This is a genomic window from Sporolactobacillus sp. KGMB 08714 (assembly GCF_036598985.1).
Taxonomy (GTDB): Bacteria; Bacillota; Bacilli; order Bacillales; family Sporolactobacillaceae; genus Sporolactobacillus.
Genome location: NZ_JAUUBW010000021.1, coordinates 1 through 57,671, shown reverse-complemented (window position 1 = coordinate 57,671; position 57,671 = coordinate 1). Strand labels below are relative to the sequence as shown.

The 57,671-nt window shown below is 48.8% G+C and carries 47 protein-coding genes, 1 tRNA gene, 3 pseudogenes and 1 riboswitch (1 of these 52 running past the window's edge); of the genes and pseudogenes, 30 read left to right on the top strand and 21 right to left on the bottom strand.

The window, feature by feature from the left end:
• Positions 1–389: the 3' portion of a nicotinamide riboside transporter PnuC gene (gene pnuC / locus Q6A92_RS10530; RefSeq protein WP_274399122.1), read on the top strand. It extends 355 nt beyond the left edge of the window; 389 of the gene's 744 nt are visible here — the last part of the coding sequence; its start codon lies beyond the left edge, outside the window; it ends in the stop codon at positions 387–389.
• Between the two features lie 254 nt (positions 390–643).
• Here pnuC and Q6A92_RS10525 read toward each other — a convergent pair whose 3' ends face one another.
• Positions 644–1,330: a response regulator gene (locus tag Q6A92_RS10525; RefSeq protein WP_332238104.1), complete on the bottom strand. Its 687-nt coding sequence runs from the start codon at positions 1,328–1,330 to the stop codon at positions 644–646.
• Positions 1,327–2,925: a sensor histidine kinase gene (locus tag Q6A92_RS10520; protein ID WP_332238102.1), complete on the bottom strand. Its 1,599-nt coding sequence runs from the start codon at positions 2,923–2,925 to the stop codon at positions 1,327–1,329. Before Q6A92_RS10520 ends, Q6A92_RS10525 begins: the two co-directional genes overlap by 4 nt.
• Before the next feature lie 782 nt (positions 2,926–3,707).
• On the opposite strand from Q6A92_RS10520, the gene Q6A92_RS10515 reads away from it, so the two are divergent.
• The 3 genes from Q6A92_RS10515 to Q6A92_RS10505 are packed head-to-tail and all read left to right on the top strand — an operon-like array spanning position 3,708 to position 6,453.
• Entirely contained in the window at positions 3,708–4,556 is an 849-nt protein-coding gene (locus tag Q6A92_RS10515; protein WP_332238100.1) for an ABC transporter ATP-binding protein, read from the top strand.
• On the top strand, positions 4,528–5,385 hold the full coding sequence (locus Q6A92_RS10510; protein WP_274399116.1) for an ABC transporter permease: 858 nt from the start codon (positions 4,528–4,530) through the stop codon (positions 5,383–5,385). The genes Q6A92_RS10515 and Q6A92_RS10510 overlap by 29 nt, the downstream gene beginning before the upstream one ends.
• An 18-nt stretch (positions 5,386–5,403) precedes the next feature.
• Positions 5,404–6,453 carry an ABC transporter substrate-binding protein gene (locus tag Q6A92_RS10505; RefSeq protein ID WP_332238098.1) on the top strand — a complete coding sequence of 350 codons (1,050 nt, stop codon included), beginning with the start codon at positions 5,404–5,406 and terminating at the stop codon, positions 6,451–6,453.
• Between the two features lie 538 nt (positions 6,454–6,991).
• Here Q6A92_RS10505 and Q6A92_RS10500 read toward each other — a convergent pair.
• Positions 6,992–8,206 (bottom strand): annotated as a pseudogene (locus Q6A92_RS10500) (NAD(P)/FAD-dependent oxidoreductase); the annotation flags it as partial.
• 454 nt (positions 8,207–8,660) lie between these two features.
• On the opposite strand from Q6A92_RS10500, the gene Q6A92_RS10495 reads away from it, so the two are divergent.
• Positions 8,661–9,692, top strand: coding sequence for an ATP-binding cassette domain-containing protein (locus Q6A92_RS10495; RefSeq protein WP_332238097.1), 1,032 nt, complete (start codon positions 8,661–8,663; stop codon positions 9,690–9,692).
• Positions 9,689–10,504, top strand: a complete 816-nt coding sequence (locus tag Q6A92_RS10490) for an ABC transporter permease (protein WP_274399107.1) — start codon at positions 9,689–9,691, stop codon at positions 10,502–10,504. The genes Q6A92_RS10495 and Q6A92_RS10490 overlap by 4 nt, the downstream gene beginning before the upstream one ends.
• Before the next feature lie 461 nt (positions 10,505–10,965).
• On the opposite strand, the gene Q6A92_RS10485 is transcribed toward Q6A92_RS10490, so the two are convergent.
• Positions 10,966–12,345: an amino acid permease gene (locus Q6A92_RS10485; protein ID WP_332238096.1), complete on the bottom strand. Its 1,380-nt coding sequence runs from the start codon at positions 12,343–12,345 to the stop codon at positions 10,966–10,968.
• A gap of 636 nt (positions 12,346–12,981) precedes the next feature.
• Here Q6A92_RS10485 and Q6A92_RS10480 point away from each other — a divergent pair.
• Complete coding sequence (locus Q6A92_RS10480; protein WP_332238094.1) at positions 12,982–14,955, top strand: fructose-1,6-bisphosphatase; 1,974 nt, start codon at positions 12,982–12,984, stop codon at positions 14,953–14,955.
• Positions 14,956–15,195: 240 nt separating this feature from the next.
• On the opposite strand, the gene Q6A92_RS10475 is transcribed toward Q6A92_RS10480, so the two are convergent.
• On the bottom strand, positions 15,196–17,556 hold the full coding sequence (locus tag Q6A92_RS10475) for a YfhO family protein (RefSeq protein ID WP_332238092.1): 2,361 nt from the start codon (positions 17,554–17,556) through the stop codon (positions 15,196–15,198).
• A gap of 74 nt (positions 17,557–17,630) precedes the next feature.
• The gene (locus Q6A92_RS10470; RefSeq protein ID WP_332238091.1) at positions 17,631–17,849 is read right to left on the bottom strand and encodes a hypothetical protein; all 219 of its coding nucleotides are present in this window, start codon (positions 17,847–17,849) and stop codon (positions 17,631–17,633) included.
• 913 nt (positions 17,850–18,762) lie between these two features.
• Between Q6A92_RS10470 and Q6A92_RS10465 the strand changes: the two genes are divergently transcribed.
• From Q6A92_RS10465 to Q6A92_RS10450, 4 genes and pseudogenes are all read left to right on the top strand, one after another.
• On the top strand, positions 18,763–19,230 hold the full coding sequence (locus Q6A92_RS10465; protein ID WP_332238089.1) for a MarR family winged helix-turn-helix transcriptional regulator: 468 nt from the start codon (positions 18,763–18,765) through the stop codon (positions 19,228–19,230).
• Between the two features lie 22 nt (positions 19,231–19,252).
• Positions 19,253–19,843: pseudogene (locus tag Q6A92_RS10460) on the top strand (NAD(P)H-dependent oxidoreductase).
• Positions 19,844–20,060: 217 nt separating this feature from the next.
• The gene (locus Q6A92_RS10455; RefSeq protein ID WP_332238112.1) at positions 20,061–21,245 is read left to right on the top strand and encodes a pyridoxal phosphate-dependent aminotransferase; all 1,185 of its coding nucleotides are present in this window, start codon (positions 20,061–20,063) and stop codon (positions 21,243–21,245) included.
• 185 nt (positions 21,246–21,430) lie between these two features.
• Positions 21,431–22,210: a hypothetical protein gene (locus tag Q6A92_RS10450; protein ID WP_332238088.1), complete on the top strand. Its 780-nt coding sequence runs from the start codon at positions 21,431–21,433 to the stop codon at positions 22,208–22,210.
• Positions 22,211–22,345: 135 nt separating this feature from the next.
• Here Q6A92_RS10450 and Q6A92_RS10445 read toward each other — a convergent pair whose 3' ends face one another.
• The 4 genes from Q6A92_RS10445 to Q6A92_RS10430 all read right to left on the bottom strand — a co-directional run bounded on the left by Q6A92_RS10445 (position 22,346) and on the right by Q6A92_RS10430 (position 25,942).
• Positions 22,346–23,287 (bottom strand): NAD-dependent epimerase/dehydratase family protein, encoded by a 942-nt coding sequence (locus Q6A92_RS10445; protein WP_332238087.1) that lies wholly within the window; start codon positions 23,285–23,287, stop codon positions 22,346–22,348.
• 253 nt (positions 23,288–23,540) lie between these two features.
• Positions 23,541–24,200, bottom strand: coding sequence for a hypothetical protein (locus Q6A92_RS10440; protein ID WP_332238085.1), 660 nt, complete (start codon positions 24,198–24,200; stop codon positions 23,541–23,543).
• Between the two features lie 4 nt (positions 24,201–24,204).
• Positions 24,205–25,428 carry a glycosyltransferase family 4 protein gene (locus Q6A92_RS10435; RefSeq protein ID WP_332238084.1) on the bottom strand — a complete coding sequence of 408 codons (1,224 nt, stop codon included), beginning with the start codon at positions 25,426–25,428 and terminating at the stop codon, positions 24,205–24,207.
• A 151-nt stretch (positions 25,429–25,579) separates the two neighbouring features.
• Positions 25,580–25,942, bottom strand: coding sequence for a DUF4183 domain-containing protein (locus Q6A92_RS10430; protein ID WP_332238082.1), 363 nt, complete (start codon positions 25,940–25,942; stop codon positions 25,580–25,582).
• A gap of 173 nt (positions 25,943–26,115) precedes the next feature.
• Between Q6A92_RS10430 and Q6A92_RS10425 the strand changes: the two genes are divergently transcribed.
• On the top strand, positions 26,116–26,496 hold the full coding sequence (locus Q6A92_RS10425) for a DUF4183 domain-containing protein (RefSeq protein ID WP_274399089.1): 381 nt from the start codon (positions 26,116–26,118) through the stop codon (positions 26,494–26,496).
• A 371-nt stretch (positions 26,497–26,867) separates the two neighbouring features.
• Here Q6A92_RS10425 and Q6A92_RS10420 read toward each other — a convergent pair whose 3' ends face one another.
• The 4 genes from Q6A92_RS10420 to Q6A92_RS10405 are packed head-to-tail and all read right to left on the bottom strand — an operon-like array spanning position 26,868 to position 29,379.
• Entirely contained in the window at positions 26,868–27,119 is a 252-nt protein-coding gene (locus Q6A92_RS10420) for a hypothetical protein (RefSeq protein ID WP_332238080.1), read from the bottom strand.
• Positions 27,097–28,095, bottom strand: a complete 999-nt coding sequence (locus Q6A92_RS10415; protein WP_332238078.1) for an NAD-dependent epimerase/dehydratase family protein — start codon at positions 28,093–28,095, stop codon at positions 27,097–27,099. The genes Q6A92_RS10420 and Q6A92_RS10415 overlap by 23 nt, the downstream gene beginning before the upstream one ends.
• A gap of 19 nt (positions 28,096–28,114) precedes the next feature.
• A complete protein-coding gene (locus Q6A92_RS10410; RefSeq protein ID WP_332238111.1) occupies positions 28,115–28,828 on the bottom strand; it encodes a nucleotide sugar dehydrogenase in 714 nt (237 codons plus the stop codon).
• A 50-nt stretch (positions 28,829–28,878) separates the two neighbouring features.
• The gene (locus Q6A92_RS10405; RefSeq protein WP_332238077.1) at positions 28,879–29,379 is read right to left on the bottom strand and encodes an NAD(P)-binding domain-containing protein; all 501 of its coding nucleotides are present in this window, start codon (positions 29,377–29,379) and stop codon (positions 28,879–28,881) included.
• Between the two features lie 476 nt (positions 29,380–29,855).
• On the opposite strand from Q6A92_RS10405, the gene Q6A92_RS10400 reads away from it, so the two are divergent.
• The 3 genes from Q6A92_RS10400 to Q6A92_RS10390 all read left to right on the top strand — a co-directional run bounded on the left by Q6A92_RS10400 (position 29,856) and on the right by Q6A92_RS10390 (position 33,691).
• The gene (locus Q6A92_RS10400; RefSeq protein ID WP_332238076.1) at positions 29,856–30,881 is read left to right on the top strand and encodes an NAD(P)-dependent oxidoreductase; all 1,026 of its coding nucleotides are present in this window, start codon (positions 29,856–29,858) and stop codon (positions 30,879–30,881) included.
• Positions 30,882–31,283: 402 nt separating this feature from the next.
• Positions 31,284–32,237 (top strand): ketopantoate reductase family protein, encoded by a 954-nt coding sequence (locus tag Q6A92_RS10395; protein ID WP_332238075.1) that lies wholly within the window; start codon positions 31,284–31,286, stop codon positions 32,235–32,237.
• 257 nt (positions 32,238–32,494) lie between these two features.
• Positions 32,495–33,691 carry a phosphopentomutase gene (locus Q6A92_RS10390; RefSeq protein ID WP_332238074.1) on the top strand — a complete coding sequence of 399 codons (1,197 nt, stop codon included), beginning with the start codon at positions 32,495–32,497 and terminating at the stop codon, positions 33,689–33,691.
• Positions 33,692–33,791: 100 nt separating this feature from the next.
• Here the strand turns inward: Q6A92_RS10390 and Q6A92_RS10385 are convergent, their stop codons facing one another.
• Positions 33,792–33,944, bottom strand: a complete 153-nt coding sequence (locus Q6A92_RS10385) for a group II intron maturase-specific domain-containing protein (RefSeq protein ID WP_332238110.1) — start codon at positions 33,942–33,944, stop codon at positions 33,792–33,794.
• Positions 33,945–34,829: 885 nt separating this feature from the next.
• The gene (locus tag Q6A92_RS10380; protein WP_274399079.1) at positions 34,830–35,030 is read right to left on the bottom strand and encodes a hypothetical protein; all 201 of its coding nucleotides are present in this window, start codon (positions 35,028–35,030) and stop codon (positions 34,830–34,832) included.
• Between the two features lie 658 nt (positions 35,031–35,688).
• Here Q6A92_RS10380 and Q6A92_RS20310 point away from each other — a divergent pair.
• The 4 genes and pseudogenes from Q6A92_RS20310 to Q6A92_RS10370 all read left to right on the top strand — a co-directional run.
• A pseudogene (locus tag Q6A92_RS20310) lies at positions 35,689–35,880 on the top strand (plasmid recombination protein); the annotation flags it as partial.
• Positions 35,881–36,037: 157 nt separating this feature from the next.
• A complete protein-coding gene (locus tag Q6A92_RS20305; RefSeq protein ID WP_443029719.1) occupies positions 36,038–36,151 on the top strand; it encodes a plasmid recombination protein in 114 nt (37 codons plus the stop codon).
• Between the two features lie 234 nt (positions 36,152–36,385).
• A tRNA-Glu gene (locus Q6A92_RS10375) sits at positions 36,386–36,457 on the top strand.
• Positions 36,458–36,759: 302 nt separating this feature from the next.
• Positions 36,760–37,956, top strand: coding sequence for an NAD(P)/FAD-dependent oxidoreductase (locus Q6A92_RS10370; protein ID WP_274399077.1), 1,197 nt, complete (start codon positions 36,760–36,762; stop codon positions 37,954–37,956).
• A gap of 115 nt (positions 37,957–38,071) precedes the next feature.
• Here the strand turns inward: Q6A92_RS10370 and Q6A92_RS10365 are convergent, their stop codons facing one another.
• The 5 genes from Q6A92_RS10365 to Q6A92_RS10345 all read right to left on the bottom strand — a co-directional run bounded on the left by Q6A92_RS10365 (position 38,072) and on the right by Q6A92_RS10345 (position 44,614).
• Positions 38,072–39,379 carry an O-acetylhomoserine aminocarboxypropyltransferase/cysteine synthase family protein gene (locus Q6A92_RS10365; RefSeq protein WP_274399075.1) on the bottom strand — a complete coding sequence of 436 codons (1,308 nt, stop codon included), beginning with the start codon at positions 39,377–39,379 and terminating at the stop codon, positions 38,072–38,074.
• Positions 39,380–39,516: 137 nt separating this feature from the next.
• Positions 39,517–39,622, bottom strand: a riboswitch (SAM riboswitch).
• 167 nt (positions 39,623–39,789) lie between these two features.
• Positions 39,790–41,256, bottom strand: a complete 1,467-nt coding sequence (locus Q6A92_RS10360) for an ArnT family glycosyltransferase (RefSeq protein ID WP_274399074.1) — start codon at positions 41,254–41,256, stop codon at positions 39,790–39,792.
• A 524-nt stretch (positions 41,257–41,780) separates the two neighbouring features.
• On the bottom strand, positions 41,781–43,277 hold the full coding sequence (locus Q6A92_RS10355; protein ID WP_274399072.1) for an aldehyde dehydrogenase family protein: 1,497 nt from the start codon (positions 43,275–43,277) through the stop codon (positions 41,781–41,783).
• Between the two features lie 215 nt (positions 43,278–43,492).
• Positions 43,493–44,185 carry a ribose 5-phosphate isomerase A gene (rpiA, locus tag Q6A92_RS10350; protein ID WP_274399070.1) on the bottom strand — a complete coding sequence of 231 codons (693 nt, stop codon included), beginning with the start codon at positions 44,183–44,185 and terminating at the stop codon, positions 43,493–43,495.
• Positions 44,186–44,332: 147 nt separating this feature from the next.
• A complete protein-coding gene (locus tag Q6A92_RS10345) occupies positions 44,333–44,614 on the bottom strand; it encodes a hypothetical protein (RefSeq protein ID WP_332238071.1) in 282 nt (93 codons plus the stop codon).
• Between the two features lie 802 nt (positions 44,615–45,416).
• Here Q6A92_RS10345 and Q6A92_RS10340 point away from each other — a divergent pair.
• From Q6A92_RS10340 to rlmN, 11 genes are all read left to right on the top strand, one after another.
• Positions 45,417–46,226: a transporter substrate-binding domain-containing protein gene (locus tag Q6A92_RS10340; RefSeq protein ID WP_274399066.1), complete on the top strand. Its 810-nt coding sequence runs from the start codon at positions 45,417–45,419 to the stop codon at positions 46,224–46,226.
• Entirely contained in the window at positions 46,227–46,919 is a 693-nt protein-coding gene (locus Q6A92_RS10335; protein WP_274399065.1) for an amino acid ABC transporter permease, read from the top strand.
• A 15-nt stretch (positions 46,920–46,934) separates the two neighbouring features.
• Positions 46,935–47,678, top strand: coding sequence for an amino acid ABC transporter ATP-binding protein (locus tag Q6A92_RS10330; protein WP_332238108.1), 744 nt, complete (start codon positions 46,935–46,937; stop codon positions 47,676–47,678).
• A 511-nt stretch (positions 47,679–48,189) separates the two neighbouring features.
• Positions 48,190–49,365 carry an NRAMP family divalent metal transporter gene (locus tag Q6A92_RS10325; protein WP_274399205.1) on the top strand — a complete coding sequence of 392 codons (1,176 nt, stop codon included), beginning with the start codon at positions 48,190–48,192 and terminating at the stop codon, positions 49,363–49,365.
• 34 nt (positions 49,366–49,399) lie between these two features.
• Positions 49,400–50,158, top strand: coding sequence for a LamB/YcsF family protein (locus Q6A92_RS10320; RefSeq protein WP_274399064.1), 759 nt, complete (start codon positions 49,400–49,402; stop codon positions 50,156–50,158).
• A 20-nt stretch (positions 50,159–50,178) separates the two neighbouring features.
• Positions 50,179–50,979 carry a putative hydro-lyase gene (locus Q6A92_RS10315; protein WP_332238069.1) on the top strand — a complete coding sequence of 267 codons (801 nt, stop codon included), beginning with the start codon at positions 50,179–50,181 and terminating at the stop codon, positions 50,977–50,979.
• Positions 50,980–51,201: 222 nt separating this feature from the next.
• Positions 51,202–51,912, top strand: coding sequence for a 5-oxoprolinase subunit PxpB (pxpB, locus tag Q6A92_RS10310; RefSeq protein ID WP_274399061.1), 711 nt, complete (start codon positions 51,202–51,204; stop codon positions 51,910–51,912).
• A complete protein-coding gene (locus Q6A92_RS10305; protein ID WP_332238068.1) occupies positions 51,912–52,916 on the top strand; it encodes a biotin-dependent carboxyltransferase family protein in 1,005 nt (334 codons plus the stop codon). Before pxpB ends, Q6A92_RS10305 begins: the two co-directional genes overlap by 1 nt.
• 173 nt (positions 52,917–53,089) lie before the next feature.
• The gene (locus tag Q6A92_RS10300; RefSeq protein ID WP_332238067.1) at positions 53,090–54,433 is read left to right on the top strand and encodes an aminopeptidase C; all 1,344 of its coding nucleotides are present in this window, start codon (positions 53,090–53,092) and stop codon (positions 54,431–54,433) included.
• A 442-nt stretch (positions 54,434–54,875) separates the two neighbouring features.
• Positions 54,876–55,913, top strand: a complete 1,038-nt coding sequence (locus Q6A92_RS10295; RefSeq protein WP_274399057.1) for an AI-2E family transporter — start codon at positions 54,876–54,878, stop codon at positions 55,911–55,913.
• 127 nt (positions 55,914–56,040) lie between these two features.
• On the top strand, positions 56,041–57,114 hold the full coding sequence (gene rlmN / locus Q6A92_RS10290) for a 23S rRNA (adenine(2503)-C(2))-methyltransferase RlmN (protein WP_332238066.1): 1,074 nt from the start codon (positions 56,041–56,043) through the stop codon (positions 57,112–57,114).
• Positions 57,115–57,671: the final 557 nt, after the last annotated feature.

The window sequence follows — 57,671 nt, the reverse complement described above, 5'->3', positions numbered from 1 at the left end:
GGCGTACCTGGGGCAGGGGCAAGAATTACAATATTAAGAGCCTGAGTATTAAACAGTGGACGGTTACGGTTGTTGTAATACTGGCTGCCTGGTTTGGATTATATCATCTCGGATTAATCACTGCGGATAACAATCCGGTTTGGGATTCGCTGGCGTTGGCCATTGGCGGAACAGCATCCTTTTTATGCTTCAGGAGATACACACAAACCTATACATTATGGCTGATTTCAGATTTTGTTAATGTTGCGCTTTGGTTTTACGCGCTTAAAGACGGATATTCTCCAGCATCTTTGACAATGTTAGTAATGGAATTGTTTTATACTGCTACCGCTATTTACGGAAGGTTTTTCTCAATCTGGACTGGCAAGCTTAATAGAGCAATAAACTAAAAATCAAGGGAATCTAAGAATTAAAAGTAAACAACATGTACGCAGCAAAGAGGAATTATTTTGAATAAGCGAAAAGCCCATTCGAATTTATTCTGAAAATCTCACTTACACCCATTACGGAGAATCGCACCAAAGTAAGTGAGGTTTTTTTACGGTAAAAATCAATTTCGTTACGCGGTTGACGGCTTACTTTAGAACTGAAAAAAACGAAAAGCCTTCCCTATTAAAGCTTTTCGTTTTTTGTTGCAATGAAATTAATCGGCGATTCGGTATAGACGCAAGGGCCGGCCGACTGTCCCGTATTTCTGTTCTTCTATCAATACGCGTTCTTTAACTAAATGAGAAAGATAGGTTCTTGTCGTTGAAAGGCTGACCCCGGCCAATTCGGCAATCCGGTCTGCGCTTAAGGAATCTTTGCCGTTCACCATACAATTTTTTATTTTTTCCAACGTACGGGTATCGATCCCCTTTGGGCTGGCTGCGCTGCCTGATTCAGATAGCCGCAGTTTTTTAAAATCATTCACTGTTTCCTGGTCAATCCGGGATGACAGCGAGAGACGGGATTTAAACTGAATATATTTATTTAGGGGTGTCTGCAGCTGGGTCAGATCAAATGGCTTAATCAGGAAATCAATGATGCCAAAACGAAAACCGTTTTCAACTATTTCCAGCTCTTTTGCGGCAGTGATGACGATCACGTCACATCGTCTGTTTTGAGTCCTGATGGCTTGTAATAGCTCGATTCCGGAGCGGTCGGGCAAGTAAATGTCTAAAAGAATCAGATCGGGCTGCAATCTGTCGATACATTCTATAGCTTCATAAAAACTATGTGCTGTTCCCGCTAATTTATAGCCTTTCTGAGAATCGATAAATTTTCCATGAAGCTTTGCGATCATAAAATCGTCGTCTACGACCAATACACTTAACACACGATCACTCATCTTTGTCCCTCCATTATAGGCAAGTCAACCTGCAATGCTGCTCCCTCAGAGGAAGAAACCATTTGAATGCGCCCGTTTATTCGTGAAACTAAACGGGATGCCAGTGCTAATCCAAAACCTCTGCCGGTACCCTTCGTCGTGCTCCCGTCATCAAACAGTTTTTTGCCCAGATCGGGATCAATGCCCGGGCCATTATCTTTGACTTCCATATAAAGGCCCGCCATTTCAGTTTTCATATGAACGGAAATCACAGCCGGCCGCTTATCCCTTGCGGCCGATTGAATGGCCTCCATAGCATTTTCAATGGCATTCCCAAGAATCGTCAGTACAATGTCCCGATGCGGGCAGCGATCCCGAACATAGGACTCCGGTGTAATCGTCAGTTGAATGCCAAGTTCTTTCGCCCGATGCATTTTTCCGATAAGAACGCCGACAATTGCCGGATCCCGGATATGAGCCAGAAAGAAATTAAGTATATTTTGCTGTTCGCCATTTACCTGGGTAATGAGTTTCCGGACAAGGTCATATTCCTGCATTTGGATCAGCCCGGAAATAAGATGAAGCTTGTTCATAAATTCATGGCGCTGGCTGCGTAATGTATCGACGTATTTGCCGATATCGGCAAGCCGGTTTTCCAATTGGTCCAGTTGAAGCTTATCGCGAAAACTCGCCACCGCTCCGATTACCTCTCCGTTAAACATCACAGGGATTCTGTTAACGACAACCAGAAAATTTCCCATAATCATCTGATGATCATATTGCGGAGCTCCCTTTTCCATGACTTCGGTGAGCCGGGAGTTCGGTAAAATACGGGTGATCTCTCTGCCGATTAAATCACCGTTTTTGTCTTCCAGCATATTTTTTGCTTCCCGGTTTAATGTCGTTATTTTTCCGGTTGTATCAATAGCGATGATTCCTTCGCGAATGGATTCAAGTATCGCGGCCTGCTGATTTGCTAAGAAAGCGATTTCATTCGGCTCCATGTTAAAAATCTGTTTTTTAATATGGCCGGAGAGAATAAATGCGCCGACGAGTCCGAAAGCTGCGGCAACGGCACCAAGGCCGATGATTTCAAAAATTAATGAAGTCAGCTTCTTCCAGATATTCCGGGTAAGAAAACCGACGGACACAACCCCAATCTGATGATGATCAAGATCAAAAATCGGGTACTTCCCGCGTATGGAAAGGCCGAGAGTTCCGGCAGCCTCGGTAACGCGCCCCTGACCGCCCAGGAGTAAAGTATCATCATTTCCCGCCATGCGCTGTCCGATCATTTTTGGGTCAGGATGGCTGTAACGAATTAAGTGCATGTTTGAAACGACAATAAATTGGGCTCCGATTTTTTTTCGAATATTTTCGGCGATGGGTTGAATCTGCAAAGAAGGGTCCGGTTCTTTAAAGGCCTGTTTGATTTCCGGCAATGCGGCAACCGTTTTTGCGGTTGCTAAAGCGTTTTGGCCCGTTTCATCAAACTCGCGACGGACCATGATCCAAGAAAGAGAAACGATAAAAAGCAAAAGGACAAAAAGAAGATTCAATAAGACAAGAAGGTTGATTTTGGTGCGCAGCTTTACCCGGTTTTCTTTGCGTTCCATACCTAATCAACTCCCAGTAAAATGCTTGAACGATTTTTAAAAAGTTCCTGATGCGTCTGTATAAGCGGCACTAAATAATCCTAAATATGAATGCACAGTCGATCAATGAAACGCCACCGGTTTTTTATCGGGTTCCCCCATGAATGCCTGAACGATCGTTCTGAGAAGAGCGTAAAGCCTATGGGGCTTGAATCTTTCCGAACTTTCTGAAGCAAGCAACCGCCAACTAACCCAATGAAAAATCGTTCTGGGCTGCCTGAATCGAATGCGCCTCGCCAAATTCATTCATCTTTTTTGTATGGTAATTGTCTGACTCAGATGTTTCTGTCCCCGTACTGTCTCGGTTGAACAGCAGCGGAGGATTGGAACATTGCTAAAAAGATCCGTCTTTTACGTGTCTTCTTCTCAATAGATGTCTCCCGATACGTACGTAATCGACGGCCGCCGCAAGTTCGGCACCCTTGTTTTCCGTCATCCGTATCATTTTTTTCGGCCTTTGGGAAACAAGTGCCTGCAATCGCCTGATAATCCCGGACCATACTCATTTTCAAACAGATCGATTAGAAAATAATTCAGACATTTATCGTGTGATTTCCTCTTTGGCCGGAAGTTTTTAGTAACGTTTATAGAGACAAACGTACTGTTATTCCCGTTGCGGAAATCGTTTTAATTGTCTTTATTACGTTTATCACTTATATTGGCAAAATATTTATATAAAATCAGAAAAATATATAATCGGAAATGTAAGCGCTGTCAGATCGAAAAGGAATGGAGGAAAATCAATGAGTGCTTTGGAGACTGTATATCAGGCTAATACTCGGGCCGAACCGGCTATGATCGAACTCAAAGGGATATCGAAAGAATTCGTCAAGCCCTCGGGTGACGTTCATTCTGTGCTGCGGGATATTCATTTGCAAATTCCAAAGGGAGAATTCGTATCGATTGTCGGACCGACAGGCTGCGGGAAATCAACCACGTTAAGCCTTATTGCGGGATTCGAGCCTCCCACAACAGGTGAGGTGTCTATCTCCGGTCAAAGACTGGAAGGGACGAACCGGCGGGCTGCATGTGTTTTCCAAACAGAAAATGCTTTTCCGTGGAAGACCGTTATTGACAATGTTTCGCTGGGACTCAGGCTGCGAGGCAACAGAAAGGCAGAGGCCTACGATGAAGCAAGGAAGTGGATTGCGCGGGTCGGCCTTAAAGGCTTTGAGGGACATTATCCCGCTCAGCTTTCCGGAGGGATGAGGAAACGTGTGGCTTTGGCCCAATGCTTAATTGTTCAACCTGAAATTCTTCTCATGGATGAGCCTTTTTCAGCGCTCGATGTTCACACGAGGCATTTAATGGAAGATGAATTACTTAAAATCTGGGAGGAAACCTCTGCCTCTGTTTTTTTTATCACTCATGATTTAGAAGAAGCGATTGCGCTCAGCGATCGCGTCATTGTTCTTACAGCAGGACCGGAAGCGACGGTCAAAGGGGATTATCGGATTGATCTGCCGAGGCCCCGCAATGTTGCGGAAATCAGTTTTGACGCCGCTTTTATGAGGATTCACCAGCAAATATGGGAAGATCTGAGGGACGAGGTGATCATCAGCTATGAAAGCGCAAACAAATTCAGCAGCTAGTCCCGCAAATAAGGCAGTGATTTCACGAAAGGCCGAGTTAAAGAGAGAAGCATTAAAGATCAGAGCCCGGAATTTAAGTTTGCAGCTCGCGGTATTTGTTGTATTGACGGGATCCTGGCAATTTCTATCAAGTCATAGAATAATTGATCCGTTCTTTTTCTCCAGTCCTTTTGACATCGTGAAACATATTTGGACATGGGCCGTAAACGGGACGACAGCAGGCCCCCTGTGGCTTCAATTTTGGGTGACCTTCGAAGAAACGGTTCTCTCCTTCATCCTCGGCGGTGTTTTTGGGATTCTCTTTGGCTATGTACTGGGTGTCAATGAGTTGCTGTCCGTTGTCTTAGGACCGTATATTAAAATGATCAACGCCATTCCGCGTGTTGTTTTAGTTCCTATTTTCATTCTGTGGTTTGGACTGGGCATGCCGTCAAAAGTTGCCTCCGGTCTCGTGTTAACATTCTTTATCGTATTTTTCAATGCTTTTCAAGGGGTACGTGAAGTGGACCGGAATTTGGTCAACAATGCACGCCTTCTTGGCGCAAGCAAAGGCCAATTGGCCCGGCATGTCATTATACCGTCTGCGCTGACCTGGATCCTTTCCAGCCTTCATTCCAGCTTTGGATTCGCGTTAATCGGAGCGGTTGTCGGAGAATTTATTGGGGCTACCCATGGATTAGGCTATTTAATTGCCCAATCGCAAGGAGCATTCGATACAACGGGAGTATTTGCCGGAATGCTGATCCTTTCAGTTACGGCGCTGATTGCCGACTGGGGTGTTTCAAAGCTTGAAAAACGTTTTATTGCCTGGCGGTATGTTCGCAAATAACAGCTTGGAGGGGTCTGCATGAAAAAAAGGACAATGAAAAATATAACAGCTGCTCTGTCGGGCCTTGTCGTTTCCGCAATGCTATTGGCAGGTTGTTCATCGGCCGCGCCGGGGTCTTCAAGTACAAACGGTTCTGCTGCGAAGCCCAGAGTCGTCATCATGGTCGGCGGACTGGAGAAAATTATTTACATGCCGTTTATGCTTGCCCAGCAGCTTGGCTATTATGATAAATACGGAGTCAACGTCAGCCTTGTAGAAGAAAGTGCCGGACAGGACGCTGAAGTAGCCATGCTGGCCGGTCAAACGGACGGTGCCGGCGGTTTCTATGACCATACTCTGGATCTTGCGACCAAAGGCAAACAAGTGGAAGCGGTCATTACGATGGCAGACGTTCCAGGGGAAACGTTGATGGTATCCAATCGTCTGAAAGACAAAGTCAAAACCGTTTCCGACTTAAAAGGATTGAAAATCGGCATCACCGGCCTTGGTTCTTCAACGAACATGCTGGCAACGTATAACGTTGTCAAAGGCGGCGGAAAAGAAAGTGATTATTCACCCATTCCGGTAGGCGCCGGCAGTACGTTAGTCGCTGCTATAAAAAACGGCAAAATCGATGCGGCTGTGACAAGTGAACCCACTGCTTCTATACTGCAGAACCAGAACCTGGCATACACATTGGTCGACATGAACCATAAAAATGCGGCTCACCAGGCTTTAGGCGGCGGCTATGCTTCGACGAGCCTTTATATGAGGAACGATTATGTCAACACTCACAAAGATACCGTTCAGAAACTGGTAGATGCCTATGTCGCTACTTTAAAATGGATGAGTACCCATACGCCTGAAGAAATTGCAGCAAAAATGCCGCCTGATTATTATAGCGGCGACGAAAAACTATACGTTCAGGCGTTGAAAGGCCAGCTTCCAATGTTTACAGCCGATGGTAAGATGCCCGCCGGTGTTCCGGAAAACGTGCAGAAAATACTTTCCTCTTTCAAGCCGGCTGTGAAAAAGGTTGATTTAAGCAAAACCTATACGAACGCATTCGTTGATAAAGCCAATCAGTAAAGAAGTGATTAGGAAATAAAAAGGGGGACCGATCCTGCGCTGTAAAGAGATGTAATATGGAAAACTCCAAAGATAATATATTTTGAGTTGATGGCTTGCCGGAAAAACCGGCGTTACCGTCAAAATCTTTCGTGACCAGATCAAATCTCTGAGCCGGCCTCCCACTACATGCGGGTATAATAAAGGCGCAGGGAACATAAAATAAGACCGCCGGTACTCGAACACCGACGGAATGGCAATATCCGCACAGAGCGGAAAGCGTTTCAATTAAAACTGCATTCAGTGGAAATGGTCTGCTTCAATCATAGCCAGTGCGAATGGGGGCATATGAAGCAGATCATTTCTTTTTTCTGTCTGACAGCATCAGCACACCCAAACTAATCATCAGTGTCAGAGCCAAACCACCCGGGCCGTTCGCACGGAGGATCAGCCGGAAAAGCGGGCAGAAGTCATTTCATCTCTCTGGGGACATCCCCGGGGAAGCCGGCAGATTCAATCAGGAAATAACAGATTTAGGTCCCTGAGCCGACGATTGTGATTTAACATGGAAAAATTCATGCTTAATATATTGGATCATATAATAGCCGCTTCGAATACAAAAAAAGTAATATAAGTTAACCATATGTTTCATAAATATAGCCCAGAAACCGCTTAAGTGAATGCCGTTTAAATTAGCGACGCCGTATTTTGCCCCGATAGAAACCATGATTCCGTGGTAGTTTCCCTTGAAAGCCGTCTTTTCTCCGCCGCTGATCGATGCAATAATATTTTTGGCAGCGGTACCGCCTGTCTGTTCGGCCGCTTCGACCATTTGCGGCATCGGCTTTCCGTTTTCTTCAAAATAAGCAAGGTCGCCGACGACATAGACATTGTCAAGTCCGGAAGCCTCCATATATTCATTCACCTTCAAACGGCCGGCCCGGGCCGATTCCATTCCATAATTTTTTGTATCGGAGTTGGCTCTGATCCCCGCTGTCCAAATTAACGTGTGGGAAGCAATTTCATCACCCGACTTTAAAATAATACGGTCCGGTTTCACATCAACAATGGGTGAATTTTCTAAAATCTGAATCCCATTCTCCGTCATATATTTTTCCGCCTTGCCCGCATCTTTCCGGTCAAGTACATTCAGGATGTTTGGGACGGCTTCTACCAAATACAGGGAAATCTCCTTTTCGTCCAATTTGTTGATTTTTGCCAGCCGGGCTCTTTGTCCCAGCAGTTCTCCGATCATTTCCACTCCCGTGAGGCCTCCCCCGCAGACTGTGAACGTCAGCATGGCCCGGCGCTTTTTCTGATCATGGACAGCTGCTGCACGGTGAACGATCTCTTCAATATGTTTGTGCAGCTTGACGGCGTCTTCAGAGGACAGTAATGTGAACCCGTTTTCATGGACACCCGGCGTACCGAAGTCGTTGGGTTCACCGCCCATGCCCAGCATTAAATAGTCATATTGATAGGTTCCCTGTGCCGTTGTTACCACTTTGTTTTTAAGATCTACATGTTTGACCTCATCCGTGACCGGTCTGACCTTTGAATTCTTAAAAAGCCTGTGCAGGTCAAACTGGATGTCTTCCGGCTCGGCCCGCTGCGCGGCCACTTCATGTAACTGAGTCATCATTGTGTGATAGGGATGCCGATCGATCAGTGTTATTGAAACAGAATCATCCTGGCCATACTTTTTTGCTAATTTTTTGGCGGCATGCACACCGGCGTATCCGGCACCGATAATCACGATGTTTTTGTTTTCCATAATCATTTCCCCCATAAAGTATTCAAACGCAGTCATTATCGCAAGTACTAAATAATTAAAATTGTAAAATGACGGATTGTTACCCAATATAATTTATTATTTTGCTGATCGTCGTTTGCATCCCTCCAAAGAAAGCTACATTGTGAAAATGTTCACAATGTAGCGTATCTTTATAGTACCACGAACTGGGAGACAATACTGTTAAATTATTGTGAACATTTACCACTTCACTGAGGCAGTGCAAAGATGCACTCTTTTTTAAACTGCCCGGCACATTTTTTGGAGATTTTCTCTTTCATTATCTGAACAATGGACCGGAGGCCGCTGTTTATTCATGTTCTTCCTGAAAGGACAGCAGAAAAATCCGTCTTGAGAACGAGAAGATTCCCCGACGTGAGTTCATTCTAAAGAAAGCCGATGCAAGTTATAGTAATGATACGGAGGAGGAATGATAATGGAACATATACACGGCGGAGCTGCGGCACAGAGCAGCGGGGATTGGGCTGTCGTGGCGCGCGGACTGGTTAAAACGTTTGGCGACAATCGCGCGGTTGACGGCGTAAATCTAAATGTGCGTGCCGGGACGGTTTATGGCGTGCTCGGTCCGAACGGAGCGGGCAAGACGACGACGATCAGAATGCTGGCGACTTTACTGCGGCCGGATGCGGGCTCGGCAAAAATTTTCGGATATGATGTAATTAAAGAACCGCAGATCGTGCGGCAGCTGATTGGGGTAACCGGTCAATACGCTTCGGTTGACGAATCACTCAGCGCGACCGAGAATCTGGTCATTTTTTCGCGGCTGCTCGGGCTGGGGCGTGCAGAGGCACGGCACAAAGCTGCGGAATTGCTGGAGGAATTCGGACTGACGGACGCCGCAAAACGTCCGTTGAAAAATTTTTCGGGCGGCATGCGCCGGCGGCTGGATCTGGCAGCCAGTCTCATTGCACAGCCGCCGCTGATTTTTCTGGATGAACCGACGACGGGGCTGGATCCGCGTACACGCAATCAAATGTGGGATACGATCCGCCGATTGGTCCAAACAGGCTCGACCGTACTTTTAACGACGCAGTACCTTAATGAAGCCGATGAACTGGCCGATCGGATTGCGGTCATCGATCGCGGCCGGGTGGTCGCGGAAGGCACCGCCGATGAACTGAAGGCGTCGGTCGGGAGCGCATCGCTGCAATTAAGGATTCAAAATCAACAGGACGCCGGAATTGCCCGCCAAATCGTTGAACGGGTGCTTGAAGTCCGGTCAACTGTTTCGCCGGAAGGCGGGCAAATTACTGCACCGATGGTGGACGCCGACCGGGTTGCCGATCTGCTGACCGCCTTTCGTGAGAAGGGCATCCGGCTGGACGAACTGAGTGTGCAGAAACCGACCCTTGATGAAGTCTTTCTGACCATCACCGGCCATGATACGAAAGAAAACACGTTAAAAGTACCGGACGAAACGGATGAAGCGGGGAAGGTGAAAATATGAAAAACACTTCGATCGAGCAGATGGCCGGCCGCCGGCTGAGTAACCATGTAAGTCTCGGCCAGTCGGTACGCCATTCGTTTACAATGGCTTACAGAGGTTTGCTGAAGCTCCGGCGTACGCCGGAGCAATTGTTCGACGTGACTCTGCAGCCGATTCTCTTCACTCTGATGTTTACCTATATTTTCGGCGGAGCGATCTCCGGAAATATACAAAGCTATTTACCGGTCATCATTCCCGGTATTCTCGTTCAGACCGTGATCACAACCTCAATCGTCACCGGTGTCCAGCTGCGTGAAGACATGGACAAAGGCGTATTCGACCGGTTCAAGTCACTGCCGATTGCCCGCATTGCCCCGCTGGCGGGAGCTCTGCTGGCGGATACGATCCGCTATACCATCGCGACGGTGCTCACCTTTGCCATGGGCTATATCATGGGCTATCGTCCTGACGGAGGGCTTGGATACGTCGTGATCGCCGGCCTGCTTGTCGTTGTATGTTCCTGGGCGATCAGCTGGATCTTTGCCTTTTTCGGCGTGATCGCGCGGACGGCTTCCAGCGTACAGGGAATCTCAATGATTATTCTGTTCCCGCTTACATTTCTCTCCAATGCTTTCGTACCGGTCAAAACGATGCCCGACTGGCTCCAGTGGTTTGTCAATGTCAATCCGATCTCACATCTTGTTTCTGCTGTCCGTTATCTGGCCAACAATGGAACGTTTGGCCATGATCTTGTCATATCGCTCATCGGAGCCGCTGTGATTGTTGCCGTTTTCGCTCCGATCACGGTCCGTGCCTATATGCGCCGGACCTGAAACGGCCGAAGGTACAGGCCTTATAAGGATCATTAAAGATAATTTATAAGTACATTCCGTATAAGTAATATAAGTAATAATGGAACAAAGTCCATGGGGATCCGAATCGTATTGAATCATGACTAAATGATCGGCCGTATGCAAGGTTATTTGAAAATCCATTCTGTCAAATCGGGCCGATATTTTCTGCACCATTCATAATGAGCATCTGACCGGCCGATGAAACATTTTTGGCCGGCAGGACCGCTGTTCTGCGGGTTCCGGGTGTCAAAACGGACCGCAGCCGCTTTTTTCAGCTAAAAAAAGCAATCAATTCAAATCCCCCGCGGACTGACACGGGGGATTCATTGATGATCTTTATGAAGGCGATCGTTCACCGGTGATCGTCAGGCTATGACCGGTTGAATCGGGAAATGATTGCTGTTTAAAACGGCCGCAAAACGATCATTCAGCTGTTTCATCTAATCGGTTTCTGTTTCGGAATCTTTTTTCCCAGTCCGTTCATTGTTGATAAAATAAGAGATAATAACCAATACGGCCATAATGCTGAAGCAGGTGATCGATCCGACCATGTTTGCCTTATTCAGCACAAACGAAACAAAAATGGCCGAGAGTGCAGCAATTCCGGCTATTGTCATATAGGGGAAGCCGATGATCCTGAAAAACGGGATTTTGCCATAGGTCGGCCGCAGTTTCAGTTCGGCCGCACAAATGGCGATCCAGACAAGGATAATGGTGAAACCGGGAATGCTCATCAGTTGAACGATGATCTGATCTTTAACAAGAAAGGCAAGAAATACTCCGATGACAAGAAAGCTGCCGGTAAGTGCGAGACCGCCGACCGGTACTCCGCGCTGCGAGAGCCTGCGGGTAAATTGCGGCGCTTCGCCGCGTTCGGCCATTGAGTAGAGCGTACGGGTGGTCGCATAAATACCTGAATTGGCTGCAGACAGAACCGCCGTCAGCAGCACAAAATTCATCAGCTGAGAAGCACCGGGTATTCCGACGGCTTCAAAGACTTGAACGAAAGGGCTGCTTTGAGTCGCAGAAACACTGTTCCAAGGCATCATGCCGCAAATGATCGTAATCGGCAGAATGTAGAAAAGGATGACGCGGAAAACGACGCTCTTAATAATCTTCGGCAGTGTTTTCTCGACATCTCTTGTTTCCGTCACAGTCAGCCCGATCAGTTCAGAACCGCCGTAAGAAAAAATGACGACGAGGAAAGCCTGAATGATGCCGGACAGGCCATGCGGGAAAAAGCCGCCGAACCCGAAAAAGTTCTTCACAGGCTGGACATGGCTCGGAATGACCCCGAATAAAATCAGCAGGCCGATGATGATGAAAATAATGATTGCCGTAATTTTAATCCCGCCGAACCAGAATTCAAATTCTCCGTAATATTTAACCTGGAACAGGTTAATTCCGATAATAAACAGGCCGCAAAGCGCGGATAAAAACCAAAGAGGCGCGTGCGGGAACCAATATTCCAGAAAACTGCCTGCGGCCAGAACTTCAACAACAGTGACAATCATCCAGTTAATCCAGTAAAGCCAGCCGACAATGATCGAGGCCCGGAATCCGAAGGCTTTGTGGATGATATGCTGGATATTCAATCCGGGATAAGCAATAGCAAGTTCAGTCAGCGCGACCATGACGATAAACAGAATCAGTCCGCTGAACAGGTAGGTGATAATCACACTCGGACCGGCAATGTTCAGGGTATCGCCGCTCCCCTTGAAGATGCCGGTACCGATCATGCCGGCCATAGCCATCAGCATAACATGGCGGGGCTGCAGACCGCGCTGCAATTTCTTGTTCTTCTCTGTTGCGTTAACCATGATTCTTCCTCTTTTTCTCTGTTTTTTACGCAAATGCTTTAAATCAATAAAGTGGATGCGGTGCAAAAACTCCTTCAGCTAATTTTAAACAGCTTGTGCCCTATTCACTGTTTGTGCAGCATGAACAAGTATATATGTATTTGGCCCTTTGTCAATAGTGAGCGAGTATTTATAGGAAAAAATGGATCCGTTCGGCTGTTCTGCTAGAGAAACCGAGCTTCCCCTTCCTGAACAGTCTTTCACTGACTTCGGCCGGCCTCCTGTTTTCTGTGTCTTCCGGCTTGAAGCCTGGATAGAAAAAACGGACCTTTTAATAGAAAAAATGAATCAGCAAATGGAAAAGCAAAGTGTCTGAGAATCCGCGCCTTCATGATCGCTTTTATTCACACAAATGGAAACATGCAGTGGAAAACGTGGTATAGTTACAACAGATGCTTCAATTTTTGCAGGAACACATTTGCAAATAGGAATCCGTCCGTTAGACCATTTGAAGAGGCTGGTGCATGCGTTGTTTTTCGCCAATGACAGCGCTTTCTTAAGGACGCCGGCGGATCTTCCTTCGCTGCTTTCCGCCGATGGCAGCCTCTTCTCCGCAATCACAGAATCGAATGAAGCGTACAGGAGATGCACGGGACCGTGGATACGAAATATTTAGATTTGCTGGCCGAGAAATATGACAGTGAGGAAAAAGTGGTAACCGAAATCATTAATCTTGAAGCTATTCTCAATCTGCCGAAAGGGACGGAGCATTTTGTCAGCGACCTGCACGGAGAGTATCAGGCGTTTCAACATGTTCTGAGGAACGGCTCCGGAAATGTCAAAGTAAAAATCCGCGATCTTTTCGAAGGCGAATTATCCGATCAGGAAATGAATGAATTCGCGACGCTGGTTTATTATCCGGAGGATAAGCTGCAGCTGATAAAGGAAGCGGCGGCAGACAGCCAAAGCCTGTACGGATGGTATGCGGAGACTATTAAACGGCTGATCAGGCTCGTTGCTTTCGCCTCGTCCAAATATACACGTTCGAAGGTGCGCAAGGCCTTGCCGGGACAGTTTGTTTACATCGTTGAAGAGTTGCTGTATAAGACGGATGAACTGACCAATAAGAAAGAATACTATACGAAAATTATCCAGCGGATCATTTCCCTCGGCCAGGCCGATAAGCTGATCACCGGTCTGGCCTATACTATTCAGAGGCTGGTTGTCGACCATCTTCATGTCGTCGGGGATATTTATGACCGCGGGCCTGAACCGGACAAGATTATGGACACCCTTATCAATTACCATTCCGTCGATATTCAGTGGGGAAATCACGATGTGCTGTGGCTCGGCGCCTTTGCCGGGTCAAAGGTATGTCTGGCCAATCTGGTTCGGATCTGCGCCAGATACGACAATCTCGATATTATTGAAGATGTATACGGAATCAATCTGCGGCCGCTTCTGAATCTGGCGGAAAGATACTACGATGATAATCGTGCTTTCCGGCCGAAACATGATGCCGGCAAGCAAGAAATTTTTGATGATGAGCAGCTGCAGATTACCAAAATCCATCAGGCGATCGCGATGATTCAGTTTAAACTTGAGATACCGATCATCAAAAGACGCCCGGATTTCAATATGTCCGGCCGGCTGCTGCTCGAGAACGTCGATTATGACCGTGAGACACTGACAGTCAACGGAAAAACGTATGCGCTGCAGGACACCTGTTTTGCAACCGTTGATCCGAAACACCCGGATCGGCTGCTTGAAGAAGAAGAACAAGTCATTGATAAACTATTGTTTTCTTTTCAGCATTCCGAAAAACTGGCCAGGCATATGAATTTTCTGATGAGGAAGGGTAGTCTCTATTTAAAATACAACGGCAACCTATTAATTCACGGGTGCATTCCCCTGAATGAAGACGGGTCGATGAAGAAAATGGTGATCAGCGGAAAGGCGTATGCCGGAAGAGGCCTGCTCGACGTTTTTGAACACTATATACGATACGGCTTCGCGCATCCTGAAGTGACGGACGATCTGGCGACGGATATGATGTGGTATTTATGGACCGGGGAAAACTCCTCGCTCTTCGGGAAAAAAGAGATGACCACTTTTGAGCGATATTTTATCGCAGATAAGACGTCGCATATTGAACAAAAGAACCCTTATTACAAGCTGCGCGAAGAAGAAGAAATCTGCCGGAAAATCCTGAAGGAATTCCATCTGAACGCCGATCAGGGTCATATCATTAACGGACATACACCGGTTGAAGAGATTAACGGAGAAAATCCGATCAAAGCACATGGCAAAATGATCGTTATTGACGGCGGATTCTCCAAGGCCTACCAACCAAAGACGGGAATTGCGGGCTATACTTTGTTATATAATTCCTACGGCATGCAGCTGGTCGCCCACAAACGTTTTACTTCAAAAGAGGATGTGCTTTTGCACGGCACGGATGTTTTATCTGTCAAGCGGCTGGTCGACCGTGAGCTGAAAAGGAAGAAAGTGCTGGAAACGAACATCGGCAAGAAATTATTGCAGCAAATATCCGTTTTAAATCACTTGCTGGAATACCGTTATAAGCACGGAAATCGGCCTGCTGACGGAGAAGGGCGAAAAGCGGATTAAACAATTTTAATAAAAGCCTGATTTAAAGAAAGAAACTTAAAATCGAATAGAGATCGGCTGCAGCCTGGCTAAACACACAGCCCGTTGACATGTTATCACTTAACGTTGTCAGCGGGCCTTTTATTTATAAAGAATCGACTGTACGGGCAGGCGGCAGTCCACCGGCTGCGGTAAATTGAAGAGGAAAAGCAGCCTTTTAGACAGATGCTCTATAGCAGAAAGGGCCTATTCATACCCCAATTAGAAAGATTCTTTTTTGGCTGCAGGCAGCCTGCGCAGAAATTTGCGGGAAACAGTCTTAGAAAATAAATAAAGGATGAGCACGGCCATGGAAAATATGGAAATTTTTATTCCCAGTATCAGGCCCTGCGGAACAAAATTAAACCGAATCGTATCATTGCCGCGGCTGCCTTGAACCGCCATCAGACCGGAATCAACATTTTCAATTTTTGCCGGCCTCCCGTTGACGGTCGCTGTCCAGCCCGGGTCGTACGGTACGCTGAAAAATACGAGATTATTCCGAAAAAGTTTAATATGTGAGGTAAAACCGTGATTGTCGCGCGTAAACGACTGCCCCGCTTCCTGCTTTCGGTCGGCCACGTCGCGCCGATATGTCCTCATCGACAGATCGTTCAGTGCCGCATTCGGCAAGGGCGGCAGAACGGAGGCGTAAGTTTTCATTTGTTGATCGTTGAGCACAAGGCCTTTTAATAACAGCAAGTGTCTCTGAACAGGATTTGTTTTCATGAACGCCGCCATTGAAATGGCATGATCGAAAGTGAATCCGAACGGGATGTAATCTTTGGAACGATATATTGTGTAAGCTCCCGCCCGGTTAACTTTCACCAAATCGGGAAGTGCTGTTTGACCGAAATTCCCGAACGGAGGGGTCAGTGCAGAGGCGTTCATAACAAGAATATATTTGACCGATAAAAAAGGACGCAGCGCGAAAAATTGATCGCTTATCTGTGACTGATAACCTCTTCCTGCACCGACGGCAGAAGCATAAAATGAAAAAATCGAGCCGTTTACTGTACTATTAAAGGATTGTATTGCCGGCTGATTCAGCAGTATGCTGACATTGCGATAAGCGTGTAACGTATCTGTCCGATAGGTTCCTTTCGTCGGCAGATGGATCGATTGAGAAGATTTTGTATAGACTCTGGTAAAATCCTTAGCGGGCGGATAGAGCGTTTCATTGCCGTAAAGGACATAGGCTCCTGAAAGAGCGGCAAAAATGATCGTCCATACAGCAGTTTTTTTATAAAAATTTGACTGATTGCGGTTACGCAGCAATCCCCAGGAAGCTATAAGCCCGAAAATCAGCAGCAGTATTTGATACAGCATCATCTGTTCGTTTTCAACAATTTCCTGATGTTTATCCGCGGCATACAGAATAAGACTCAGCAAAAAGGCACTATAGAGAAAAATGGTAAACTTAAAGGCTGATCGGATAGACACAATGGACGCTTTCTCGTCCAGAACTTTTGCCGAGGCCAGCGCCATAATCAGAATCGGCATATAATACCAACGGCAGTACCAATAATTGGTGTTGCCTGCATAAAACAGTGTATTCAGCACGGGGACTAAGGCGAATGTCAGACACACAGCCATCAAATTAAGCATCCAGCTCTTGCGGTTTAATTGCACAAAGATAACGATTAACACAAATCCAAACAGCGGCAAAAAGGCATGGACGGACGAAAAATCAGACGGTGTTAAAATTGACCACTTATGCTCCACTTGGGCGGGCATGAACAGTCCGGCCAGTATTTTCAAATAGGTAGCCCAATCGTAAACAGCATTCGATAAACCTGCTAAATGAACGTTCTGGCTGACACGCGGATTCTGAGCCACAAATAAGACAGAGGGAAGCAGAAGGATAGAGGATAGGCCAACGCCGACAGCACTTTCAAAGATCAGCGGCAAAAAACGCTTCCACGTTAATACTATCTTTTTAGAGAGCAGTCTGACAATAAAGTACAAGATCAGAAAAACAACTTCACCGACGAAGAAAAAGTAATTAAGAAACGCCGACAGGGCAACCATTAAAGCGAGCAGTCCCTTCCCTTCGCCATGGAGCCGCTTTTCAAACGCTAAAAGGAGCAGCGGAAACAGGGCCGTTACATCAATAAAATGATTAAAAGTAATCGCGCTGAGCTGAAAGCTGGAAAACGCATACAGCAGTGAACCAATCAGCGCTGCACCGTCACGTTTTATAAAACGACGGAAATAGGCGTAGGAAGCTGCCCCGGCGACGGCGAACTTTAAGATAAGCAGCGGACCGACCATATAAGGGAAAAATTTTGCGGGGAACAGGCACGATAACCAGAAAAACGGACTGCCCAGTGTATAGAAACTATACGCGCCAATAAATTGACTGCCGAGATCCGTGTTCCAATTCCAGAAAACATTTCCGGATTTTATCGCTTCATTAGAAAGAATATTAAAAGGAATCTGCTGAAGATTAAAATCATCGACGACGTATAAGATGCCATGGCCGCGGACAATGAAAGGAACGATAAACAGGGCCGCCGTTATCAGCGACAAAAGAAAAGCGCGGACGCAGCCCTTCATGATGAAAGTTGAGAACCGATGCACAATGAATCACTCTTTTATTTATATTATATGAGTATCTCTTAAGCTCATTTTCCTGCTATGCCGTCAGATGATCATCAACTTTTCCTGAGACCGCTGAAAGACAGAGGGCGTTTCCGCGACCGTAAACTTCCGCAGCGGTCGATAAAGCGGATGTAAAGGCCGAAAAACTTCCGGTGACAGCCGATAAACCGCGCCTTCCGGTCGATAAACCAAGCGTGACGACCGATAAACTTTCTGCGCTGGCCGATAAATTCCCGGTCCTGATCGATAAACCGGGCACACCAGTGGGTCAACCCCCGGCCTCAGCTGATCCATCAATCAGGGCCGGCCGTACTGTTCTGATCATTTGCACTTATTGATTCCAGTCCGTTTACTGCCGATATTCTGCCGGTGACAGTTGATATTTTGCTTCCTGCCGATGATGTCTCAGTGTTTCCCGGCGATTTTAGTCGCGATTCACAGAAATACACGGCGGGCCGAGGAAAAAGATCAGATGTTTATGCCATGTAACGCCTGTCTGTGCAGGATATCCCTCTTTTCCGGAGAAATAAACCGCCGATCACATGAACATTCGGCGGAATAGGCCGGCTCTCGTGCAAGCGATCGCTTTTCGGAAGAATCGATGGTGTTTCGCGCCGCAGTCGGCTGGATACATGAGCTGAGGAAATATCCATTTTATATGGCATGTCCGTCCATATCTGTATAATAAAAAATAAATAGACGCGCCGATTATTGTCAATTTTCGACGAAAATGTATATTTACGGGAATAGATCGGAGAGATTGCCTGCACAAATGGCAATGGCCTTCGGGCGTCAGGCGGAAACAGTCCGATTCTGCCGGACTTTGACAGCGCTTTCCAGCAAGTAAATATACGAGCTTTTTTCATTCGCTCCATGTATCGTCATATATTATACGACAAAAACGCAAAAACTGTCGATTATGCCTGCAGAATATCAGGCAGTTTTCAGGACAGCCTCCCGGCTGCTTCCGTCCCATTGTGCAGCGGAACTGACGGCAGCCTATTCATTACAGGCTGCGTTTCAATCGGTTTTTAATCATCGTTTTCTGTTCAGGTGCCCGGGCATGTCCCACAGGAGTAAGGGTTGACAGTAAATGATTGGTCACCTATTATATAATAAATGATTGGTCATCTATCTTGCAGCCGATCTTCATGAAATGAAATCTTTGCGTGTGAAGGGATTTAAATGAAAACGAATGATAAAGCCGAAACACTGCGTTATCTTATTCTGGCGGCGCAGCGCCAGGGGAACAGGCAGCTTAACGAGATGCTGAAGGAGCTCGGCCTGACCGCAGCGCAGGCCGAGGTGCTACGCGTTTTGCACGAAAGGAGGGGGATCTCCCTTAAAGAACTCGGAAGACTGCTGATTTGCGAATCGGGCAGTCCGTCACGGCTTGTCGAGCGTATGGTCCGGGACGGCCTGGCCAGAAAAATCGTCCATGCGAAGGATTTCAGGTATGTGACGCTTCGGCTCACGGCGGCCGGTGAAGAAAAAGAACGGTCTGTAGAAAACATAGAACGGCAAATGTACAATCAGTTGAATCATATCTATTCGGAAGATGAACTTGAGCTTATGTGCACGCTGCTGTCCCGGTTTATGCAAGGTCAGCCGATCTCGGAAACTTTGAAAGATCGCGGCTTCGAGAGTAAATAATTTCACCGAAGGAGATACGCAGATGAATGTTCTCATTATTTACGCACATCCCAATCCGAACAGCTTTAATCACGCGGTGCTGGAACAGGTTCAAAAAGGGTTTCGGGAATCCGGTCACGATGTGACAACGATCGACTTATACCAGGAACGCTTTAATCCCGTATTAACTTTTGACGTAAAACACCGAAGAAGGGACTTGAAAGACGATCCTGGGACGGAACGCTATCGTACATTGTTAAAGGAGGCGGACCACTATATTTTTATCTATCCGGTCTGGTGGAACGGTTTTCCGGCCGTCTTGAAAGGTTTTTTTGACAGAGTATTTGTCGCCGGTTTTGCCTATGTCTACGAAGGACTCCTGCCGAAGGGGCTCCTGAAAGGGAAGACGGCCTAGGTGATTTATTCGATGGACGCTCCGGCCTGGTACGACCGGCTGATGCGCGGGGATGTCGAATGGAAGGTCATCAGCAAAGATATCCTTCAGTTCTGCGGCATTCGTCCGGTGAAAAGAATGATGCTGACGGGGATGAAAGGGAGCAGCGCCGGGAAAAGGGAACACTGGCTGGATTTTGTTTATCGGCAGTCGCGCCGGTTCGGCAATGAGTCCATTTGAATGGGAAGGCCGGCCGGCGGCGGAACATTTTCGCCTTGCCGGGTCATCGAAGCCGCAGCGTAAAAAAACAGGCTTTTTCAGCCGCAGAAAGGACGTTATAATAAAAGGTAGACACGTTGTCCCGGCCGGTGCCGGTGCTGTACGGCCGCTCTGCAGGGACAGGCGTAAAAAAAGACTGAACAACCGGATCACCGGGGGACAGGAGAGGAAGACGGACATGATCGCTGAGGAATATAAACAGATGCTGGGCAAGAAGTCGGTTATCAGGGAACTTTCCGAATATGGTACGGAAAGGGCCAAAGAAATCGGCTATGAAAAAGTTTTTGATTACAGTCTGGGCAACCCGTCTGTTCAGGTGCCGCAGGCCTTTACCGATAAACTGATTGAACTGGCGGCAAGCAAAAATTCGGCAGCGGTCCACGGATACAGCCCGAGTTTGGGTATCTCTTCGGTCCGTGAAAAAATTGCGGCATCTCTAAACAGACGTTTCGGAATGGACTATGAAAAAGAACATATTTTTATGACGTCGGGAGCTGCAGGTGCGATCGCCCATGCGCTTCGGTCCGTGACGAAAAAAGGGGACGAAGTGATGACCTTCGCCCCGTATTTTCCGGAGTATAATCCTTATGTCAATAAAACGGGTGCTGTTCTGAAGATTGTTCCGGCGGATACCGTCGGTTTTCAAATCAATTTTCCCGAATTTGAAAAAATGTTTTCATCCAAAGTCATGGCTGTATTAATCAATACGCCGAACAATCCGTCCGGAATTGTATACTCGACGGAAACAATTGAGAAGCTGGCGGCGTTTCTGACAGAGAAAGAACGCGAATTCGGACATGATATCTTCCTGATCTCGGACGAACCTTACAGGGAAATCGTCTTCAAGCATGTGGATGCGCCCTATACCGCCAAGTATTATCATAACACCATCACCTGTTACTCTTTCAGCAAGTCGATGTCGCTTCCCGGCGAACGCATCGGTTATCTTGCGGTCAATCCCGCGTGCAAAGATGCGGAGCTGATTGTGGAGATGTGCGGGCAGATCTCAAGAGGCATCGGCCATAATTGCCCGCCCTCGATCATTCAGCTTGCCGTGGCGGAAGTGGTCGATCTGACTGCGGATCTGTCCGTGTATGAAACAAACATGAATATTCTGTACGGGGCACTGACCGGTTTCGGATTCTCCTGCGTCAAGCCGGGAGGAACATTTTATATGTTCCCGAAGGCAATGGAAGAAGACGCGGGCCGGTTCTGCAGCCGGGCGTTAAAGTATGATCTCATTCTCGTTCCGGCCGATAGTTTCGGATGTCCCGGCTATTTCAGAATTGCCTATTGCATCCCTACGGAAAAGGTTGAACGCTCACTGGAAGCATTCAGGCAGTTGGCACAGGATTACCAATGATGAAGCGGTTATTCGATAGATAAGAATCATACATTTTCCTTACCCATGATTGCTGCCCGAATCGGTTTTATTCGAAAAAGACGGATCTGAGCCGGTGATACTTAGGGAGGCAGCCTGTATTTTATATCGGGTACGGTAAGACGACCGAAAGGTACAGTCACGACGCAGCAGATTGGGAGGCCGCTATGAAAAAAATTATGACAGCTGTCATTTTGACCGCGATGCTTATGCTTGCTGCATGCGGGAGCGGGGCAGATACAGCTTACAATCAGGCGATGAAAGAAGGTTTAAACGCAGTGACTGCCGGCAATTATGATCACGCGGCGACGGCTTTTGAAACAGCTTTGGCGGATAAAAAGGCTGACAAGCAGGCAACGGCTCTGCTTGCGGAGACGCAGGCTCTTAAGTCTGCCGAAGCATCGCTGAAAAAGGGAGATTTGAGCGGAGCCATTGATTCAGCCGGCCGGTTAATCAATCGGCCGGCCGTCGATCACGCAGTGCTGACTCAAGCTCAGGAAATCAGGGATAGGGCACTTAAAAATGGGCAGAAAGAGACGGGCTCGACTGCGGCAATCAAACTGCAGCCGGCCGCCGAATCCGTTTCAGGCAGCTCCGGCACATCCGCGGGCGGACAGGCCGGGGCGTCTGCCGCACAGTCGGCGGATTCAGGCGGAAGCAGCGCGGTTTCCGGTTCGTCTCAGCCGGGCAGCAGTGTTCACACGGTCACTCAGGCAGAGGCGGAAGCGGCAGTGATCAAAGCCGCCGGATATTCGCCCGATCAGGTTTATATCGATACGACGAATGATGGTGCCTACTACTCGATTGAGCTGCGGGAAAATCACCAAAACGACAGCGCAGCGGATCCCAACACGGCTCCTGCGATCGGATTTTTCCGCTATTACAAAGCGAGCGGTAAAATCGCGAAGCTGGATATGATCAGCAATACGTATAAATATGTGAATTAAACGGATCGGCAAAGTCTGTGCAGGGCGCGGTTTTGTATGTTCCCATTTTAACAAGTACGGACAGCCTTTTAATTCACGGCCCGTCATTCTTTTTTTCGGATGATCATCGGCCGTCCTATGGGGGCGGGAAATGGGTTACGGCTGTCTGCCGCGACCGGAGGCACCGTGCGCCGTCTCGGCTGTATAAGTCTCGCGCAGCCCTTCCGGGACGCTGAAGGACGGGGCAAAGCCGAGAAGCTGTCCGGCCTTGCGGTTATCCAGACAGCTGTGCCTGATGTCTCCCGGTTTGGCATCGCCATACTCTGTTTTAATCGGAGAACCGTGTAAGCGGCGCAGGATTTCGATGAGCTGATTAAGGGATGTGCTTTGCGCGGTACTGACATGAATAGTTTCGCCATCCCCTTTATCGATTGCCGCGATATTGGCGCGGACGATGTCTCTGACATAAACGAAATCGCGTGTCTGTTCACCGTCTCCGAAAATTTTCAAAGGTTCGTTCTTTCGAAGCTTATTCAGGAAAACGGCTACGACTCCGCCTTCGCCCTTAGCAACCTGTCTCGGTCCGTAGACATTGCCGTATCTGAGGATTGTGTAGGGAAGCCGATAAAATCGCCGGTAGAGACGGATGTAAGATTCAGCCGTCTGTTTGGACAGGCCGTAATAAGAAATCGGTGCGGTCCGGTCTGTTTCTGAGACCGGGCTTTTTCGGATGTCGCCGTATACGGCAGAGGTGGAAGCGAAAATAATCTTTTTTACGCGGGCGAGACGGCAGGCTTCCAGTACATGGATGGTTCCGCTGATATTGATCGTCTCGTCAAGCCCAGGATCCAGAACCGATGTCGTGACATCGGCCTGGGCGGCCAAGTGAAAGACAACATCGGGCCTGATCTGTAAAATAAGCGCTCCGGCTTTTGCGCCGGTAACGTCCTCGATATGAATAACCGCTTGCGGATGAACATTTTCCAGCCGTCCCGATCTTAAATTATCAATAATATGCACCTCATCGCCTCTGGCAATCAAACCGTCGACAAGATGAGAACCTATAAATCCGGCTCCGCCGGTTACGACAGCTTTCACGGTTTCCCTCCTCATTTTCTATTCACTCTATATTAAAAAACCTGCGCAGAATATCCGGAACAATCGACAGTAAATAGCCTGTGATTCAATAGTAATCGGCAGAGAATTATCAGTAAATGATTTTCTGCCAATAAGTGTGAATAATCAGAATCCTGTTTGAATTTACCCCGGTATCGCCCGCTTTATTTCATGGTATGAGGGTCCGTCATTAAAAATCAAAGAGATACTTTGCCGGTCCCGGATCGTCCTCCCTTTATTTCAGAAAGACAAATTTGTAGTCGTCGGCGGAACCGGCGTTCTCCTGGCCGGACACGGGCTTCATGATTTTCTGATTTGAAAGCGCTTCGGCAGGAGCTGCAGGGATCGTCAGCGTTATCAGGCCGGGAATTCCGGTGTCGGTATGGACCGCCTGATCCGGGTCGGCTGCAGGGAAAGCACCGGCGGGAATCGTGCTGATGGCGCTGATCGTCGGCTGGGCGGGCTGATTCGTTTTTAAGTTCACAGGTAATGGAAAAATGTAGTCGGCAGGCAGAGACGACTTGATTTTTTCCAGTACCCGGTAATCGGCGGCCAGGCCTTCTGAAAACCGCTGTATTTCAGGTGCGGGCGGCCGATGATACGCTTCGATCACTTTTTTCAGGGCGGCCAGGTCGGGGATCACATAGTTAGCGGGCAGTGTGCGGATGATTTTTTCAAAGACGGGTTTCGGCATGAAGATTTCGGGATGAGCGGTAGGGGCCGCGAATAAAGAACGATATTGATCTATATTTATTAAAACAATTTCAGCTTGCTGATCGGGCAGGACTGCGTCCGTTTCGCTTTTTTTCCGGAACCATAATTTTTTCCAGAAACCGGCGATTTTCCAGCAGAAGAGAAAGATCAGATATTTAATCGAATCGATGAAATGACTCATTTCCTCACCCCATTTTCTTACGATAGATGGCATGCTGGTAAACATCTATCAGTTTTTTGACGCCTTTATCCATCGACCAGTGGGTCATGCCCCATCTTTTGGCATTGGAGCCCAGCTTTTTCCGGAAGCGATCGTCTGAAAGCAGGAGGTTGATCTGGCTGCTAAGCATTTGAATGTCTTTGGGCGGAGTAAGCAGCCCTGTCACTCCGTGTTTGATGATTTCCGGCACACCGCCGACATCGCTGGCGATAATCGCTTTACCGGCTATCTGTGCTTCAATGACCGAAAGCGGCTGATTTTCAATCAGTGTCGGGAGAACGAGTATATCGGAATGAGCGAGCAGAGCCGGAACGTCGTTTCTTTTTCCGAGAAAGCGCACAGAATCAGTCAGACCGAGAGAAAAAGACTGGTTCTGCAATTCTGCTTCTTTTTCACCACTGCCGACTATCCAGCATTCCCAGTCGTTTCTTACTTTCTTTAATTCACCGAGCGCGGACAGAAGATAATTGAGCCCTTTAAGCTCCACCAGCCTCCCGGTGTAGATGATCACTTTTTTATCTTTGGGACGTTCCACCGATGTCTTTTCCTTCATCCTGCGCAGAAAATTTTCGGTGTCGAATCCGTAGTGCAGCACCTTAAGCTGCTGATCGGGAACATTGAATTCCCCGGTCAGGACATTCCGCAGCCACTGGTTGCAGACAATGGTCGTGTCGGCGGCAACAGCCCCGGCGCGCTCCAGATCATCGTAATAGGCCCGGGCCATGTACGAGGTGTCCGACTTGTGGATGGTCAGCAGCTGGCGCCTGATTTCGTGGGCAACGGAGCCGTGAAGTGTTGCCACGAGCGGAATCTCCTTATTCTTTATCCGGCTGATCCCGATCGTCGATAAAATATCCTGCGTATGAATGATGTCGTAATCGTTTATGCCGAAATAGGCCGCGCTCAATTCATAGACATACCGTTGAAATTCAGTCCATTTGACAAGAAAATTGACATACATGGCCGGGTAGTTTTCCGGAGTCAGATTGGCGGTGATCAGCGGAATTATTTTGTCTCTTCCGATCACCTGCCCTTTGCTGAGCATCGTAACGTTGATGTTTGCTTCGTCATAGCCAAGTAAATCGACTTCATGTCCGTATGATTCCAGTTTTGTTTTTAATTGGGACATGTAGGTCCAAACGCCGCCTACGTGCGGAATCGGCCAGTAGGTAGCCAGCAATATTTTCATAGTCTGCATCTCTCCCATGAAGGTCTGTACTCTAACTGTATTATCAGGCGGCAATAATCGTGTAGGCGGCTATCTGAGATCAGGCGGAATTGTTGCCATCATTGATGAAAACGCTGACTGGACCGGCCGGCGCCGCAGCTTCTCCGGGCGGTTAAAGTGTTATCATCTGCAGAATAATAGGCGTCCCCTTCTCGGGCACATCCTCCGTTTTTAATTTCAGTTTTCCGGTTTCAACAGTGTAACTCAGCCTGGATTGCAGAATGCCGTTGATGAAAAGATTCGTGTAGGACACCTCATCGGAACTTAAAATTCGCTGAATTCCGTAACCCTCCATGGCATCTTTTTCCGTGTACACCCTTTTCCGGCCATCGGACACGGTGTAAAATTCGGTCGTCACGGCTTTCAGGGGGGTGATAAATAAACGGGCCTGCCCCTGCCCGGTCCGCGGATAGGAAAGGAAGGGACGGGGAATAGAGGATGTACGAGCCCCCGTTTCATAATCGTTGTGTCTCATTTGCATACGCTCCCTGAAATCATTGTATCGTCGTTAATAATATATAAGGAATCCGGGATAACGTGAGTTGCCGCTGGGTTCATTTCTTATCTTTTGTCAGGCGTTTGTTTGCCAATGACCGTTCCTTCATTTCTGCATATGTTGTATGGAACATTAAAAAAGGGGGAAATGTGGTGGGCCTCAAAATTATCAAACCTGTATTTTCTTCAGCTCCGGAGATCGTGCTCTCTCCGACCATTACCCGTTTTTTCTATGAACTGGAAGAGCCGATTGCCGAACGGACGATTGTAAAAATCGACACGGCTAAATTTTTCGATGACTCGGGTGAAACCGTAGAATCCCTTCCGCCGTTAAATCTGAATAACAGTTATCTGAACGTCTATATTAACGGCGTGATACAGATGGACGATAATTTTGCCTATACAGCGGGTGAAACGGGTGTCGGCAACTTGATGATCACCGTTCCCGGCGGTTCGGATATTGCTAAGGGCACGCCGATTATTGCAGAAGTCATCAACTACGATCCCGTTTTTAAATCCGGCTCGGATCAATAGTCCTGCCGTGCGGAACGGATATGGAACGGGGAAGAGCGAGGAAATCACAAGGCAAGGCCGGCATTTATTGACATGAGGGAAAGCATGGAATTAAGCGGATATATATCAATCATATAAGCGGCCGGACATAAGCGCCGCGTCATCCTGCGGGGAGCCGTCCCGGCCGCCGCGACCCAGTCGCCGGCTTCGCCCGGAAGTCTGCTGATCGGCAGGCTTTCACTGCTGGAAAGTGCTTTTGAAAAGAGAAGGGTTATCCATAGCGGCAGCTATGGATAACCTTTATCGTGCATCCGGGAATAAAGCGTTTCGGGCAGATGGACAGGCCCGGCTCTTTCCGGCCGGTGCGGAACAATGAAAAACCCGGGAAGGATTTAACAATCCGGCCCGGGCCTGTCGCTTTCACCGGCATTTTCAATGCCGGCGAAAGCATACAGATAGAATAAAATAATGAGCAGTTTGACAAAGTCTTTCAACCGGATGCCTGAACACTGTTCTCCAAGGCAAAATGACAGTACGAGCAGTGACTGCAGCCGTTCTCTGTCCGATCGGATAAGCGCCTCATCGGTTCCGGCATTTTGATTGGCCGACGGTTGTTCCGGATCAATGCTCCGCGGGCTCGTCATGATGGGCCTTTGCGATCTGCATACGGTACCAGTCGATGGTCTCCTTCAGTCCTGTCGCAAATGGAGTGGCCGGCGTGTAGTTAAGCAGTTTCCCGGCCTTATCCAGCGAAGGAATCCGGGCAGGAATTTCCTCAAATCCATCGCCGTACGCTTTTTGATAGGGGATATATTCAAAACCGGCTTCACTGCCGGTCAGCGCAGCAATTTTTTTTGCCAGTTCGCTGATCGTCATCGGCTCACGTGCACCGAGATTAATCGCCTGATGATCGGCTGCGGGGCTCAGCGCGGCTTCCAGTCCCTTAACAACATCGCCGACGTAGCCGAAGCTGCGAACCTGGCGGCCGTCTCCAAAGATCGGGATCGGTTTTCCGCTCAGCGCCTTTGTGATAAAAATCGGGATGACGCCGCCGTATGCCGAATAGGTCTGACGCGGCCCGTAAACATTAAAGAACCGGACCACGGTTACCGGAAGGCCTTTTTTGGCGTAGCCGAAGCAGAGGTGCTCATCCAGTGCTTTCGCCGTCGCGTAGCACCAGCGATGAATCGACGGATCGCCGAGCAGACGGTCCGAATCCTCCGCGTAGGGAAGCCGGGGATTTTTCCCGTATATTTCCGATGTCGAAGCGAAGATGACTTTTTTTTGATAATGATCGGCCAGCTCCAGAATCATCCGCGTGCCGTCAATGTTTCCTTCGATCACTTTGAGCGGATCGTCCACCGTGTTTTTCACACCGAGGACGGCCGCCATGTGGTAGACCGCATCATGATCTTTGATCAGCCGGTCCATCAGTTCCCGGTCAAGGACGGATCCCTGATGATAGGCGAAAGACGGATGGCCGAGCACGTCTTTTAAATAGGCCGTCGTTCCATTGGATAAATTATCGACGACGGTTACAGAATAACCTCTTTTAAGCAAATATTCAGCGAGATGGGAACCGATGAAACCGGCGCCTCCCGTAATGAGTATCTTCTTCATCCATTTGTCGCTCCTTTTTTCATGACCTTGTGCCTGAAGCGGGGAGAAAAAACTGTTTTGTGTCGATGACAACCGGAATATGCGACTTAATGGTTTCATAAGGGGTTGTGCTGTGATCCGTGATGACAGCCGCCAGATCGTAATGCGCGGTGGCGAGCGCGGATTGATCGATCGAAACATATTCTGTGGAATCGACGGTCAGGGAGGGCACAAAGGGATCATAATAGTCGACACGGAAACCGTCCTTCACTAATAATCGAATGATCGGAATCGCGGGAGACTCCCGGACGTCGCCGATATCTTTTTTATAGGCGACGCCGACCAGCAGAATCGACGGCGGCGAAACGGTTTTTCTGCCTTTAAGAAAGTTCTTGATTTTAGCAGTGACGTACTGCGGCATCTTTTTGTTGACCGCGTCTGCCGTATGGATGAAAGGCGTCTCATGGTTGTATTCTTTCGCCTTCCAGGACAGATAGAGCGGGTCGACCGGAATGCAATGGCCGCCGATTCCTGCCGAAGGTGTGTAGCGGGAAAATCCGTACGGCTTGGTGCTTGCCGCTTCGATCACTTCGTATACATTAATATTCATTTTTTCACAAAGAATGGCAAAGTCGTTGATGAAAGAAATATTGATAAAACGCTGCGTATTTTCCAGAATTTTTGTCATCTCTGCCGCACGTGTTGAGGAAACCTCGAATACTTCGTCAAAAACGCTGCGGTAGATGGCACTGATTCGGCCGAGGCATTGCGGAGTGGTTCCGCCGACAACTTTTGGAATTTTCTTCAGCGAATATGGCTGCCGGGGTTGATCCGTTCCGGGGAATAGGCGAGAAAAATGTCTTTGCCGACTGTCAATCCTTTTTCTTCAAGCCGGGGCAGGATTAATTCGTCCGTGGTTCCGGGATAGGTTGTGCTTTCCAGACAGATGAGCTGCCCGGCTTCCAGATGCGGCAAAATGTTTTCAACTGCTTTTTTGACAAAGATCAGGTCCGGATTACCGCTGCCGGTCAGCGGTGTCGGTACGCAGATAAAGACGGCTTCGGCCCCGGCAATGCCCTTACCTGTATGATGAAGGAAAAAACGGTTTTCCCGGATGGTTTGCTGTATAAAATGGCCGTCGACGTCCGGATTGTTGCTGTTACCCGTGTGGATACTCTTCAATTTCGCCTCGTCCACATCGATCCCGTGGACAGTGTACCCGTTTTGCAGAAACAGCTGGCATAAGGGTAACCCGACGAATCCCAGACCGATGACAGCGATTGATCGCTGCTCTCTCTTTTGCATCTCTGTTCCTCCTTTATGCTTACGTAAAATAGGATATGAAGGAGAAAACGGATGGTATGGACGTATGATAGAGGGTTACGGAATAATCTGAAATGCAGGTCCGGCCGCCGGTCAGGTTTGGTGAAGCCGTCCGCCGGGTATTCATATATTATCCGATCGGGCCGGAGATGGGCAAAGGAGGTGTGAAATGATATTGCGAAGATATTCACAAAAAAATCATTTTTTCGGCACTCAAGTTGATTGTAGTTCAATTAAAGCAATGATATAATTTTGACATGAAAAAAGATTTCATGATATTTTTCTCCGGCAAGGGAAAAGTAAGAAAAGCGGATCAATGGCAAGGCATCTGATACTTGATTTTACTTTTCTTGTGAAAGTTATCACGAAATTTATTTTTTCACAGACGAGAGAAACAGGTTGGTAGTCTCATGACCGGAATGAGGAAGCAAAAATCATTTTTAGGAGGATGTTTCAGCATGGCTTTTAAAATCATTGCATATGGCGTTGAACCTTATGAAGAACACTTGTATGGTGAATTAAACAAGTACGGCTACGAGCTGACTCTGGTCAATGACCTGCTCACGGCGGATAACGGCGATCTGGCAAAGGGTCATGATGGTGTGCTTCTGTTTGTTAACTGCCTGGCTGATCGTGCAAATCTGAAAAAATTTAAAGAATTCGACATTAAATATGTATTTACGCGTACGGCGGGCTTCAACCATATCGATCTGCAGGCTGCTGCTGATTTTGGTATGAAAGTGGCCCGTGTTCCTGCTTATTCGCCGAATGCGATTGCGGAACTGGCGGTTTCGCTCGGCCTGTCCCTGTCCCGCCACACAGTTTATACGACGGGCAGAACGGCAAAGCTGAATTTTCAGGTGACGGAAACGATGTTCAGCCATGAAATTCGTAAAAGCACGGTCGGCATCGTCGGCACAGGCCATATCGGCTGTGTGGAAGCCGAACTTTATAAAGGCCTCGGCGCCAAGCTGCTCGGCTATGATATTTTCCAGAGCGACTTCGCCAAGAAACTGGTAGAATTCAAAGAACTGGATGCACTGCTTGCCGAATCCGATATTGTCAGCCTGCACCTTCCTTACTTCCCCGGCAAGAACGAAAATTTTGTCAGTGAAGATTTTATCGGTAAAATGAAGGACGGCGCGATCCTGATCAACACCGCCCGCGGCGAATTGGTTGATGAAGCGGCTGTCATTAAGGCTATTAAAAGCGGCAAGCTGGACGGTTTCGGCGCAGACGTGCTGACCGATGAAGCGCGCTTCTTCGGCAAGGACTTCTCGGACGGCAGTGCGTTCCCTGATGCAACGATCAAGGAACTCGTCGAGCTTTATCCGAAAGTACTGATTACGCCTCATGTTGCGGCGATGACGGACGAAGCGGTTTCCAACATGATTTCGACAAGTTTTGACAATTTCGATGCAGCAATTAACGGTAAAGATTTGGGCAGAGCGGAAGTCAAGCTGCCTGAAGTGGCCGTAAAATAAAACGATTCGTTTGATTCGGAATGAAAAAACGGTCTTGCCGGGGATACTGGCATGGCCGTTTTTTATTGCTCATTTTTGCCGGCTGAACGTTATTATTTCACATTGACTTTAATAACTTAATCAAGTAAAATAATGACACTTGTCAAAATCTTTTGTTTTTATTGAAAGGATCTTAAATATGTTCCGTGTGCGGAGAAACGAAAAGGGATTCAGTATTCTGCTTCATTAGGGCCCGGCAGACGTTGGCCGAATCAATGTTTGTCTGAGCCTTCCGTTTCGCTGCGGGACTTTGCGGGAAAGCCCCATTCAGTATGATCTGGATGAGGCTTTTGCTTGCCGCTCCTGTGTTCCTTCGGTTTTACAGATTATGCTATATATAGAACAAAAAGGAGACGAAAAAGGATGAAGATCGTAGTCATTGGTGCCGGTGCAATGGGATTGAGGTACGGCGTTCTGTTGCAGGAAGCGGGGAACGACGTGCAGTTTGTCGATACATGGGAGCCGAACGTGGAAGCGATTCGGAAAAATCACGGCGTGGAGGTCACCCGGGACGGAGAGGATCCGCACAGGGTTGAGATCAAAGTCTGTTATCCGGAAGAGTACCACGATCAGCCGGAACTTGTCATCTTTTTTATTAAAGACATGCACACGATTGAGATCATGGAACGTTGCAAACATTTTATCGGCAAGAATACGTATGTTCTGACGAACCAGAACGGCTATGGGGGTGCCGAAGACATTGCTCAATTTGTCGACAAAAAGAGAATTATAGCCGGGACGGCGATGATTGCAACCGTTATGAAAGGCCCCGGGAAGGTGGATTTTATCGGGAAACGCGGTACGGGACATGTAAATATTGTAAAAATGGAAGGCGAGCCGGACGCTTTCATCTATAAAGTTGCCGATGAAATGGAAAAGGCGCTCATGCACCCGGCTGTCCGGACGGATTATAAAGGAACCGTCTGGACCAAACTCGTTTTTAACTCCGTCGTCAATACGCTGTGTACATTAATGAATATCAAGATGGGGCAGTTCGCTGCGTACAAAAATGCGGAAGTGATGTCGCAAAGACTGATCTACGAAGCGTATGATGCCCTGGACGCCGAAGGCATTCAAATGGAAATGGGCCGCGATGAACTGGTCGAGCAGGTCATGTATGTATCAAAGGTGGCCAACCCGCTTCACTACCCGTCCATGCATCAGGACATGACCACGAACCGGCCGACAGAAGTCGACTATATCAACGGCGCCGTTGTCCGGCTCGCTGAAAAACACGGGCTGCAGGCTCCCTATCATTCGCTGCTTGTCGATCTGGTCCATCTCAAGGAAGCTTCAAGACAATACCAGAATGAGTAAAGGTACAGCCGGTTCAGAGAGCTCCGGAGTCTTTGCGGCGATATTTCGCCGCTGAAGTTCCGGAGCTTTTTTGCGCCTTTTCATTGAGTTAAAAGGGTGTTAAATGATTTTTGAATTCCGGTGCATGTTCCCGATTTCAAAGGAGGGATAGCTTTTCCGCCGAATGTGGTAAAATAACATTGATTAAACTGCTGCTGCATCAATACATACAGGCGGCGGAACCGGAATTTTGTTGTTATCAAACAGGAGGCGGGGGTATGTCTGAAAAATTTAAGCGGATTCACATCATTGTGCTGGATTCGGTAGGGATCGGCGAGGCATCCGATGCGGGAAAATACGGCGACGAAGGATGCGACACACTCGGGCATACTGCGGAAGCGATCGGCGGGCTGCATGTGCCGCATCTGGAGAAGCTGGGACTTTCGAATATCCGGCCGGACCAACCGCTGCAAGGGGTGGCGGTTCAGGAGCATCCTGCCGCTTATTATACGAAAATGCACGAAATATCTGCCGGAAAGGACAGTATGGACGGGCACTGGGAGATGATGGGCCTGCCGGTGATGACTCCCCTGCACACCTTTCCGAATGGATTCCCCGACGAGCTGATCAAAAAAATTGAATCGTACAGCGGGCGTAAAGTGCTCTGGAACAAACCGGCAAGCGGAACGGAGATCATCAGAAAGTTCGGCGAGCGGCAGATGAAAACCGGAGAATTGATTGTGTATACATCGGGCGACTCGGTTCTGCAGATTGCCGCGCACGAGAAGGTCATTCCTCTCCGGGAACTCTATGATATCTGCGAATACAGCCGCAGACTGACGATCGCCGAACCATACCGCCTCGGACGCGTCATCGCGCGGCCGTACATCGGCGATCGCGCCGACAATTTCGAACGGACGGCGGACCGCCGCGACCTGACGCTCGAACCTCCTGAAGAAACGGTGATGGATCATCTGAAAAAAGCCGGCTTCGATTCACTGGCGATTGGAAAAATCAACGATATTTTCAGCGGCCACGGCATTTCGCAAGGATGGCATACAGTCAGCAACGATGACGGCATGGATAAGTTTAATCAGGTGCTCGATCGCGATTTTCACGGACTTTCTTTCACCAATCTGGTCGATTTCGATGCAAAATACGGACACCGGCGCGAACCGGTGCTTTTCGGCCGGGCGCTCGAAGCGTTTGACCGCCGGCTGGGGCAGGCGCTGCCGAAACTAAGGATGGAGGATCTCTTGATGATTACGGCCGATCACGGCAATGATCCGGGGTTTCGGGGAACGGACCATACCCGGGAATATGTTCCGCTGCTTGTCTATTCTCCGAAGTTTGCGGGGGACGGCCGGCCCTTGCCGGTTCGGCAGACGTTCGCCGATATCGGCGCCACGGTTGCAGATAATTTCGGTGTCGATATGCCGAAAACGGGGATAAGTTTTCTTAACCAACTAACCTGAGAACGAGAATGGCCGAAGCGGATACCGTATGTGTTTTAGATATTCCTAATTTCCGGAGTTGCTTAAGCCGGGTTTTTATTTTCTTCCACGATTTCCAGATTTATTGACGAATTCTCGAACGGAGACCTTCATCCAAGCGCTGGATGAAGGTCCTCATCTGTCCGATGCCGTAGTACTGGAGCCAACCCCTCATTTTCAGCCGGATTTCTCCTAAAAGAGCCTCAAGACTGCATCCCCGGTTGCAGAGCGTCACCACTTGACGAATCGCATCATGGGCGATGCGGTCGGCCTGAAGCCAAAGCTGTGATCTGAGAACACCCTTTCAAACGTTGGCATCATGGCTTGGGCCGCAGCCCTGTTGGATCATCCGATCGACAACTGTTGGTATGTCAAGTCTGCGTTTGGAACCATCCGGTTTGAGTATTTCTTATTTCTACGCGCTTTACCGGGGCTGGTTTATAGGTTCCGTTGCGCAGCGATGCTAATAATTCTTCCCGATGTTCCTTTAGATAGGACAGTAATTCCTTCTATAGTCATCCCGTCAATTCCTGCCGCATCTTTATTACGCCTGACCCGAAGGTAGGCTTTATTCAGGGTTATTTCGGGACAGGACTAGAAGGGGCTACTCTCAACCGTACTTTCGCCAGAAGCGGTACTGCGCGCTCCGGATTGCTTTTGGCCTTCCAGGCCTCTCCTTTTCTGGCGATCAGCTTTACTGCGGATATTTCGAGTGGTATCGGACTTTGGTTTGTACAGCAGCCTTATCCATGACGGTCAGCCTTATAGCTGGCTCTTGTACATCAGCCCAGTACTTTGCTTTGAGCTTTCTTCAGATTCTCTCTCACAGGATACCCTTGTCCTCAACTAGTAGTTCCGACTGCTACGGCCTGCGGGGGACTTTCGCCGCCAAGTTATAGCCCATGCCGCGTGATATGCTAACAAGCATCCTTTTTTAGGATGCTTGTTAAAATATCATCTTTTTGAAAAAGCTACGTACAGTAGGCATGCAAGCAGAATTACTGGATATATGTGTGATTTTGAAACGAGCGCATAAAAGGATGGAAATATAAGTGTTGCTACGATAACGAGGGATAGTACAATTTTTAAAATAAAGTTAAAAATTTTCATCGAGAATGTTTCAGTTTTCTCTTTTTTTAGCATTTTCCCTTTTCCAATAATCTCCACAAAATACTAGTATTAAAGCAAGCACAACCTCAACGAAAAGGACCTTATCAGTAATTGATGAATCAAATTTAAACACAAATTTAGAGAGTGCCCATACGGCAGCTAAAGTACCAATAACTATATAATAAAAAGTATTTGAAAAAATTATTTTCATCGGATCCACCTGCCTAATTAAGATAATATTTATCTGTAGCTAATAGTATAACTATGATAATACGCATATCCCCATGGTGGTAAGTACATAGTGTATTTTATATACAGTCCCTTATGTTTTCTTACTGCTGTTCTAAAAGGCTGGGATTTTTGTATAGTTGACCAGCCATACACATATGCTACAAAACCAGCTATACCACCAGCACGTGATTTCGTTAGCCCTCCGGCTGCAGCAATTAATTCCGTAAAATTTTTGATCTCATCACTATTTCTTACAATACGTTTGCATTGAGAATATGTAAAATAATTATGCCCATAAAACACCTTTGTCATTTAAAAAATGGTCGAATCCTGTTACATAGTTTTTATTTTTTTCAAATGTTATTCGGACCTAATAGATTGGGTATTTTGAAAAAATGTTCTTTGTAGCAGCATTGGGCTGGCTTCTTTTTTCTTGCCGAAGATAAGCGCGGCAAAGCCGCGAAAGCCTCGCCAGAACGCAAGCTTCACGTAGTGAAGTATATTGTACCTATACTTTACATGAAAGCTTGGCCGAAAAAGAGGTGCTCGCTCATGGCTTTTGTGATCTGTCATATGGAAAAGTACACGTTCGGAAATCTCAGAGGACTGCAATGACATAATCAACGAGAAATCATGCAAACAAGGATATTCATCCGGAGTGGTCCTATTTGAACTATGACTTGGCGAACGCGGAGAAGATCTCGTATCCGGAGAAAATCAATGCTCAGGTTGCTGAAGGGGTGGAGACAAACCGGGCCATTCGGAAAGATGCGGTACGAATCTACAGTTCATCAGTGCCAGTACGGAATTATTCGACAGGCCGGAATTGAAGGAACAGAAGGCGTATTTGGACGAAGGGGCTGAGGCCTTTCCCGTTCCTGCGGATGGCAAACGGGATTATTTCAGGACAGTGACGGATTCCTTTAAAGCGCGTTATGGGGCGGACAATGCGTCCTATGCGCAGGTACATATGGATCGCCGCCGCATATGCATTTAGGCGTGGTGCCGATTACAAGCGATCATAAGCTGTCGGCGAAGCGTCTGCTTGACCGTCGGGAATTGAAAAAGCTGCAGGCGGAATTACCGGAGTATCCGCAGTAGCAGGGCTTTGCGGTCCAGAAGGGGCAATCGAAGAATGGGCATCTGGATTCCATGATCATCGTTCAGATAGGCGGGAGAAATATTCAGGTTCACAAAAACATACTGACCTTAATGGTGCAGAAAAGGCCCCGTTTCGAAAAAAACACTTGAAATGATTCTTTTTAATATGGTACAATATTCTTCGTGTTGAACGGTTCATGTCGCGAAGAAATTTGTGGACAGGCATGTTTTTATAGGGCGTTGGGCAAGTGGTTAAGCCAATGGATTCTCATTCCATGATCGCGGGTTCAATTCCCGTACGCCCTCTTAGCTATCGTATCGGAACCTTTTATTAAACGATTGGAAACGTTCTGCTGCGGATCGTTATTTATTTTCAGTTTAAGGTCTCTTTGTGTGATGGAAAAATCATGCAGAGAGGCTTTTTTACATGGAATCGAAAATGATATGATATAAATCACATTTTTTTATAAATTGAGTTGAAAACGCTTCCACACAAGGCTAAAATAAAGGTAGAGATAGTGTGAACATTTTGTGACAAGGGATTGTTATGGTTTCAATGAGCAATCATTAATGATCACATTTTTAATTAATGAAGGGGATGAACCGTTTTGAGAAAAAAAAGAATTGTTATTCTTGGGGCAGGTTACGGCGGTTTGAGAACTTTGAAAAGGCTGCAGGAATTTCATCCGAATGCAGATATTGTTATCATTAATAAAAATGACTACCATTGTGAAGTAACATCGCTGCATGAAGTGGCCGCGGGGACGACCAATGCGGAGAAAATCTGCTATCCGATTTCCTTCGTTATCGACAGAGAACAGGCAACGTTCGTCCAAGACACAGTGCTTCGGGTTGATCGGGAAGGGAAAAAGGTGATTTTGAAACAAGGCGGGCCGCTTTCCTATGACTTTCTTTTAATCAGCCTTGGATTTGAATCGGAGACGTTCGGCATTCAGGGTATTGAAGAATATGCTTTGGCGATTTCCGATATTCCCTCCGTGCAGAGCATTCGCCGCCACATAGAAGAACAATTTTCCAAATGGGCGGAAGATCATAAGGACGAACGGCTGACCATTGCTGTCGGCGGAGCCGGATTTACCAGCTTCGAATTTCTCGGTGAGCTGACAGAGCGTCTGCCGAAACTGATCCGGCGCTATCATGTGGACGGGAGCAAGGTGCGTGTTGTCTGTATCGAATCGACCGTGCTGCCGATGTTTGATCGTAAACTGGCCGGTTACGGAACAAGCAAGCTCAGCGCCCGCGGCGTAGAATTTGTTACCGGCCGTGTCGTTCGGGTGCTGCCGGATCAGGTTTATTATAAAAACGGCGATGAACTGCATGCGATTCATGCCGGAACATTTGTCTGGGGCGGCGGAGTCCGCGGCAGTTCCATCATCGCGGCTTCCGGATTCAGACAGCGGCGGGGCCGGGTCCAGGTCAATGGAGATCTGACGGTCCCCGGCTACCCGGATATTCTAATCATCGGCGACTGTTCCGCGGTCATTGATCCGGACAGCGGCCGGCCTTACCCGACGACGGCGCAGATTGCCATAATGCAGGCGGATTACGCTGCTTATAACCTGAAGGCACTGGCCGAAGGGCACACATTGAAAAACTTCATCTATAAATCCAAAGGAACGGTCTGCTCGCTTGGCAGAAAAGACGCGGTCGGTCAAGTGATGGGCCAGAATCTTAAGGGGTATCCGGCCTTTTTCATGAAGAAAATCATTGAAAATCGGTCGCTTGTCAAAATCGGCGGCCTGGAAACCATGCTGAAAAAAGGCAGGTTCGGCCTCAGCAAATAAAGCAGACGCGATCGGCTGCCTGATAAAAAAAGCCCTCCGGAACTTTGGCGGTTCCGGAGGGCTCTCTTATTCTGAACAATCCCCCATGTTTTTGAGACGGCTTTATTCTCTTTGATTACTTGCTGCCTACCGTTGCAGGGATTTTAGCCAGCGCCTGGTCGAGATCGTAAATAATGTCGTCAATCGTTTCAATGCCGATGGAAAGACGAATCAGATCCGGCGTAATTCCCGCTTTAGCCTGTGCCTCTTCATTCAGTTCGGCATGTGTCGTGCTGGCCGGGTGGATAATCAGCGATTTTGCATCGCCGACATTGGCGAGGAGGGAGAACAGTTTCACGTTATTGATCAGTGTTTTGCCGGCTTCCAGGCCGCCCTTGACGCCGAACGTGAAGATGGAGCCGGGACCCTTCGGAAAATATTTTTTCGAAAGCTCACGATATGGGCTGTCTTCGAGTTCCGGATAATTGACCCATGTGACCTTCGGATGGTTTTTCAGGAACTTGACGACTTTGCGTGCGTTCTCAACGTGGCGTTCTACGCGGACGGACAGGGATTCCAGTCCCTGCAGGAAGTAGAAGGCACTTTGCGGAGCGAGGGTTGCGCCCGTGTTGCGCAGCAGCTGAACGCGCGCTTTTGTTGCGAAGGAGGCAGGGGCCAGATCAGCGTAGACGAGGCCGCCATAGCTTTCGTCAGGTGTCGTAAAATCGGGGAATTTGCCGCTTGCCGCCCAGTCGAATTTTCCTCCGTCAACCAGTACGCCGCCGATCGTTGTACCGTGACCGCCGATGAACTTTGTCGCGGAATGGACCACCACGTCGGCGCCCCAATCGATCGGCCGGTTCAGGTACGGTGTGCCGAACGTATTGTCGATGATCAGCGGAATCCCGTTTTCATGAGCGATTTTGGCAATGGCTTCGGTATCAAACACGTTGATTTTCGGATTGCCCAGCGTCTCGCCGTAAAGTGCTTTAGTACGGTCATTGATTGCCTTCCGGAAGTTTTCCGGATCATCCTGATCAACGAAAATGACATCAATGCCCAGTTTCCTGAGTGTCACATTGAACAATTCATAGGTCCCGCCGTAGAGCGCCTCGGCGGAAACGATATTGTCGCCGGCGTTTGCGACATTCAAAATGGAATATAGAATGGCTGCAAGCCCCGAAGAGGTGGCCAGCGCTGCCGATCCGCCTTCCAGTTCGGCGACCCGTTTTTCAAAGACATCTTCAGTCGGATTCATGATCCGGCCGTAAACGTTGCCCGGCTTTTTCAGCTGAAAAAAATCCGCCGCCTGATCGGCGTCTTTGAAAACATAAGAGGTTGTCTGATAAATCGGCACAGCGCGCGACTGTGTCGTTAGATCTGGAACCTGCCCCGCGTGAACCTGCAATGTTTCGAAACCATAATGCCTTTCTTCTTCAGCCATTTCGATCTCTCCCTATACCCTTAATTTTTAATTAAATAAAATCTTAGATCGGAAAGAGTTACAGATTGGAAAGAGCTGCACGTGAAAAGGCTGCTTTCCTGGAGAAAAAAAGGAAAGCAGCCTTTTAGCCGATTCTTTTCTTATCTGCCAGAATTTAATCTGCTGGAATTAACACCATACACACTCAGACGTGCTGGTTGTCGGGCTTCGCAGGGCCAGTCCCTCCGCCACTCTTGATAAGATTTATTTAATTGTGATAATTCTAACGCCTTGATTTGTTTTTGTCAATATTTAAATACAAGTATTTTAATATATTTAATCGAATTTAACATTGCCCGGTCGGAAAACACATCGCTGATGAAATTCCTGCTTCCGCCGGCCGGCTGCGGATATCGGCAATCAAAAGGCACCTAAAATCTTTTGTATTTATAAACGATGAAACCCCACGGATTGGATACCATGATCTTTAAGCGATTAGCCTTCATCAATTTTGGCGTGTAATATTTTTTTTGTACTAAAAGCAAGGCCTTGTCTGTCCGTAAAAATTCATTGAAATTTCCTTTGTTTGCATGCAGGTCGCGGATCAGCTCCCCCTCTAAAACCGCATTCTGCGGCCATACTTTTTTTCTGTTGTAGTAAAACAGACTGTCGCCTTTAATCCCGTCCACTCCGCGCAGTTTCTGAATCAGCTCCAGCTGCACGCTGGGATGGATATGGGTTAGGTAGTTGTTAATTTTCAGTTCATAGGAAACGGAAACAAGCAGTACGGAAGCCAGCAGAAAGATTTTCAGCATCCATCTTCCGCTCTGCAAAAGCCGGGCGGAGAAAATGGCGATCACGATGGACAGCGCAGGATAAATCGGGAGAATATACCATCTTATTTTTGTTTTTACCAGGCTGAAGAAGATTAAAGGCACAATAATCCATGCGATCATTCCGATCCAGTAGGCCCGTTCTTCGGGTTTCAGCTTTCTGATTGATTGAAAAGAAAATCGTTTGCTTAGAAAAACGAGGATCAGTCCGTACAGGACGGCAAGCCAATAAATAAAAAAATGGGAAATGATTCCGGCGTAATAGAGCCAGCCCCCGATGTGCCCTTCAATTGTCCTCGTGGATCGGGTCAGCAAGTCGTAGGTGACCATCCCTTTGAAGAAAGCCAGGCCGTCATATTGATATCGGAAGACGGCCCAGACCATGATCGGCGCAAACATGCTCAATGCCAGCAGAAACCAGTTTTTAAATGAAAACGATTTATATTTACCTGAAAAAATCAGATAAATTCCGATAATGGCTGCGATGTTAAACGAATGCCAGCTTTTTGTTAAAAAAGCAAGCGAAAAACCCAGTCCCGAAACATAGATCCATCTGTTGTTTTTCCCTGAAAGCAGCAGAGCCAGAATCGCCGCCGTGAACAGAAAAACGTAAAGAGAATCCGGGTCTCCGGTTCGGGCACTGTGGTTTGTTAAGAACTGGATGCACGTGATCAGAACGAGCGCGGATATAGCCGAGGCAAGTTTTCCGTGCTTTTTCAATGTGAAGGCGGCCACCATAACAATTGTCAGAAGGGCGCAGACAGCGGAGGCGAGCCGCAGCCCCAGAGCGTTAAAACCGGCGATTTTATAGCCGAGCATGATGCTCCAGAAGCTGAGCGGCGGTTTCAGATTCCAATAGTCCGTGTGGTGCATATATGTATTGACAAGATAATTGCCGCTCTGCAGCATTTCATATGCGCTGGCCCCATGGCGTGATTCATCGTAACTGGCGAACGGAAAACTGCCCAGGTGATAGAACAGGTTATAAATGGCAACCACAAAAAGAACTGCCATCGTCAGCAAATAAATGACAGTCGGCTTATTAAATTTTGATACGCGGTCCATGAATAACTCCCTTTTCTTGTTTATTCTTAAATAGACAGCAAGCTGTTCTTCTCATATATTATCGTGTAACCGGATAGGGTTCATACCGGTACGAATGGCTGATTGCCGAAGATATTTTTGAGATCGCATCGGTGATAAGCCATTGCCGGCCGCCGACGGGATGTTGATGCAGACAGGGTCTTTTCTCACGAATCCGGCAAGGAACATAACTGTTCGAATTTCGGCCGGATCACGCAAAAACATGTATATTATTCGCATTTTAACGCTTTTATCGGGCACTTCCACTCAGTTCCGCGTGTGAAGATATTGTAAATGAGAGAAGGAATGACTGGAAAGCCCGCTTTGCCGGGCTCCTGGCGCGCGACGAAGCCGCCGCTGCGGGGAGAAGGGGCAGCTTCATGCCGGACAGAGCGCAGAGCGCGGCGCTTCCACTAAAAATTAAAAAAGAGACGAGCGTAAAACACGCTCGTCTCCCGACGGACAAAGGGCTTCGTATTCCTGCCCTTTTGGCCGAAATGTTTAGATTAATACAGGCCGTCCACCGTTTCTTTTGTGCTGATAAAGATGTTCTTCGTCTGTGTATAGGCATCAAGGATACTCTTATACGTTTCGCGGCCGATACCGGATTTTTTGTAACCGCCGAACGGAGCACCTGCCGGCAGCTGATTGTATGTGTTAACCCACATGCGTCCGGTTCTTACGCCGCGTGCTACGCGGAGGGCCGTATTGAGGTTGCTCGTCCATACGGCGCCGCCAAGTCCGTATTCCGATTGATTGGCCAGCTTAATTGCATCATCGGCGTCTTTAAACTTTATGACAGTTGCTACCGGTCCGAAGATTTCTTCCTGAGCAATGCGCATATCGTTCTTCGCGTCGGCGAGAATGGTCGGAGCCAAGAACACGCCCTTATCGAGGCCGTCCTTTGTCAGCTTGTTGCCGCCGGTAACCAGCTTCGCTCCTTCATCTTCGCCGATTTTGACATAGTTCAGAATCTTGTCCAGCTGGCGTTCGTTGACCTGAGCGCCCATCTGAACGCCGTCCTCCCATGGAAGACCGACTTTGACCTTTTCAAAGGCGTCTTTCAGGGCCGCGACGAATTTGTCATAGATACCTTCCTGGACAAACAAGCGGGAGCCTGCGCAGCAAACCTGGCCCTGGTTGAACAGGATACCGAGCTGAGCGCCTTCGATCGCTTTGTCCCACGGTGCGTCGTCAAAGAAGATGTTCGCCGATTTCCCGCCGAGTTCAAGAGTTGCCGGAATCAATTTATCGGCTGCGGCCGCAGCGACTTTGTAGCCGACTTCAGTTGAACCCGTAAAAGCCAGCTTTGCAAAACCCGGATGATGGAGCATGTAATCGCCGGAATCGGAGCCTCTGCCTGTTACGACATTTACGACGCCGGCCGGAAGAGCCTGGTCAAGCAGTTTGGCCAATTCCAGCAGGCTGAGCGATGTCGATGAGGAGGGATGAATGACGACCGTGTTGCCCGCAGCGATTGCCGGCGCAATCTTCCAGGCAGCCATCAGCAGAGGAAAGTTCCACGGGACAATCTGACCGACGACGCCGATCGGTTCTTTCAGATTAATCGTCAGCGTATTCTCGTCGAGTGCCTTGGCCGTGCCCTCTTCAGAACGAATCACTCCGGCAAAATAACGGAAATGGTCCGAGCTTGCCGGAACGTCGATATTTTTCGTTTCTCTCAAAGGCTTGCCGTTATCCAGAGTTTCGACAAGTGCCAGGTGGTCGGCATTTGCGTCAATCAGATCGGCAATCTTGAGCAAGATCGTGCTTCTTTCCTGAACGCCGACGCTTTTCCATGTTTCAAATGCCTTTGTAGCCGCTTTCACAGCGGCGTCGACATCTTCATGGCTGGCATCGATAAATTCAGTGAGCTTTTCTCCATTGCTTGGATTATAGCTTGTCAGCTTCTTATTATGCGAACCGTCAACCCACTTTCCACCAATGTAAAGTTTATACTCAGAGTCAACTGATTGGTTCAATACTGATTCTGGTACGCTCATAAATCAATCTCCCTTCCTGTGTAGGAAAATGAATTATTTGTTACAATTTAATTATAAATACAATGGTTAAAAAACAAAATGAAAACGCTCATTTTTTCAAATGAACGGCTTATTGCACGAATCAGCGGCCGGATTCAAAGAGATAACGGGATCGTTTCCCCACGCTCTGACAAGACTTGTAATGGACACGGCAGCGGCCGTCGGAAGCAGTGTTTTCACCGGACCGGCCGGTTTTTCAAGAGCCATTGCACGCCGGTGCTGCCGGCAACAAGCGCCCGGGACACGACATTTGTGAAAAGAGAAGTATCGATCACACCGCTGATCGCCTTTAAATCCCGCTCAAGCGTCTCGATGTCGTCCACCTGTTTAAAAAAGACATCCATCAGCAGATGGCCGTTATCGCTCACCGTAAAACCGTCCTTTGCCGCGCTCTTGCGCATCACCGGCCTGCCGCCCAGTTCGGCCGCTCTTCTTTTGACGTAAGCCGCCGCGTCCTGCAGAATTTCCAAAACGACGGGCTGCTCAAAGGTCAGCCTGTCTGCAACTTTCGATTCATCCACGAGCAAAATATACTCGTCGGCCATTGAGGCAATTAATTTTTCTTTGGTGTGGATGCCGCCTCCGCTTTTCAGCGCATGGAGCTGTCTGTCCACCTGATCGCAGCCGTCAAAAGCGAGATCAATGTGATCGACCGTCCCGGTATGCAGCACATTCAGTCCGTTTTCCAGACATCGCAGTTCGGTTTCTAGGGAAGGGGTCACAATTTTAACGCGAAGATCTTTTGCACTCCCAAGAAAATCGATCAGGTAGCCGATCGTGCTTCCACCGCCCAAACCGATGATCATGCGGGCGCGGATCAGTTTTAATGCTTCCCGCGCACAGTCTTTTTTGATCATGTTTTCACTCATCCCGATCATCTCCCGCAGTATTGCGTGTTTTTGCTAAACCAAATAGGTACGTATTCCATTTAAACGTACCTTCCTCCCCCAGCCCTGTCAAACAATTTTCGAACGCCCATACTGCTGTCTGAAAGAATGATGGAATACGAGCATTCTTTAGCTTATTGTCCCGCTGTGCCGCCAATTGATGATCGACTTTTCCTGAGACCGCCGCTCTTTCGAAAGACGAAGAGCGTGCCGCGATCGATAAACTTCTGCCACAACCGATCGACTCCCCGGGACGACCGATAAACTTCCTGAAATGACCGATAAACGGGGTGCGACGACCGATACGGGGCACACAGCGACCGATAAACGGCTCGGATCAACCGAACCCATCGCCCCCATCGCCCGGAACCGACAATCAGCAGCTGATCGAAGATAAATCAGGTACAGCAATTGATAAATCTCCCAGCCACGATTGATTAAATCAATCGGGGACGAGTTTGCTGTTCTGATTATTTGCACTTATTGATTCTGATTCGGTTACTGCCGATTCTTTGGCTGTTGCTGTTGATTTTCTGCACGTTTCTGCCGATATCCTGCCGGTTACCGATGAGAATCGGCGATTTACTGATGACAGGCCGGCGGTTCCCGGCGGTTCCCGGCGATTTTAGCCGCGATTCACAGAAATACGCGGCAGGCCGAAGAAAAAGATCGGGTGTTTCCGCCATTTAATGCCTGTTCATGCACGTTATCTTTCTTTTCAGCGGAATAAACCGCCGATCACATGAACATTCGGGGAGATAGACCGGCGCTCGTGCAAGCCGGTCGTTTTTTGAAAGAATCGAAGGCACTTTCACGCCGGGACCCGACCGGATACATGAGTTGAAGGGATTCTCATTTGACGAAAAGATTCCTCCTGCTCTATTATGGGCCGGATATCGGTGCATAATAATGAAAGAACCGGGTGATGCGCTGATAACGGCGGGGAGGAACGGCAGCAAGATTATCGCTTGAGCAGGCTCCGCTGAAAGGGGCCGGCAGAAAATCTCCGATTGCCTGATTGACAAAATAATGATAGAATCAACATGATCATTTGCCGTTTAATGACATGCGCTTACTTGGGATTGATCCGTTCTGCATAAACAATTCTCAGGGTGGGCTGCGTAGTCAGGCGAAAAGTAACGGTGTTTCAGGCACACGCATAAAGAAGCAGAGCGTGCGGCCGGAGGGATACGGAACAGGGAGGAATAGAGAAGTGAAAAAGTTTATTGTGGGATTATTGATTGCCGCTCTGGCATTTTCCCTGGCAGCCTGCAGCTCGCAAAGCAGCGGCTCATCGAAGTCCGCGAAGTCTGCGAGCACTGCCTTGGATCAGATTAAGAAGAAGGGCGTGCTCACGGTCGGTACGGAGGGCACCTATGCGCCCTATACTTACCACGACAGCAAAACGAACAAGCTGGTCGGCTTCGATGTCGACGTTATTCGGGCGGTCGGACAGCGTCTCGGCGTCAAGGTACAATTCGAAGAATCGGCCTGGGATTCACTGTTTGCGGGACTCAATGCCAAACGGTTTGATACAATTGCCAACGACGTGGCCGTGACGCCGGACCGTCAGAAAAAATATGATTTTTCCAGTGTTTACTCGACATCGCAGTCCGTGATCGTGACACGTAAAGATAATAATAAGATCAAAACTTTGAACGATCTGAAGGGTGTCAAAGTAGCCCAAGGTCTGACAAGCAATTTTGGAGAAGAAACAAAGAAAGCGGGAGCGGTGATCATCGGAGAAGATGATCTGTCAAAAGCGCTGAAACTCGTCAGTCAGAGCCGTGCGGATGCGCTCGTTAACGATCAGGGTGCCGTGCTGCAGTACTTCAATACGGTAAAGGATAATAACCTGAAAATTGCCGCTGTTGTGCCGACCGATAGCGCGAATGTTGCTTTTCCTGTCCTGAAAGGAAACGGACTGGATAAGGCTTTCACAAAAGAATTGCAGGCGCTGAAGAAAGACGGTACACTGAAGAAAATATCGGAGAAGTATTTTGGAAAGGACATCAGTAAGTAAATGTCATTTTTTGTACTCGGCCAGATCACAATAGACTGGCAGCTGGCCGCGCAGTCTTTCTGGCCGATTTTAGAAGGCGGCCTGGTCTACACGATTCCCCTGGCCGTTGTTTCTTTTATCTTCGGCCTTGTGATTGCGCTGATTATGGCTGTCTTGCGGCTTTCTCACGTCAGACTGCTTCAGACGATTGCCCGGGTCTATATTTCGATCATTCGCGGCACGCCTCTGCTTGTGCAGCTTTCGATTATTTACTTCGGCCTGCCCGATCTCGGCATCGAAGTCAGTCCGTTTCTCGGTGCGATCGCCGCCCTGTCATTGAATGTCGGCGGTTATGCCGCTGAAACAATCCGCGCTTCGATACTATCCGTACCGAAAGGCCAGTGGGAAGCCGGCTACACAATCGGTATGAACTATTTTCAGACACTGCGCCGGATTATCCTGCCGCAGGCCGCGCGCGTGTCGGTTCCGCCGCTGTCGAACACATTTATCAGTCTGGTGAAGGATACCTCACTGGCCTCAACGGTGACGGTAACGGAACTTTTCAGAAAAGCGCAGGAGATAACGGCCACAAGTTATGATTTTCTGCTGCTCTATTCGGAAGCTGCTTTGATCTACTGGATTTTCTGCTTTTTCCTTTCTCTTCTGCAGGGATGGGTCGAAGCGCGGTTGGATCGCTATACGGCTTCAAATTAAGGGGAGAACATGATGCTGCTTGCAGCAAGCAATATTCACAAATCTTTTGGCGGGCATCCGATATTGAAGGGTATTGATTTTACTCTGGATGAAGGAAAAGTGCTGGTCATTATCGGCCCGTCCGGTTCAGGAAAAACAACCCTTCTCCGCAGCCTTAATCTGCTTGAGATTCCTGAAAAAGGAACGCTGCAGATTGGTGACCGGACGGTTGATTTTGAACAGCCGGTTTCACAAAGCGCCATTCGCGGAATCCGTCAAAAATCAGCAATGGTCTTTCAGAGCTATAATTTGTTCCCGCACAGAACCGTGCTGGAAAATGTCATCGAAGGGCCGGTTTTTGTCCAAAAGGTGCCGAAAGAAAAAGCCGCTGCCGATGCCAGGCAGATTCTCGGCAAGGTCGGATTGTCGGCGCATCTGGACAAGTATCCGCATCAGCTGTCCGGCGGGCAGCAGCAGCGGGTCGGCATCGCCCGGGCAGTGGCTTTGAGACCGAAACTGCTTCTTTTCGACGAACCGACGTCCGCTCTGGATCCGGAATTGGTTGCCGACGTGCTGAAAGTCATGAAGGATCTGGCTCAGGAAGGCTGGACAATGGTTATTGTAACTCACGAACTGAAATTTGCTTCGGAAGTTGCGGATGAAGTGCTGTTCATGGATGACGGCGTCATTCTTGAACGAGGCGGTCCCGAGTCTATTTTCCGTCATCCGCGTCATGAGCGGGTCCGCCAGTTCCTCAGCCGGATTCTGAAGCAGGTATGAGTATCGCAACAAACTGAAGCAACCCTTGAAAACCGGGATTTGCATCGCAGCGGCCCCCTGGAATCGGATTTATTCCTCCGATCTCAGGGGGCTTTCGCTTCATTTAAAATAAAGCCGGCCAGACAGCGGAGATTGCAACTTGCCGACACATTGAGGCCTTGAGCCGCGTTCGAATCGGACAGCCATTTTGAAAAAATTTTACTAACAGCACAGACCATTGGAGAATATCTTTTCGCTTTTGACAGAAAGTATTGAACGGACAAAGAAAAATTATCCGACACTTGAAAATACGGCCCGCATTTTTGGAAGGCCGGCAGGAGAAACAGAGGATGGATTGAACAGAGGCTTTTGATTCGCACTAAAAAGTTTCAAAATGTATAGCGGCAAAAAGATTTCTGAAGAACCGTCATAATTTGAAAAAGATTTTAAAAATATGTATAATTGTGTTATATTTTAACTTCAGGCGGTGAATCTTTTGGAAAACGGTAAACGCAAGGCATTCAATGTTGCAATGGGTGCGGCCTTCCTTATGGCGATGTCGGCCGTCGGACCCGGGTTTCTGACTCAGACGGCGGCTTTTACCTCGAAGCTGGGCGCGGATTTCGGTTTCGCTATTTTAATCTGTATTCTGGTTGACATCGGCGTTCAGCTCAATATCTGGCGCATTATTGTTGTTTCGGGGAAGAAAGCGCAGACGATCGCGAACGAATTGCTGCCCGGTCTCGGCTATTTATTGACTATTCTGATTGTTATCGGCGGTCTGACTTTTAACATCGGCAATATCGGCGGCGTCGGTCTCGGGTTTAATGTGCTTTTCGGCATATCGCCGGAAAACGGAGCGATTATTGGCGGAGCTATTGCTCTGATCATCTTTCTTGTCCGCAACGCCCTGATCGTCATGGATCGGACCGTTCAGCTGCTTGCGGTCGTAAAAGTGCTTCTCATTATCTTTATTGTCGCGGTCAGTGCCCCGCCGTTCGGCCAGGCGGCCGTCCATACCTTTTTTCCTTCCCATATTGATTTTTATTCGATCGTGACGATTGTCGGCGGTACGGTCGGAGGGTACATATCGTTCTCGGGCGGGCATCGACTGCTTGAAGGCGGCCTCAGAGGCAAAAAAAGCATCCGCTACATTAATGAGGGGGCACTGACGGGTATCGGCGTTGCCTCGATCATCCGTGTCCTGCTTTTTCTGGCAGCCCTTGCCGTGATCACCGAAGGATTCAAGCTTAATCCGTTAAACCCGGCGGCCAGCATTTTCCAGTCGGCAGCAGGAACTTTCGGCTATAAATTTTTCGGGCTCATTTTATTCGCGGCCGGCATGACATCAACGCTCGGTTCGACCTTTACATCGGTCTCGTTTCTGGATTATTCTAAATCTGAAGAGAAAAATGATGGTTTTCAAAGGATCCGTCCCTATCTGATTATATTCTTTATTGTCTTCTCTACGGCAATCTTCTATTTTATCGGCAGTCCGGCCAAAGTGCTGATCGCGGTCGGGGCGATTAACGGCCTGATCCTTCCGATTGCGCTGGCCATTCTGCTGATCGCCTCGACGAAAAAGCGGATTGTAGGGGAAGGATACAACCATCCGCTCTGGCTGACGATTGCCGGCTGGATCATCGTCGTATTCATGGCCTATGCAGGCGTCCAATCACTGATCACAGGATTCTCGTCTCTTTTCTGAGCGATTTATGGCGTTAAAGGAGAATGATTTCTAAATGGTACAGATTGATTTGAATTGTGATTTGGGAGAGAGTTTCGGTCACTATGTCATCGGAAATGATGAAAAAGTTCTGCCGCTGATCTCATCTGCAAATATTGCCTGCGGCTTTCATGCGGGCGATCCGTCCGTCATGCACCGGACAATTGTCCGGGCGGAGGAGAACGGAGTGGCGATCGGCGCACATCCCGGTTTGCCTGATCTCGAAGGATTCGGCCGCCGGGAAATGGCGGTTACTCCGGCAGAAGTCTACGACATGGTTGTCTATCAGGTAGGCGCTCTGCAGGCGTTTGCCGCTGCCCGGAAAGTCGGGCTGAATCACGTCAAGCCCCACGGCGCGCTATATCATATGGCTTCCGAGCAGGAACAAATAGCCGAAGCGGTTGTTCAGGCCGTAAAGGACGTCGATGCCGGCCTGCTGGTTTTCGGTATGGACGGCACTTCGCTGACGGCTGCCGCTGAAAAAGCGGGCCTCCGTGTGGTTTATGAAGCGTATGCGGACCGCACTTATCAGCCGGACGGTTCCCTGACTCCCCGCACGCAGCCGCATGCTCTGATCACAGACGCGGATCAGGCGATCAGGCAGGTCCTGCAGATGATTGATGATGGGACGGTGCTGACGGCGGGCGGCCGGAAAGTATCCGTCCGCGCCGAAACAATCTGCCTGCACGGAGACGGTGAAGCGGCACTTGCTTTTGCGAAAAAAATAAACCGGGAGTTAAAGAATCGCGGTATTGAGATAGCAGCCCGGCATTGATTTTTATGGAGATGACTGAAATGACTGGATTTGACAATCCGGCTGCCGTACCGCCTTCAGAAGCCCGCCGGATGATCGGCGAAGGCCGCTGGCAGAAACCGACAAGCGGGCTTTCGAACGGCTATACACAGGCTAATCTGGTGATTTTGCCGGAAAAATATGCTTATGATTTTCTGCTTTTCTGCCAGCGCAATCCGCGCCCCTGTCCCTTGCTGGAAGTGCTCGATGCCGGCGATCCGGCCGTGACATTCCTGGCGGATCACGCCGACATACGGACAGACGTTCCGAAATACCGCATCTATCGGCACGGGGTATTGACCGATGAAGTCGCTGACATCAAAGCTTTTTGGCAGGCCGATTTTGTTTCATTTCTGATCGGCTGCAGTTTCAGTTTTGAGCAGGCACTCCTCGAAAATGATGTTCCCGTCCGCCAGATTGAAGAGCAATGCAATGTTCCGATGTACCGGACGAATATTTCCTGCCGGCCGGCAGGTGTTTTCAGCGGGCCGATGGTTGTCAGCATGCGTCCGATGACTGAGCGCCAGGCGATCAGAGCCATTCAGGTGACCAGCCGCTTCCCGTCCGTTCACGGTGCCCCGATACACTTCGGCGATCCGGCGAAAATCGGCATTGCCGATCTATCCCGTCCGGATTTTGGCGATGCGGTGACAATTCGTGATCATGAAATACCTGTGTTCTGGGCTTGCGGCGTCACACCGCAGGCTGCGGTGATGGCTTCCAGGCCTGAGATCGCGATTACGCATGCACCCGGGCATATGTTTATAACAGACCGGAAAGATACGGCATTCAGTATTCTTTAACGCCGCTGCACCGTTCATGCCCGTGAATCGGACATTCTGCCTGTGCTGCCCTTCCGGTGCGCGTATGAAAAACTTGCCGGCGGGCGGGTTTTTCTTTTTAATACATGGGCCTGCGGAAGATCGGCCTCATTTAGTTTAAGAAAAAACGAAGGCCCGGCCGCTGTCTGAGACTTGCTTCGTTCCTCCGGGTTTTTCTTAATCAGACCAAGGGTGGAAACAGAAATGAAAATAGAACCTTTTGGCGAGCTCGCGGTCCGTGTCATTTTCGGGGATCGCATCGATCCGAATATTCAGCAGAAAATCAAACAGTTCACGTCTTTTTTCGACCGGCAGCCTTTTGACGGATTCATTGAATATGTGCCCGCCTATACCAATGTAGTCTTTTACTATGATCCGTGCCGGGTGGCAGCATACGGGCAACAGAGCCTGCCGGCGCAGCAGCAGGTTGCCGATTATCTGCTCAGGCTTTCAGAGCGTATGACAGGAGAGAAAAAACAAGAGAAAAGCAGGAAAACAGTGCATATCCCCGTGTGCTACGGCGGCAGTTTCGGACCGGATCTGAAGGAGGTCGCGGAGGTTCATCACCTATCCGCTGCCGAAGTGATCGTCAAACATTCCGAACCGGAATATCTCGTGTATATGCTCGGCTTTGCTCCGGGTTTTCCGTTTCTTGGCGGACTGCCGGAGGAACTCGCCACGCCGCGGCGCGCTGTTCCGCGGATAAAGATCGCCTCCGGCTCCGTCGGCATTGCCGGCCGCCAGACCGGTGTGTATCCGCTCGATTCGCCGGGCGGCTGGCAGATTATCGGCCGGACGCCGCTGCCGCTTTTTTCGCCCGCCGCCGATCCGCCGACACTGCTCGCAGCCGGTGATCTTGTTAAGTTCGATCCGATCGCTGAGCCGGAGTACAGACGTATGAAGGAGAGTAGATGATGGCTTTCACAGTGATTCGGAAAGGATTCGCCGCATCTGTGCAGGATCTGGGCCGGCCGGGTTATCAGCGGTTTGGTATTATTGTCGGCGGCGTCATGGATCCGCCTTCGGCCAAACTGGCAAACTGGCTCGTTGCCAATCCTTCGCCAGCCGCGGTGGTTGAATATTCTTTTATCGGTCCTACCGTGCTCTTTACGGAGGATACACTGTTTGCGATAACAGGCGCGGACTGCCAACCGCAACTGGATAATCGGGCTGTCGGCACCGGGCGGCCGTATCTTGCGCGGGCCGGCCAGATTCTTTCCATCGGCGGGCTTTCATCCGGAAGCAGAGGCTATCTGGCGCTGGCCGGCGGCATTGATACCGTTCCCTGGCTCGGCAGCCGGTCGACTTACGAGCGGGCCGGACTGGGCGGTTTTAAAGGCCGCTTTTTAAAGGAGCAGGACCGTCTCCCTGTCGGACGGCCTTCGCCCCTTGCAGCCGGCGTGATGAAGGGCCTCGCTTCGGAACCGGCACCGGGCGGCTGCTTTTTCTCACTGCGCCGCTCTTATCGGGGCATTCGGACGATCCGGGTGACGTCCGACAGGCTCTGGCCGCGCTTTTCAGCGGACAGCCGGCGTCAATTTCTCCATTCTGTTTATCGTGTGACGGCATCGTCCGATCGAATGGGCTACAGACTGGAAGGTGCGAACCTGGTGCTCGACCGTCCGCTCGAACTCTATTCGGAGGCGGTTACGAACGGTTCCGTCCAGGTCCCGCGCAGCGGGCAGCCGATTATTCTTATGACCGATCATCAATCGACAGGCGGTTATCCGCGCATCGCGCAGGTTGCGGCTGTCGACCTGCCTCTCTTGTCCCAGCTGCCGCCGGGAAGTATGCTTCGTTTTCAAAAGATCCCCGTGCTTCAGGCGGAAAAATTTTTTTTGAAACAGGCTGAAGAACTGGCGTTTCTGCAAAGAAGAGTGACCCGCCGGCTTGAAAATCTGCGGACCGAACGGCATTGAAGCCCGCACGCAGCGCTTCGGCCGAAAAAGCCCGTTCCGTGTCCGCAGGCTATGTCAGAAACTCTTACATGTTTCCTGCACAGACCGGCATTTTTGCTCGTATTGCTTTTGCGTGCAGTTATTTTTAGGCATATAATAATTTGGAGGAGTCGTTTACGGAGGGGGAAAAAAGATTGACGAAAGAAATTTCTGCATCAATGGTTGCAAGATATTCCGACAAAATACAGACCAAACCGAAGAATCAGATCATTAAAGACGCGATCATGAAAAACGGCATCAATGCTGCCACTTTGAACAATGATTCGCTCGTATCTATGAATCAGGCATTCTCTGAGGAGATCGAAACCGGCAAAGTCACCGATCAGAAAATGAGCGGCAGATGCTGGATGTTTGCGGCGCTGAACACCTTCCGCCACAAACTGAATGACCTGTTTCATTTGAAAGATTTTGAGCTGTCACAGAATTACACATTATTCTGGGACAAATTCGAGAAATCAAACTATTTTCTTGAAAGCATTATTGAGACAGCTGATCAGCCGCTCGACGGCCGGCTTGTTTCATGGCTGATGGCGACACCGCAGCAGGACGGCGGCCAGTGGGATATGCTCGTGTCCATCATCGATAAATACGGCGTCGTTCCGAAGCAAGTTATGCCGGAAACCTTTCAGAGCAGCCGTACAAGAGAACTCAACGGGCTTCTTAATGCAAAACTGCGCGAGGACGCGGGCGCGCTGCGGAGACTGCATGAAAAAGGAAAGACAAGAAGCGATCTTGAGGAAACTAAGGGTGATATGCTCGACGATATTTACAGAATCCTAGTTTTCTCGCTCGGCGAGCCCCCGAAAAGTTTTGATTTCGAGTACCGCGATGAGGAAAAGAAGGAATTCCACAGAGAAACGGGCATTACGCCAAAGGAATTTTTTAAAAATTACGTCGGCCTGAATCTGGATGACTATGTCAGCATCATCAATGCGCCGACGAAAGACAAACCGTTCAATAAGACCTATACGGTACAGTATCTCGGCACAGTCGTCGGCGGGCGCAGGATTAAGTACCTTAATGTAGACATAGATACCTTGAAGAATCTCGCAATCAGCCAGATTAAAGACAAGGAAACCGTCTGGTTCGGGTGCGACGTGGTTCTTTATTCCGACGGCAAACTCGGCATCATGGATAAAGACCTCTATGATTATGACACGGCGTTCAGCACGGAATTCAAGCTCTCTAAAGCAGAACGCCTGGACTATAAGGAAAGCTGCCTGACGCATGCCATGGTGCTGACCGGCGTCAATCTCGTGGACGGCCGGCCGAACCGCTGGAAGGTCGAAAACAGCTGGGGAGAAGATCGCGGAAAAAAAGGCTATTTCGTGATGAGCGACAAGTGGATGGATGAATTCACCTATCAGGTTGTCGTCAACAAGAAGTATCTTTCCGATGAATTGAAAAAAGCTTACGAGCAGGAGCCTGTCGAACTGAAACCGTGGGATCCGATGGGTGCCCTGGCCTTAATGAAGTAAACCAGACTAAACCAGTTAAGCCGTCCGGCAGCCGCCCGGACGGCTTTTTTCCGGGGGCGCCCGGCATGGGCGGCCGCCGGTCGGTGAAGGCCCGCTGCGGATCCGGCAGCAAAAAGCCGGGAAAATCCATCGCGTGGCAGCATCTAAAGAAAGCCGGAGGCGGGCGGCACGACAGGCGGCGGATGGATTCAGATCGGCCGTGTAGAGGTTAAATGCTGACCGGTTTGCGGTCTGTTCTTCATCATAAAGGCATTCAGATCGGCCGCTTAGAAGCTGAATATTCTGAAGTTAATGCCCGAATCCGGTTGGGAAATTTTTTCCTTCAATTTTATTTTGCATAATTTCTGAAAACCATCTAGAATAAAAGTGTATCGCTATGTCTAGGATAGAAAACGAAATGACATAGAAATCGGACCTGAAACAGAATGGGGAAACAGAATCTATGAACAGACTTATTGACTATTTAAAACGGCAGTCCGTCCGGCGGGTGCTGATTTTCGGGTTGCTGATTTTTATTCTGTACCTTCTGAAAAGCCTGATCAATTTGCTTTTGCTGACCTTTATTTTTTCATTTTTGGTCGACCGGCTGGAAGCCTTCGTTCACCGAAAACTGAGGATTCCGCGTCGGTTGATCGTGGTGCTTCTTTATATTTTGATCGCGCTCGGCATTTATGTATCGCTAACCGTCTATCTGCCGGTTATTATCGAACAGACGGTCGAACTCTTTAAATCGATTATGGAAGCTGCTAAAGATTTTCAAGGTTCCGTTCTCGGCAATGCGATTCTTAGCCAGTTGAAGAAATACAATGTCAATACATATCTGGGTTCCGGTGTGAAAATTCTGATCGATTCGTTCTCCTCATTCGGCTCGTTCGCCGTCGATCTGTTTCTTGCGCTGCTGCTCAGTCTGTTCTTTTCACTGGAGAAAAATCGCCTGATCCAGTTCGCAGCCGGTTTTAAGGAAAGCAAAATCGGGTTTCTTTACAATGAAGTGGCCTTTTTCGGCTCGCGTTTTGTCGGCACGTTCGGCAAAGTGCTCGAGGCGCAGTTTATTATCGCGATTGTCAATACGCTGATCACATCAGTGATTCTCATAGTGCTTCACTTCCCGCAGCTGTTCAGCCTGATTCTGATGGTCTTTGTGCTCAGCCTGATTCCGGTTGCAGGAGTCATCATTTCTCTGATTCCGCTGTCCATGATCGGCTATACCATCGGCGGCGTTCAGGATGTTATCTATATGGTGCTGACGATTCTGCTTGTGCACTGCGTGGAGGCTTACGTCCTTAATCCGAAACTGATGTCGGCCAAAACTGAACTGCCTGTCTTCCTGACTTTCGTCGTATTGATTTTTTCTGAACATTTTTTCGGCATCTGGGGACTGATCGTCGGGCTCCCGGTGTTCGTTTTTCTGATTGACGTGCTTAATGTGCAGTACAAACGTCCGGAGAAAAAAATAACTTTCAAACGCCGCGGCGACTGACTGCCCATGCATGGGAAGGGCAGTGCGGATCGTTGAAGATGTGCCCGGACTTTCCGCGGTTCTTGCACTTTGAGGCAGCAATCGCTATGATAAAAACATCATGCGGATTTTTAAAAGAGGTTAAGCAATGGATAACTACTCCATATATGATTTAACGTTTGAGCAGCTGACGGCGTGGGTTCTGGAGCACGGTGAGAAAAAATTCCGGGCGGCTCAGATCTGGGACTGGCTTTATGTGAAACATGCGAGCGATTTTGACGAAATGACCAATCTGTCGGGAAAGAGTATCCGGCTGCTTAAAGAGCACTTTACGATCGGGACTCTGAAGGAACGCATCGCACAGAAGGCGAAGGACGGGACGACCAAATTCCTTTTTCAACTGACGGACGGAAATTTGATCGAGACCGTACTGATGCCGCATGAATACGGACTTTCCGTCTGTGTGACGTCGCAGGTCGGCTGCAACATCGGCTGCAGTTTCTGTGCAAGCGGGCTGCTGCGGAAAAATCGGGATCTGACAAGCGGTGAAATGGTTGAACAGCTCGTTGCCATTCAGAAACGTCTTGATCGGGAGGAAAACGGGGAACGTGTCGGTCATGTCGTTGTCATGGGCATCGGCGAACCGTTTGATAATTTTGATCATGTCATGGACTTTCTGCGGATTATCAACGATCAAAAGGGACTGGCGATTGGCGCCCGCCACATCACTGTATCGACAAGCGGCATCGTCCCGAAGATTTATCAGTTCGCCGATATCGACTGGCAGATTAATCTGGCTATTTCGCTTCATGCGCCGAATAACGAGCTGCGCAGCCGGATTATGAAAATTAACCGTGCCTACCCGATTGAAAAGCTGATGGAAGCCGTGGATTATTATTTGAAAAAAACTAACCGACGGGTTACATTTGAATATATTATGCTTAAAGGCATAAACGATCATAAAGAAGAGGCGCTTCAGCTTGCCGCGCTGCTTCAAAACAAGCGCCATCTTGTTTTTGTCAATCTGATTCCGTACAACCCGGTCGAAGAGCACTCGGACTATCAACGCAGTGAGGAAGAGGCGGTCGCCGCTTTTTACGGCACACTGCAGAAAAAGGGCATTAATGCTGCGGTGCGCAAAGAATTCGGAACGGACATCGACGCTGCCTGCGGCCAGCTGCGCAGCAAGCAGATCAAAAAAGCCAAAGTCCGCCGATCCTGATCCGGCCGTTTCGGGACAAATGCTCAGGAAAAGCCAAAAGCAGGACGGGTAAAAACCCGCCCTGCTTTTTAGCCTAATGAATCGGGTCAGGGGTGAGTCCGGCGCCATTGGGGCACAGCGACCGATAAACGAGGTATGTTGACCGATAAGGTTACTGCGACGACCGATAAACGAGGTATGTTGACCGATAAGGTTACTGCGACGACCGAAAAACGAGGTATGTTGACCGATAAAGTTGCCGTGCCGACCGATAAACCGTTCTGAAACAGAGCCGTTTAACGATTCGGAGCGGTTTTTGGGTGATTCGGAGCGAGTTAGGCTTGATTCGGAGCATCCGCTTCTTTTCGGAACAACTCTTTCGGATTTCGGAGCAACTTCAGCTGTATTTGGAGCGAGTTTCCGGCGATTCGGAGCGGCTTGAACCTGATTCGGAGCGAGATAGGCTTGATTTGGAGCACCCGCTCCTTTTCGGAGTAACTTTTTCGGATTTCGGAGCAACTTCAGCTGTATTTGGAGCGAGTTTCCGGCGATTCGGAGCGGCTTGAACCTGATTCGGA

Excerpts from the sequence above, each read along its gene's own strand:
- Q6A92_RS10525 (WP_332238104.1), bottom strand. The coding sequence starts at position 1,330 with ATGAGTGATCGTGTGTTAAGTGTATTGGTCGTAGACGACGATTTTATG.
- Q6A92_RS10520 (WP_332238102.1), bottom strand. The coding sequence starts at position 2,925 with ATGGAACGCAAAGAAAACCGGGTAAAGCTGCGCACCAAAATCAACCTT.
- Q6A92_RS10515 (WP_332238100.1), top strand. The coding sequence starts at position 3,708 with ATGAGTGCTTTGGAGACTGTATATCAGGCTAATACTCGGGCCGAACCG.
- Q6A92_RS10510 (WP_274399116.1), top strand. The coding sequence starts at position 4,528 with ATGAAAGCGCAAACAAATTCAGCAGCTAGTCCCGCAAATAAGGCAGTG.
- Q6A92_RS10505 (WP_332238098.1), top strand. The coding sequence starts at position 5,404 with ATGAAAAAAAGGACAATGAAAAATATAACAGCTGCTCTGTCGGGCCTT.
- Q6A92_RS10495 (WP_332238097.1), top strand. The coding sequence starts at position 8,661 with ATGGAACATATACACGGCGGAGCTGCGGCACAGAGCAGCGGGGATTGG.
- Q6A92_RS10490 (WP_274399107.1), top strand. The coding sequence starts at position 9,689 with ATGAAAAACACTTCGATCGAGCAGATGGCCGGCCGCCGGCTGAGTAAC.
- Q6A92_RS10485 (WP_332238096.1), bottom strand. The coding sequence starts at position 12,345 with ATGGTTAACGCAACAGAGAAGAACAAGAAATTGCAGCGCGGTCTGCAG.
- Q6A92_RS10465 (WP_332238089.1), top strand. The coding sequence starts at position 18,763 with ATGAAAACGAATGATAAAGCCGAAACACTGCGTTATCTTATTCTGGCG.
- Q6A92_RS10455 (WP_332238112.1), top strand. The coding sequence starts at position 20,061 with ATGATCGCTGAGGAATATAAACAGATGCTGGGCAAGAAGTCGGTTATC.
- Q6A92_RS10450 (WP_332238088.1), top strand. The coding sequence starts at position 21,431 with ATGAAAAAAATTATGACAGCTGTCATTTTGACCGCGATGCTTATGCTT.
- Q6A92_RS10440 (WP_332238085.1), bottom strand. The coding sequence starts at position 24,200 with ATGAGTCATTTCATCGATTCGATTAAATATCTGATCTTTCTCTTCTGC.
- Q6A92_RS10435 (WP_332238084.1), bottom strand. The coding sequence starts at position 25,428 with ATGAAAATATTGCTGGCTACCTACTGGCCGATTCCGCACGTAGGCGGC.
- Q6A92_RS10430 (WP_332238082.1), bottom strand. The coding sequence starts at position 25,942 with ATGAGACACAACGATTATGAAACGGGGGCTCGTACATCCTCTATTCCC.
- Q6A92_RS10420 (WP_332238080.1), bottom strand. The coding sequence starts at position 27,119 with ATGACGAGCCCGCGGAGCATTGATCCGGAACAACCGTCGGCCAATCAA.
- Q6A92_RS10415 (WP_332238078.1), bottom strand. The coding sequence starts at position 28,095 with ATGAAGAAGATACTCATTACGGGAGGCGCCGGTTTCATCGGTTCCCAT.
- Q6A92_RS10405 (WP_332238077.1), bottom strand. The coding sequence starts at position 29,379 with ATGCAAAAGAGAGAGCAGCGATCAATCGCTGTCATCGGTCTGGGATTC.
- Q6A92_RS10400 (WP_332238076.1), top strand. The coding sequence starts at position 29,856 with ATGGCTTTTAAAATCATTGCATATGGCGTTGAACCTTATGAAGAACAC.
- Q6A92_RS10395 (WP_332238075.1), top strand. The coding sequence starts at position 31,284 with ATGAAGATCGTAGTCATTGGTGCCGGTGCAATGGGATTGAGGTACGGC.
- Q6A92_RS10390 (WP_332238074.1), top strand. The coding sequence starts at position 32,495 with ATGTCTGAAAAATTTAAGCGGATTCACATCATTGTGCTGGATTCGGTA.
- Q6A92_RS10380 (WP_274399079.1), bottom strand. The coding sequence starts at position 35,030 with ATGAAAATAATTTTTTCAAATACTTTTTATTATATAGTTATTGGTACT.
- Q6A92_RS20305 (WP_443029719.1), top strand. The coding sequence starts at position 36,038 with ATGCATTTAGGCGTGGTGCCGATTACAAGCGATCATAAGCTGTCGGCG.
- Q6A92_RS10365 (WP_274399075.1), bottom strand. The coding sequence starts at position 39,379 with ATGGCTGAAGAAGAAAGGCATTATGGTTTCGAAACATTGCAGGTTCAC.
- Q6A92_RS10360 (WP_274399074.1), bottom strand. The coding sequence starts at position 41,256 with ATGGACCGCGTATCAAAATTTAATAAGCCGACTGTCATTTATTTGCTG.
- Q6A92_RS10355 (WP_274399072.1), bottom strand. The coding sequence starts at position 43,277 with ATGAGCGTACCAGAATCAGTATTGAACCAATCAGTTGACTCTGAGTAT.
- rpiA (WP_274399070.1), bottom strand. The coding sequence starts at position 44,185 with ATGAGTGAAAACATGATCAAAAAAGACTGTGCGCGGGAAGCATTAAAA.
- Q6A92_RS10335 (WP_274399065.1), top strand. The coding sequence starts at position 46,227 with ATGTCATTTTTTGTACTCGGCCAGATCACAATAGACTGGCAGCTGGCC.
- Q6A92_RS10325 (WP_274399205.1), top strand. The coding sequence starts at position 48,190 with ATGGGTGCGGCCTTCCTTATGGCGATGTCGGCCGTCGGACCCGGGTTT.
- Q6A92_RS10320 (WP_274399064.1), top strand. The coding sequence starts at position 49,400 with ATGGTACAGATTGATTTGAATTGTGATTTGGGAGAGAGTTTCGGTCAC.
- Q6A92_RS10315 (WP_332238069.1), top strand. The coding sequence starts at position 50,179 with ATGACTGGATTTGACAATCCGGCTGCCGTACCGCCTTCAGAAGCCCGC.
- pxpB (WP_274399061.1), top strand. The coding sequence starts at position 51,202 with ATGAAAATAGAACCTTTTGGCGAGCTCGCGGTCCGTGTCATTTTCGGG.
- Q6A92_RS10305 (WP_332238068.1), top strand. The coding sequence starts at position 51,912 with ATGGCTTTCACAGTGATTCGGAAAGGATTCGCCGCATCTGTGCAGGAT.
- Q6A92_RS10295 (WP_274399057.1), top strand. The coding sequence starts at position 54,876 with ATGAACAGACTTATTGACTATTTAAAACGGCAGTCCGTCCGGCGGGTG.
- rlmN (WP_332238066.1), top strand. The coding sequence starts at position 56,041 with ATGGATAACTACTCCATATATGATTTAACGTTTGAGCAGCTGACGGCG.